The sequence below is a fragment of the Pseudomonas sp. Irchel 3F6 genome, assembly GCF_900187595.1.
Lineage (GTDB): Bacteria > Pseudomonadota > Gammaproteobacteria > Pseudomonadales > Pseudomonadaceae > Aquipseudomonas > Aquipseudomonas siliginis.
Genome location: NZ_FYDP01000003.1, coordinates 1 through 56993, shown reverse-complemented (window position 1 = coordinate 56993; position 56993 = coordinate 1). Strand labels below are relative to the sequence as shown.

At 61.7% G+C, this 56993-nt stretch carries 51 protein-coding genes and 1 pseudogene (1 of these 52 running past the window's edge); 19 read left to right on the top strand and 33 right to left on the bottom strand.

From position 1 onward, the window contains the following. Positions 1 to 1274 carry the 3' portion of a pilus assembly protein TadG-related protein gene (locus CKW30_RS12010; RefSeq protein WP_095180902.1) on the top strand. 724 nt of this gene lie to the left of the window's left edge, so 1274 of the gene's 1998 nt are visible here — the last part of the coding sequence; its start codon lies off the left edge, out of view; it ends in the stop codon at positions 1272 to 1274. On the opposite strand, the gene CKW30_RS12005 is transcribed toward CKW30_RS12010, so the two are convergent. Next, positions 1259 to 4021, bottom strand: a complete 2763-nt coding sequence (locus CKW30_RS12005; protein WP_095180901.1) for an ATP-binding protein — start codon at positions 4019 to 4021, stop codon at positions 1259 to 1261. The two genes, CKW30_RS12010 and CKW30_RS12005, sit on opposite strands and share 16 nt — an antisense overlap. Continuing rightward, on the bottom strand, positions 4018 to 4464 hold the full coding sequence (locus CKW30_RS12000) for a TadE/TadG family type IV pilus assembly protein (RefSeq protein WP_024011435.1): 447 nt from the start codon (positions 4462 to 4464) through the stop codon (positions 4018 to 4020). The genes CKW30_RS12005 and CKW30_RS12000 overlap by 4 nt, the downstream gene beginning before the upstream one ends. Positions 4465 to 4539: 75 nt before the next feature. Here CKW30_RS12000 and CKW30_RS11995 point away from each other — a divergent pair, with 75 nt between their 5' ends. The 3 genes from CKW30_RS11995 (at position 4540) to CKW30_RS11985 (ending at position 7153) form a co-directional block, all read left to right on the top strand. Beyond that, positions 4540 to 5010, top strand: a complete 471-nt coding sequence (locus CKW30_RS11995) for a prepilin peptidase (RefSeq protein WP_056787729.1) — start codon at positions 4540 to 4542, stop codon at positions 5008 to 5010. 118 nt (positions 5011 to 5128) lie between these two features. After that, complete coding sequence (locus tag CKW30_RS11990; RefSeq protein WP_041480747.1) at positions 5129 to 5896, top strand: response regulator transcription factor; 768 nt, start codon at positions 5129 to 5131, stop codon at positions 5894 to 5896. 894 nt (positions 5897 to 6790) lie between these two features. Beyond that, positions 6791 to 7153, top strand: a complete 363-nt coding sequence (locus CKW30_RS11985; protein WP_095180900.1) for a DUF6124 family protein — start codon at positions 6791 to 6793, stop codon at positions 7151 to 7153. A gap of 105 nt (positions 7154 to 7258) precedes the next feature. On the opposite strand, the gene CKW30_RS11980 is transcribed toward CKW30_RS11985, so the two are convergent. The 8 genes and pseudogenes from CKW30_RS11980 to cpaB all read right to left on the bottom strand — a co-directional run bounded on the left by CKW30_RS11980 (position 7259) and on the right by cpaB (position 14706). Then, on the bottom strand, positions 7259 to 7531 hold the full coding sequence (locus CKW30_RS11980) for a DUF3613 domain-containing protein (protein WP_041480652.1): 273 nt from the start codon (positions 7529 to 7531) through the stop codon (positions 7259 to 7261). Positions 7532 to 7540: 9 nt separating this feature from the next. Then, on the bottom strand, positions 7541 to 8263 hold the full coding sequence (locus CKW30_RS11975) for a lipopolysaccharide assembly protein LapB (protein WP_095180899.1): 723 nt from the start codon (positions 8261 to 8263) through the stop codon (positions 7541 to 7543). Positions 8264 to 8286: 23 nt separating this feature from the next. After that, positions 8287 to 9171: pseudogene (locus CKW30_RS11970) on the bottom strand (type II secretion system F family protein). A gap of 1 nt (position 9172) precedes the next feature. Next, positions 9173 to 10057: a type II secretion system F family protein gene (locus CKW30_RS11965; RefSeq protein ID WP_095180898.1), complete on the bottom strand. Its 885-nt coding sequence runs from the start codon at positions 10055 to 10057 to the stop codon at positions 9173 to 9175. Between the two features lie 17 nt (positions 10058 to 10074). Then, the gene (locus tag CKW30_RS11960) at positions 10075 to 11343 is read right to left on the bottom strand and encodes a CpaF family protein (protein ID WP_095180897.1); all 1269 of its coding nucleotides are present in this window, start codon (positions 11341 to 11343) and stop codon (positions 10075 to 10077) included. Next, entirely contained in the window at positions 11340 to 12530 is a 1191-nt protein-coding gene (locus CKW30_RS11955) for a pilus assembly protein (RefSeq protein ID WP_095180896.1), read from the bottom strand. Before CKW30_RS11955 ends, CKW30_RS11960 begins: the two co-directional genes overlap by 4 nt. Next, positions 12527 to 13744: a type II and III secretion system protein family protein gene (locus CKW30_RS11950; protein WP_095180895.1), complete on the bottom strand. Its 1218-nt coding sequence runs from the start codon at positions 13742 to 13744 to the stop codon at positions 12527 to 12529. Before CKW30_RS11950 ends, CKW30_RS11955 begins: the two co-directional genes overlap by 4 nt. A gap of 20 nt (positions 13745 to 13764) precedes the next feature. Beyond that, positions 13765 to 14706 (bottom strand): Flp pilus assembly protein CpaB, encoded by a 942-nt coding sequence (gene cpaB / locus CKW30_RS11945; RefSeq protein WP_095180894.1) that lies wholly within the window; start codon positions 14704 to 14706, stop codon positions 13765 to 13767. 329 nt (positions 14707 to 15035) lie between these two features. Between cpaB and CKW30_RS11940 the strand changes: the two genes are divergently transcribed. The 4 genes from CKW30_RS11940 (at position 15036) to CKW30_RS26860 (ending at position 16791) form a co-directional block, all read left to right on the top strand. Further along, entirely contained in the window at positions 15036 to 15251 is a 216-nt protein-coding gene (locus CKW30_RS11940; RefSeq protein ID WP_371857550.1) for a Flp family type IVb pilin, read from the top strand. Between the two features lie 110 nt (positions 15252 to 15361). Next, positions 15362 to 15574: a Flp family type IVb pilin gene (locus tag CKW30_RS11935; RefSeq protein WP_095180893.1), complete on the top strand. Its 213-nt coding sequence runs from the start codon at positions 15362 to 15364 to the stop codon at positions 15572 to 15574. A gap of 70 nt (positions 15575 to 15644) precedes the next feature. Then, positions 15645 to 16052 (top strand): response regulator, encoded by a 408-nt coding sequence (locus CKW30_RS11930; RefSeq protein WP_095180892.1) that lies wholly within the window; start codon positions 15645 to 15647, stop codon positions 16050 to 16052. Between the two features lie 352 nt (positions 16053 to 16404). Beyond that, complete coding sequence (locus CKW30_RS26860) at positions 16405 to 16791, top strand: hypothetical protein (RefSeq protein ID WP_143497940.1); 387 nt, start codon at positions 16405 to 16407, stop codon at positions 16789 to 16791. On the opposite strand, the gene CKW30_RS11925 is transcribed toward CKW30_RS26860, so the two are convergent. The 5 genes from CKW30_RS11925 to CKW30_RS11905 form a co-directional block, all read right to left on the bottom strand. Further along, positions 16757 to 17119, bottom strand: coding sequence for a DUF6124 family protein (locus CKW30_RS11925; RefSeq protein ID WP_016771835.1), 363 nt, complete (start codon positions 17117 to 17119; stop codon positions 16757 to 16759). The two genes, CKW30_RS26860 and CKW30_RS11925, sit on opposite strands and share 35 nt — an antisense overlap. A gap of 520 nt (positions 17120 to 17639) precedes the next feature. Beyond that, the gene (locus CKW30_RS11920) at positions 17640 to 19310 is read right to left on the bottom strand and encodes a ShlB/FhaC/HecB family hemolysin secretion/activation protein (RefSeq protein WP_056787743.1); all 1671 of its coding nucleotides are present in this window, start codon (positions 19308 to 19310) and stop codon (positions 17640 to 17642) included. A 134-nt stretch (positions 19311 to 19444) separates the two neighbouring features. Continuing rightward, positions 19445 to 21007, bottom strand: a complete 1563-nt coding sequence (locus tag CKW30_RS11915; RefSeq protein ID WP_095180891.1) for a collagen-like triple helix repeat-containing protein — start codon at positions 21005 to 21007, stop codon at positions 19445 to 19447. 303 nt (positions 21008 to 21310) lie between these two features. Next, positions 21311 to 22165 (bottom strand): MaoC/PaaZ C-terminal domain-containing protein, encoded by an 855-nt coding sequence (locus tag CKW30_RS11910; protein WP_095180890.1) that lies wholly within the window; start codon positions 22163 to 22165, stop codon positions 21311 to 21313. Between the two features lie 2 nt (positions 22166 to 22167). Next, entirely contained in the window at positions 22168 to 23520 is a 1353-nt protein-coding gene (locus CKW30_RS11905; protein ID WP_095180889.1) for a 3-oxoacyl-ACP reductase, read from the bottom strand. Between the two features lie 237 nt (positions 23521 to 23757). On the opposite strand from CKW30_RS11905, the gene CKW30_RS11900 reads away from it, so the two are divergent. From CKW30_RS11900 to CKW30_RS11890, 3 genes are all read left to right on the top strand, one after another. Then, positions 23758 to 25035 (top strand): acetyl-CoA C-acetyltransferase, encoded by a 1278-nt coding sequence (locus CKW30_RS11900; RefSeq protein ID WP_095180888.1) that lies wholly within the window; start codon positions 23758 to 23760, stop codon positions 25033 to 25035. 430 nt (positions 25036 to 25465) lie between these two features. After that, positions 25466 to 26362 (top strand): PA4780 family RIO1-like protein kinase, encoded by an 897-nt coding sequence (locus tag CKW30_RS11895; protein WP_016771829.1) that lies wholly within the window; start codon positions 25466 to 25468, stop codon positions 26360 to 26362. 427 nt (positions 26363 to 26789) lie between these two features. After that, positions 26790 to 27998, top strand: coding sequence for an MFS transporter (locus CKW30_RS11890; protein WP_095180887.1), 1209 nt, complete (start codon positions 26790 to 26792; stop codon positions 27996 to 27998). Here the strand turns inward: CKW30_RS11890 and cueR are convergent. From cueR to CKW30_RS11875, 3 genes are all read right to left on the bottom strand, one after another. Further along, complete coding sequence (gene cueR, locus CKW30_RS11885) at positions 27952 to 28365, bottom strand: Cu(I)-responsive transcriptional regulator (protein WP_016771827.1); 414 nt, start codon at positions 28363 to 28365, stop codon at positions 27952 to 27954. The genes CKW30_RS11890 and cueR overlap by 47 nt on opposite strands. Continuing rightward, a complete protein-coding gene (cueA, locus tag CKW30_RS11880; protein WP_095180886.1) occupies positions 28362 to 30755 on the bottom strand; it encodes a copper resistance metal-translocating P1-type ATPase CueA in 2394 nt (797 codons plus the stop codon). Before cueA ends, cueR begins: the two co-directional genes overlap by 4 nt. 175 nt (positions 30756 to 30930) lie before the next feature. Further along, positions 30931 to 31314 (bottom strand): hypothetical protein, encoded by a 384-nt coding sequence (locus CKW30_RS11875; protein WP_024011458.1) that lies wholly within the window; start codon positions 31312 to 31314, stop codon positions 30931 to 30933. 148 nt (positions 31315 to 31462) lie between these two features. Between CKW30_RS11875 and CKW30_RS11870 the strand changes: the two genes are divergently transcribed. Then, positions 31463 to 31660 carry a cation transporter gene (locus CKW30_RS11870; RefSeq protein WP_095180885.1) on the top strand — a complete coding sequence of 66 codons (198 nt, stop codon included), beginning with the start codon at positions 31463 to 31465 and terminating at the stop codon, positions 31658 to 31660. An 87-nt stretch (positions 31661 to 31747) separates the two neighbouring features. Further along, positions 31748 to 32944 (top strand): multidrug effflux MFS transporter, encoded by a 1197-nt coding sequence (locus tag CKW30_RS11865; protein WP_016771824.1) that lies wholly within the window; start codon positions 31748 to 31750, stop codon positions 32942 to 32944. 17 nt (positions 32945 to 32961) lie between these two features. On the opposite strand, the gene CKW30_RS27325 is transcribed toward CKW30_RS11865, so the two are convergent. The 3 genes from CKW30_RS27325 to CKW30_RS11855 form a co-directional block, all read right to left on the bottom strand. Continuing rightward, on the bottom strand, positions 32962 to 33135 hold the full coding sequence (locus CKW30_RS27325; protein WP_016771823.1) for a hypothetical protein: 174 nt from the start codon (positions 33133 to 33135) through the stop codon (positions 32962 to 32964). A gap of 152 nt (positions 33136 to 33287) precedes the next feature. Beyond that, positions 33288 to 34301, bottom strand: coding sequence for a zinc-binding alcohol dehydrogenase family protein (locus CKW30_RS11860; protein WP_095180884.1), 1014 nt, complete (start codon positions 34299 to 34301; stop codon positions 33288 to 33290). A 32-nt stretch (positions 34302 to 34333) separates the two neighbouring features. After that, positions 34334 to 34627, bottom strand: a complete 294-nt coding sequence (locus tag CKW30_RS11855) for a putative quinol monooxygenase (RefSeq protein ID WP_016771821.1) — start codon at positions 34625 to 34627, stop codon at positions 34334 to 34336. Between the two features lie 119 nt (positions 34628 to 34746). On the opposite strand from CKW30_RS11855, the gene CKW30_RS11850 reads away from it, so the two are divergent. The 3 genes from CKW30_RS11850 to CKW30_RS11840 all read left to right on the top strand — a co-directional run bounded on the left by CKW30_RS11850 (position 34747) and on the right by CKW30_RS11840 (position 38223). Further along, on the top strand, positions 34747 to 35676 hold the full coding sequence (locus tag CKW30_RS11850; RefSeq protein ID WP_056787769.1) for a LysR family transcriptional regulator: 930 nt from the start codon (positions 34747 to 34749) through the stop codon (positions 35674 to 35676). Positions 35677 to 35993: 317 nt separating this feature from the next. Continuing rightward, entirely contained in the window at positions 35994 to 36728 is a 735-nt protein-coding gene (locus CKW30_RS11845; protein ID WP_041479646.1) for a helix-turn-helix transcriptional regulator, read from the top strand. Between the two features lie 127 nt (positions 36729 to 36855). Next, positions 36856 to 38223: an MFS transporter gene (locus CKW30_RS11840; protein WP_056787772.1), complete on the top strand. Its 1368-nt coding sequence runs from the start codon at positions 36856 to 36858 to the stop codon at positions 38221 to 38223. 121 nt (positions 38224 to 38344) lie between these two features. Here CKW30_RS11840 and CKW30_RS11835 read toward each other — a convergent pair whose 3' ends face one another. The 3 genes from CKW30_RS11835 to CKW30_RS11825 all read right to left on the bottom strand — a co-directional run bounded on the left by CKW30_RS11835 (position 38345) and on the right by CKW30_RS11825 (position 41563). Further along, positions 38345 to 39298: an adenosine deaminase gene (locus tag CKW30_RS11835; RefSeq protein ID WP_024011466.1), complete on the bottom strand. Its 954-nt coding sequence runs from the start codon at positions 39296 to 39298 to the stop codon at positions 38345 to 38347. Between the two features lie 80 nt (positions 39299 to 39378). Beyond that, a complete protein-coding gene (locus CKW30_RS11830) occupies positions 39379 to 40344 on the bottom strand; it encodes a 2-oxoglutarate and iron-dependent oxygenase domain-containing protein (protein ID WP_095180883.1) in 966 nt (321 codons plus the stop codon). Between the two features lie 145 nt (positions 40345 to 40489). Then, on the bottom strand, positions 40490 to 41563 hold the full coding sequence (locus tag CKW30_RS11825) for a BMP family ABC transporter substrate-binding protein (protein ID WP_095180882.1): 1074 nt from the start codon (positions 41561 to 41563) through the stop codon (positions 40490 to 40492). Positions 41564 to 41849: 286 nt separating this feature from the next. On the opposite strand from CKW30_RS11825, the gene CKW30_RS11820 reads away from it, so the two are divergent. Next, entirely contained in the window at positions 41850 to 42941 is a 1092-nt protein-coding gene (locus CKW30_RS11820) for a calcium:proton antiporter (RefSeq protein ID WP_095180881.1), read from the top strand. 124 nt (positions 42942 to 43065) lie between these two features. Here CKW30_RS11820 and CKW30_RS11815 read toward each other — a convergent pair whose 3' ends face one another. The 9 genes from CKW30_RS11815 to CKW30_RS11775 all read right to left on the bottom strand — a co-directional run bounded on the left by CKW30_RS11815 (position 43066) and on the right by CKW30_RS11775 (position 53528). Continuing rightward, positions 43066 to 44424 carry an 8-oxoguanine deaminase gene (locus CKW30_RS11815; protein WP_095180880.1) on the bottom strand — a complete coding sequence of 453 codons (1359 nt, stop codon included), beginning with the start codon at positions 44422 to 44424 and terminating at the stop codon, positions 43066 to 43068. 257 nt (positions 44425 to 44681) lie between these two features. Continuing rightward, positions 44682 to 45368: an SDR family oxidoreductase gene (locus CKW30_RS11810; RefSeq protein ID WP_095180879.1), complete on the bottom strand. Its 687-nt coding sequence runs from the start codon at positions 45366 to 45368 to the stop codon at positions 44682 to 44684. 276 nt (positions 45369 to 45644) lie between these two features. Continuing rightward, entirely contained in the window at positions 45645 to 46571 is a 927-nt protein-coding gene (locus CKW30_RS11805; RefSeq protein WP_041479652.1) for an ABC transporter permease, read from the bottom strand. Continuing rightward, positions 46571 to 47677: an ABC transporter permease gene (locus CKW30_RS11800; RefSeq protein WP_095180878.1), complete on the bottom strand. Its 1107-nt coding sequence runs from the start codon at positions 47675 to 47677 to the stop codon at positions 46571 to 46573. Before CKW30_RS11800 ends, CKW30_RS11805 begins: the two co-directional genes overlap by 1 nt. 12 nt (positions 47678 to 47689) lie before the next feature. Then, positions 47690 to 49237: an ABC transporter ATP-binding protein gene (locus CKW30_RS11795; protein ID WP_095180877.1), complete on the bottom strand. Its 1548-nt coding sequence runs from the start codon at positions 49235 to 49237 to the stop codon at positions 47690 to 47692. 534 nt (positions 49238 to 49771) lie between these two features. Continuing rightward, positions 49772 to 50353, bottom strand: coding sequence for a YigZ family protein (locus CKW30_RS11790; RefSeq protein WP_095180876.1), 582 nt, complete (start codon positions 50351 to 50353; stop codon positions 49772 to 49774). 7 nt (positions 50354 to 50360) lie between these two features. Beyond that, entirely contained in the window at positions 50361 to 51011 is a 651-nt protein-coding gene (locus CKW30_RS11785; RefSeq protein ID WP_016771809.1) for a TetR/AcrR family transcriptional regulator, read from the bottom strand. 88 nt (positions 51012 to 51099) lie between these two features. Beyond that, positions 51100 to 52488, bottom strand: coding sequence for a uracil-xanthine permease family protein (locus tag CKW30_RS11780; protein WP_041479656.1), 1389 nt, complete (start codon positions 52486 to 52488; stop codon positions 51100 to 51102). A 119-nt stretch (positions 52489 to 52607) separates the two neighbouring features. Then, positions 52608 to 53528, bottom strand: a complete 921-nt coding sequence (locus CKW30_RS11775) for a LysR family transcriptional regulator (RefSeq protein WP_095180875.1) — start codon at positions 53526 to 53528, stop codon at positions 52608 to 52610. Positions 53529 to 53665: 137 nt separating this feature from the next. On the opposite strand from CKW30_RS11775, the gene CKW30_RS11770 reads away from it, so the two are divergent. After that, a complete protein-coding gene (locus CKW30_RS11770) occupies positions 53666 to 55015 on the top strand; it encodes an aspartate aminotransferase family protein (RefSeq protein ID WP_064362892.1) in 1350 nt (449 codons plus the stop codon). Positions 55016 to 55089: 74 nt separating this feature from the next. Further along, positions 55090 to 56583, top strand: coding sequence for a CoA-acylating methylmalonate-semialdehyde dehydrogenase (locus CKW30_RS11765; RefSeq protein WP_041479657.1), 1494 nt, complete (start codon positions 55090 to 55092; stop codon positions 56581 to 56583). Positions 56584 to 56993 lie beyond the last annotated feature (410 nt).

Here is a 56993-nt window from a genome sequence, read left to right as displayed (position 1 = left end):
CGCAACTGATTCAGGCAGCGGCGACGGTGGTGCAGCTCAACGGCGCGACCGCGCACGTGGTCACCGCGCTGGGCCAGTTGCAGGTCGCCGCGATCAACGCGGCGCCGGTCAGACTCGGCGAGATCCTGCAACTGCAGACCGGCACTACGGCGGCGGGGCTGGATGCCAATCTGCAATTGCTGCAACTGGTGCAGGGCGTGGTGCAACTGGCCAACAGCAAGAGCGCGGTGGCGGCGACCTTGCCGGTCAACGTGCTGGGGCTGGCCGGTGTCACGGTGCGGGTGAAGGTGATCGAGCCGCCGCAGTTCTCGGCGATTGGCGACCCTGCGCGGGCCAAGGCCGATCCGTTGGGGCCGGACCGGATTTATGTGCGCACGGCGCAGGTGCGCACGTTGTTGTCGGTGAATCTGCCGGTGCTCTCGGGGGTGACGGGGCTGACCAATGCGGTGCTGGGCCTGGTCGGTACGCTGACGCCGACGCTCAATGCACTGTTGAGCCTGAATCTGGTGGACACGCTCAATTCAGTGTTCTGCCTGTTGGGTGCCGGCTGCCAACAGCTCGATCCGAAGCTGCTGCCCTCACCGCAAATCGACATCGCGCTGGATGCCGGCGGGGCGAAAAGCTATGTCACCGATTACCGCTGCCCGACCGGCGATACCGACAGCAAAAGCCTGACTGCCGCAACCACGACTTCTCTGGCTGATCTCAAACTCGGCAAGATCGATCCCGTCGCCGCGTTCTCTTCAGTCGCCGAACCAACGGTGACGCCGTTGCCGCTGGTCGATCTCGGCATCATCACCTGCCACAAGATTCTCGGCATCGGCAGCTGCGATGCCGCCTCCCACGTGCAATACGGCGCGGGCGGCATCGCCCTCAAACTCGACACCAGCGTCGCGCAGACCACGCAGAATCTGCTGTTCTCCAGCACCACACCCTTCGCCACCCCGGCCAATCTGAAACTGCCGCCGAGCCTGCTGCCGGCCGCGCCGACCAGCAACATCGTCGGCAGCCTGGCGAACACCCTGTCGGGCATCAACCTGATCGTCTACAAACCCGTGGGCAGCAACCCGCTGGGCGCTGTCGTCACCGGTGTGGCTTCGTTGATCAGCGACGTCAGCAACCGCTTGTTGCCAGTGGTCACCGGATTGATCAGTCCCTTGCTCGACCCGTTGTTGAACAATTTGCTCAAAGGCCTGGGCATCAATCTGATGAACACCGAGGTGGGCGCCAACATGACCTGCGGGCAGACCGGCAAGGCCTATCTGGTGATCTGATCATCCGTGGCAATCGGCAATTCGATGCAGAACCGTGCGCCCTCCGTGGAGTTGCGCACGCTCAATTGCCCGCCCATGTTGGCGATGATGCCGTAGCTCACCGACAGGCCCAGGCCGGTGCCGACGCCAATCGGCTTGGTGGTGAAGAACGGCTCGAAGATCCGCTCCAGCAAACGCGGATCGATGCCGCCGCCATTGTCCTCGACCCACAGCCGCACGCTTTCCTCGTCACGCTCGGCGTAGATTGAAATCCACGGTTTGAATGCAGGGTCGTGCTCGCGCTTGCCGAGCAGCGCGTCGCGGGCGTTGACCATCAGGTTGATCAGCACCTGCTCCAACTGATCGACGTAGCCGCGCACCTGCGCCTCGAAGCCGGTCTCGCTGATGCGCAGATCGACACCTTTGCCTCGCATGCCCTCGGCCAGCAGTGACAGGGTGCCTTCGATGGCTTGGGCCGGGTTGAACAATTGTTGTTCGATTTCCGAGCGGCGACCGAACACACGCATGTGGTCGACCACCTTCGCTGCGCGTTGAACCTGAGCGTCGATACGGTTGAGTTTGTCGGTCAGATAATCGACCTGCACATCACCGTTGCCGAGGCGCTTGAGCACGTTGACGATGGCCATGCGCATCACGTTGAGCGGCTGGTTGATTTCGTGGGCGAGGCCGGTGGCCATTTCGCCGAGGGTAGCCATTTTCGCGCTTTGCGTGAGTTGCTGTTGTGAGCGGCGCACCTCGGTGTTGTCGCGGCCCACCGCTTGCACTTCGATCAACTGCCCATGCTCATCGAACACGCCGCGATCCGACCAGACCCACCAGGCGTGTTCGCGTCCGGGCAATTGCAGGCTGATTTCCGCTGTACTCACTGGCTGTTCCGGCGTCAGTTGGCTCAAGCGCTGAACGAACGCTGCGCGCTGTTCTTCGGACATCCAGCCACCCAGATCAACGCCGGGCAGTTGTTCCGGGGTGCATTCCAGATAAGTCGCCAAGGGTCGGTTGCCAAAGATCAGCGTCAGGTCCGGGCGATAACGGCAGATCATCGCCGGCGAATCCTCTACCAGAATCCGGTAGCGCTCCTCGCTCTGCCGCACCTGCTCGGCGGCAAGCGTCGCGTCGGTGACATCCAGCCACAGGCCCACCGCCTCGACCGGCAGCCCGAGATCATTGCGCAGCAGTTTCGCCTCATCGAGCAGCCAGTGGTACTCGCCACGGCTGTCGCGCAGGCGATAACGCGCACGCACCGAGCCTTCGCGCAGCAACTGGCGGTTGCGCTGGAAATACAGTTCGCGGTCATCGGGGTGCACGCGCTCGACCAGCGCTGTCGTGTCGCAATCTTCCAGCGTCCAGCCCAGCAAGGGTTGCAGGCTGGCGCTGAAAAACGCCGGGATCAGCGCGCCTTCTGCGTAGCGCTGCACGTAGATCACCGCCGGCGAACTGGCGATCAGATTGTCCAGCCGCGCATGGGCGGCAGCGGCGCGCTGTTGTTGATTCTGGATGTCGCTGATGTCGAGCATGAATCCGACCAGACGCCGATGCTCACCGGTGCCGCTGACCTGACCCTGAATCCGATACCACGTCGCTGCTGCGCCGACCTCCGCGTGGTGCAGACGCACGCTCAGGGTCAGCGCCTCGCCCTGCCATTGCAGGGCGCGCAAACGGCTGCGCAATTCGTCGCGGTCGGCGGGATGAAACAGCGACAGCCAGTCCTCTACCGGCAGCAGGCGATCGCTGAGATTCAGTGCCGAGGCCAGCGTCGGCGCCAGCGCAATCTGCTCTTCGGCACTGATTTCCCACCAGCCAGTGCCGAGCAGGTTTTGCAGGGAATCAAGACGCTCCATCGATTGCACATGGCGCTGCTCGCGCAAGCGGCTGAGCAGCGGTCCGGCCAGCGCACCGGCCAGGGTCAGCCAGTCGCGATCGGTCAGCCATGGCGCCACGTTGTCGACCGTATAAAACCCACAGAGCAGCCACGCGACCACGCCCTGGTCATTGCTGTAGGGCACGGCGAAACCGTTGGCGTTGCCGAACGTGGCCTGCAATCGCGAATGTTCATAGCGGCCCTGCGGGCCGGCGAGGCGTTGCGGCGCGCTGCCGTTGAGGCTGTCCAGCGGCGTGCCCAATGGCTGGCCGTCCTCCCACAATTGTGGAGCGTCATGGCCACGAAACTGTTGATGAATCTGCCAGCCCTGGGCCTGTTCATCCAGCAAGGCCACGGCGAGGCAGGGGATGTGCCAGCGCTGGGCGATGGCCTGCAATTGTTCGCCAAGCACCGTCGGCAGACGCGTCAGGCTGCACGTGCGCAGACGATCGCTGACTTGCGCGGCGAGGGCCTGGCAGGCGTCGCGGTCGCGCGCTTGCTGACGTTCGAGCAACAGGTCGGCGATGTCGAGCAGCTGCAATCGCCAGCCATCCTCCAGCGGCTGCACCCAGCCGCGCAGGTGCAGCGGCTGATCATTCAGGCCGGTGAAATCCAGATCGAGCAATTGCCCGTGCCAGTCCCGCGGCTGGCCTTCGACGCTCAGCAGGCTATGCGGCAGCAGATAGGCGCGAAGCGGCAGCGGCTGACCCTGAGGTTTGTGCTGGGCGAGCAAATGCCGCAGCGGGCCGGCGATCTGCAACACATCGCCGTTGCCATCCAGATAAAAATGCAGGCCGATCGGCGGCGCGCCGAGGTGGTCCGGCAAGTCGTGGGCTGCGACGGGGGCGCGCTTGAGCAAGCGCCCGAAAAGCTTATCGCCGGCGGTCAAAATTGCAGGCTCGAGCGGGCGGTGAGATGCGTGGGCAGATTAGGCACCGTGCCGATCCCGGGCAGCACCAGAAACGGCATGATCTGATTGAGCTTGCTCACCGGGTAATTGACGCTGACGGTCAGGGTGCCGGTCCCCGCGTCGTAAGCCGCACTGGTGTCGGTCCCGACCACCAGATTCAAGGCCGAGGGCAGCCATTGCAGTTGTTGGGTCAGCGCAGCATTGGCGGTGTTGACCACTACCGTCGAATAGTTCGGCGTGGTCGGGTCCACCGCAACGCTGCGGCGCACCGCCTCAGCGGTGGCCTGGTTGAACGATTGCATCATCACGAAGGGCAGGCCGTAGCTGACCAGCCCGTAAAACACTGCGAAAAAGATGATGAACACCAAGGCGAATTCGATCGCCACCGCACCTTTTTGCGACCTGCGAAAGCCGTTTTTCATGCGTGCGTCTACCCTGACAGTCACTGCGTAGTATCAGCATAGAATCAATCAGGCAAAACGGACGGCTTTCAGCGGATGCAGATTTCCCTTGTTCTGATCTGGCTGGCGATCTGCGCCGCGCAAGATGCCCGGCAGCGGCGAATTTCCAACGCATTGACGTTAGGCGTGGGCGCGCTGGCGCTGGTCTGGTTGCTGGCGACCGGCAGCACCTGGCTGGGTGCCGACGCGGGGCAGGGCGGCTGGGCCTGCCTGATCGCTTTGCTGCTGACGCTGCCCGGTTATTTCATGGGCCGCATGGGCGCTGGTGATGTGAAATTAATGACAGCCCTGGGTCTTGCGACGAACGGCATATTCGTTCTTGGCGCGTTTATCGGCGCTGGCCTGGCCAGCGTGCTGTGGCTGCTGCTCGCGCCAAAAGTCTGGCCTCATATGGCTCAAGGGCTTAGAGCGCATCTGCGTCATCTGGCCCCGGACAAGTCAAAAAAGCTGCCATTTGCGCCGTTCGTGTGGGTAGGGGTAGTGCTTTCGCTGTACTGGATCACCTGATCGCGGGGTGCCGCTAGTCCTATGTACATAGTCGGAAAGTGGGTCTACTTTCAATTCAGGCGAATACGCCACCAAAGTGCAGGAATCGTCAGCGTTGGCCGAGCAAATGGAGTGGTTCGTGAACAAGCCTAATTCGGTAAAAATCCTCGTGGTCGATGATCAGCCGCTGATCGTCGAAGAACTCTGTGAGTTTCTCGAGAGCAGTGGCTACCGTTGCGTGCCGTGCGACTCAAGTCTTGAAGCCATCGAGCTGTTCAGGGCGGACCCGGACATCGGTCTGGTGCTGAGTGATTTGCACATGCCGGACATGGACGGCATCGAGTTGATCCAGGCGTTGCAACGGCTGGCCGGCAAGCAGCGGGTGTTCGAGGCGATCATGCTCACCGGGCGCGCTGACAAGCAGGATGTGATCAAGGCGTTGCGTGCGGGGATTGCCGATTACTATCAGAAGCCGATTGATCTGGCTGAGTTGCTCGAGGGGGTGCAGCGTCAGGAGCTGGCTTTGCAGGAACGGCAGAAGAATCTGCATCTGGGTCATCTGAATCAGAAGTTGCAGTTCTTGTCCGAGTCGATCGATGACCTTTATCAGGATCTGGACAAGGTGCGGCGCTCGCCCGCGCCGGTGTTGGCCGATGGTGAGCCTGAGTCTGTGGAGATGCCGGCGGTGTTCAGTCAGTTGTCGCCCCGGCAGTTGGATGTGGCGCGGTTGGTGGGCAAGGGGCAGACCAATTATCAGATTGCCTGTGAGTTGGGGATTACCGAGAACACGGTGAAGCTTTATGTGTCGCAGGTGTTGCGGTTGACGCATATGCATAATCGGACGCAGTTGGCTTTGGCCCTTTCGCCCGTTGGATCTGCTGGGCGGCAGCGGGTTACTGCGCATTGACTTGGCGGCCTTTGGGCCGACCATGCTTTGGGTGGTTGGGGTGAATATCCGTTTTTTTTGGTGTCGCTGATTACGGTTCCGCCCTTACGGCGGGTCACTTTTGGCAAACGCCCCAAAAGTAACCAAAAGGTCTTCGCCCTGACGTTCGGCCCGCTCGCTGGGGCTCGGGGTTCCTTCGCTCCGGGATCGATCCTGGCGCAGCGGCTCCGGTTTGCTCCGCTGCACCTACACTCGCTGTGTACGACTGCGTCGTACGGTCGCTGCGCTCCCACGCCCGGATCAATCCCTCCACTCAGCCTGCCGACGGGCTCCCAGATCAAGATCAAAAGCTACTCGAGCTTGCGCTCATTGTTTTGAGTGGTGAAAAGCATGCGGTGTCTGGCTTTTGTTTTGCGCTGGATTCGCCCCTCACCCCAGCCCTCTCCCGAGGGAGAGGGAGCCGATTTGTGGGTTGTTCAAAATTTGTGTTCGACTCGGTTTTTCAGGTCGGTGTACTTCGCCCAAACAACTCGGTCGGTCCCCTCTCCCTCTGGGAGAGGGCTAGGGTGAGGGTGCTTTTGATTTTGATTGTTTAAATCTGCGTCTGATTTGCCAGAACCTTCCCACAAGGTTTTCAGGTTGTCCGTCGGACGTCGGGTCACTAGTCTCTGGCTGTCGTCGAATCTTCGGCGATCGGGTGTGAGAACCCTGCTACTTATGGTCATCCAGTATCTGTGCACGCATAATCGCCGCCAGCTTGTCCGCTGTCTGCAATGTGTCATGGCGGCTGTGTGCGGGCAGACTTCGGTCTGGCCGGGTGTCCATAACCGGTATTCTCACCCCGCATACAGTTGCCACCTTTTGCCCCGTGAGAATGGCATTGGGTCGCACCGCAGATTTTGGAGAGCCGTTTTAATGGAAAAACTGATCCCAGACCCACCCCCATCCCCCACCACCCCGCTCGAAGACGCCATGCGCGCCGACGATCTTGTGAAAAACCGCGAAGCGATAAAACGCGCGCTCGATTTCTATCTCTGCCCCGAACCCGCAAAACCGCACCCGCCCAGCACGCTGTTCATGGTGGTGCCCAATGTCGATACCGAAAGCTTGTTGGCGCATGCCTGTGAGTCGCTGGCGTCAGCGAGTGCGATGGCGAGTAATTTCGCTGGCGAGTTGAGCGGGTTTCAGCGCAGCACGGCTTTGGCGATTCAGCAGATTGTCATGCTGGCCGAGCTAGCCGTGAATCGGGCGCTGGATCGGGTTGATCCGCAGCGTTGAAACCGCGTTATCGTTCTTCGCGAGCAGGCTCGCTCCCACCGAAAGCACGCGGTCGACTGTGGGAGCGAGCTTGCTCGCGAAGGGGCCTTCAAGCACACCACCAGACTAATTCTTGCTCTCGATCTTCCCGCCCGCATCCGGATCGTAAAAGTCCGGAATCTCGTACTGGTATTTCTTCAGCCAGCGCTGCATCGCCAGTTCGCGTTCGGTGGCGGTGGCGCTTTGGGGTTTGGGGGAGGCGGCTTTGTTGCGGCTTTGCAGGACCAGCCAGCCTTCGGTTTCCTGCTGCTGCGCAGAAGCAGGGCCGGCGTCGATGGCTTGGGCGCTGAGGGGCAGGGTGAGCAGGGTCAGGTAGCACAGGCCTTTGCGGATGGTCATGGCTGTCTCCTATTCGAGCGTCGGCGGTAACGGGTCGATGAAGGCGGCGACCCGGTCGCCGGGGGCGGCTTTGGTGTTGGTCGGGGCTTTGAGTTTTTCTGCGCGTTGCTGCGCTTCGGTGAATTGCTCCGGGGTCAGTTTCGAGCGGCTGACGATTTCCGCGGCTTGCGGCCAGTCGTTCTGGTAGAGCAGCAGGGTGACCATGTTCAGCGTCGCCAGTTGATTGTTCTGGCTCAGTTCGATGGCGGTGAGGAATTCGAATTTCGCTTCGTTGAGGCGCAGTTGGTTGAGGTAGACCACGCCGAGATCATTGCGGATTTTTTCGTCGGTGGGCGCCAGGCGCGCGGCGCGTTGCAGGTGGGCCTGGGCCTGGCCGTTGTCGCCACGGGCGGCGTAGACCTGGCCCAGGCCATGTTCGGCTTGGGCGGTGAGGCAGCCGCCGAGCAGGCTGCGGTAGAGCGGCTCGGCTTCGCTGCGGCCGAGCAGGCGATAAACCTTGGCTTTGCGCAGGCGCACTTCGCTGAGGTTGTCCGGCAGGCTTTGCAGGTTGGCGAGGCTGGCGTGGAGCTTGCCGTCGCTGGCCAGGTCATCGGCGAGGTTCAGCGACAGTTCCTGCTCCGACGTGAGTTTGCTGCAGCTGGACGGCGACAGCAGCGAGGTCCACGGCGCCTGGCCATCCGTGGCGCAGCCGCTGAGCAGCAACAGAATTGCCATGACTATCAGTACTTTCATCAAACGCTCTCCATGAGCCAAGGTCAGTTTGCGAACGCGCGGGCAATGGCGGTGAAGCCCGGGCCGGCCAGTACGATCAGCAGGGCGGGAAACAGAAACAGCATCATCACCACCGACATCTTCGCGGACATTTTCGAGATGTATTCCTGCAGCCGGGTCAGGCGTCGGTCATCGAGTAATTGCTTGAGCGCCAGCAGTGATTTCATCGCGCCGCCGCCCTGGTGGATCAGTTGCTGGAGGATCACGCAGGTGTCGGTGAATTCGTCCACCGCGAGCATCACCGCAGTCTTGTTCAGCTCCTGCCCCAGCTCCAGACCCGAGTCGACGCGGCTGAGGATCAGGCGCAGTTCGCTGGTCAGTTCCGGCAGCAGTTTCTGCGCTTCGACGCTGAGCACGCGCAACGCTTGTTCCACCGCCATGCCGGATTCGAAGAGGATGCGCAGCAGCGGTATGAACGTGGAAATTTCCACGGCGATGGTTTTCTGTCAGCGGGCGGCGGCGTAGGCGAGCAGGCGTTTGGGCAAGAGATAGCCGCCGCCCGCAGCGAACATCGGCGCCATCCAGCGGTGGCTGGTCTGCGGGAAAAACACTTCCTGCAAAAAGATCGCCAGCCCCAGAGCGAGCAGCGGCGTGCCGATCTGGCAGGCGGCGAAGAGCGCGCGTTCGTTGGCGCGGCGCCAGCCGAGGCGGCCGAGCAGGGTCTGGGTTTCGCTGTCGATGCTCACCGAGCCCCGGCCGAAACGGCTGTTGCCCAGCGCGCGCAGCCAGTGGCCGAAACGGTTCTCCCGGACCAATTGACCGTGCAAGCGCTGATGCACCTGACGCACGCGGCGGCGCTCGGTGAGCAGGTGATTGCCCAGCAATAACAGCGAACCGAGGAGCAACAGCAACGCCGCGAGCCAGACCATCTCAAACGCTCCGCAACATGCGCCACAGCGCCAGACTGCCCAGCACCTGCAACACGGCGGCGCTGAGCAGCATGGTCTGGCCGCTTTCGTCGTGCCACATGCCGAGCATGTAGCCGGGGTTGGTCAGCATGAAGTAACTGACCAGAATCAAAGGCAGCAAACCGAGCACCCAAGCGGTCATGCGGGTTTCCCCGGTCAGCGCGCGCAACTGCCGCGCGCCCTGGTCGCGCTCGCGGATCAGTTTGATCAGGTTCTCCAGCAGCTCACTGGCGTTGCCGCCGTAGCGGTGGTTGACCTTCAGGCCGAGGGCGAACATGCGCAGTTCGTCCTGCTCGTAGAGTTCGGCAAAATCGCTGACGGCGTCAGGCAAGTTCACCCCCAGTTGCACGTTGCGCTGTACCCGGCCCATGGCCGCTTTCAAAGGGGCTTCACTGGCTTCGATGGCGCCCAGGACTGCATCGCTGAGGGTGCGCCCGGACTTGAGGCTGCGCACGGTGTGGTCGAGCAGTTGCGGCAGTTGTTCGATCATGCGACGGATCCGTTGTCGGTAGCGAATGGCGATGTACAACCGCAACGCCACGGGCGGGACGAGCAACATGATCAGCAGGCCGACCCAACTGGCGAGCAGAAATCCCAGGCCCATTGCCGCTGCCCACAGGCTCAGCCACAGACCGAAACGCTCGCTCGGCCGACCCAGTCCAGCACGTAAAAACATCCGTTCCAGTCCCACCCACCTGGCCTGCTCGACGGCCAGCTGCGGTTGTCCGGCGGCGAGTCGATTGAGGACTTTTTCCTTCGCGGTCTTGCGCAGCCCTTTCAGGAACAGATAGATCGACAGCCCCAGCAGCATCAGGCAAATGGCGATGAGAATGATCGGTCCCAGCATCTGCGTGCTCCTCGCCGTCAGCCCAGGTGAGCTTCGTGGCGCAGCTTGTCGCCGGCCGGGTTGACCGCTTCGCGCACAAAACCGAACCCCGTGCGGCGGTCGAGGCGGAACAGGGTGTTGGTGACGTAGACGTCCTCGCGAATGCCGACCACTTCCACCACTTCACTGACGCAGCGCCGGCCATCGGGCATGCGTGTCAGTTGAATGATCACGTCGAGGGCGGCGCAGATCATCTGACGCAGGGTGCGTTCGGCACTCGAGCGCCCGGTCAGGCCGACCAGTGTCTCCAGACGCAGCAGCGCGTCCTGGGCGTTGTTGGCGTGCACGGTGCTCATCGAACCGTCGTGGCCGGTGTTCATCGCGGTGAGCACGTCGACCACTTCGACGCCACGGATCTCGCCGAGAATGATCCGGTCAGGACGCATGCGCAGGGCGTTGCGAATCAGGTCGCTGGCCTTGACCTCGCCATGCCCCTCAGCGTTGGGCGGACGGGTTTCCAGACGCACTACATGCGGATGGCCGAGTTGCAGTTCGGCGACGTCTTCGATGGTCACCAGCCGTTCGTGCGGGTTGATCAACTGGCTGAGGATGTTCAGCAGCGTGGTCTTGCCGGTGCCGGTGCCGCCGCTGATCAGGATGTTGCAGCGCTTGCCCACGGCGTTCTGCAGGAATTCGAAAATCGCCAGATCGATGGTCTGCATCGCCATCAGGTCGGTGCTCTTGAGCATGTCCTTGCGGAACTTGCGGATCGACAGGCACGGGCCGTCGAGGGCAATCGGCGGGATGATCGCGTTGACCCGGCTGCCGTCCGGCAGGCGCGCATCGACCATCGGCGAGGACTCATCGAGGCGGCGCCCGAGCGGCGCAAGGATGCGTTGCATGACCCGCTCGACGTGATGCGCATCGATAAAACGCAGATCGCTTTGATGCAATACGCCGTCGCGCTCGATGAACACCCGGTGCGGGCCGTTGACCAGAATTTCCGTCACCGACGGGTCACGCAGCAGGACTTCCAGTGGGCCGAATCCGGTGAGTTCGTCGACGATTTCTTCGCCGAGGCGCTCCATTTCGTAGCGCGAGATCGCCAAGTGCAAACGCGCGATGTATTCGGCGACCTTGTCGGTGACGAACTGCGCCAGTTGCTGGCGCGAACCTTCCAGCAGGTTTTTCCCCGACTCCTCGATGGCGTCGATGATGTAGCGGTGCAGGACCAGTTTCAGGCCTTCGTGGTCGCTGTTGCCGATCGCTCCGTGCGACGTTGCGCCAAAGAGTTTTTCTGCGCTCATGAGTGGCCTCGCAGACGGTCGAACCAGGTGACTTTCGGTTTGCTCAGGCCTTCGGAGCGTTTCGCCAAGCGCTCGCCGAGGGTGCGCAGGCTCTGGGTGAGTTTCTCCCTGGGCGCCAGTTCGAACAGGCTGACGCCCTGGTTTTTCGCGTTCAGGCGCACGTCGGGACTGAACGCCAGCACGGCGATGACTTCCAGATTGAAGGTCTTGCCCAAGGTCTCGGCATCCGGCGCGACGTTGCTCAGGTAGCGATCGATCAGCAAGCGCCCATGCTCGAGTTTCATGCCTTTCTCGCGCCACTGGTTAAGCACGGCGAGGTTGCGTCGGCAGTTGAGTACGTTCTGGTCGGTGTACCACAGCAGTTTGTCGCAATGGCTGACGAAGGTGCGCAATGCCTCACTGTCGGCCTGCCCGGTGAGGTTCACGACAATGTGCTGAAAGTGCTGGCGCAGGGCGCTGAGGAGCATGTACAGCTCGGCGGCACTGGTGGTTTCCAGCGGCTCGTCAGTGTTGGCGTAGGCAAGAATGCGCAGGCCGTGGTCGGCGCTGGTGAAAGCGCTGTCGATCAGCGTAGCGTCGAGCCGGCGCAGATGGCGCAGGGCGTCGCCGAAGTGAAACGAGCTCTCCAGCCCCAACAGCGCGAGGCTGTCGCCACGGGGCAGGCCAAGGTCGAGCAGCAAGGTTTGCTGGCCGCTCTTCTGCACCACCATGGCCATGTGATTGGCGAGCAAGGCACCGTCGGAGCTGCTCTGCACGCCGTACATCACGGTAAGCCCGCCCAGCTGCGTGTTGGGAGTGACGGCGGGCAGGCGTTTGCCCAAGCGCCGCACCAGCCCGGCGACTTCGCTTGAACGTGAGCCATAGGCGACGAAATCCCGCGCGCCGGCGCGCATCGCATTGAGTACGAGCTGATTGTCCATGCCGTCGCCGAGGGCGACGATCGCCAGCATCGGCTTGGCTTCCAGCGCACCTTCGATCAGCGCGCTCTGCGCCACGACATGCTCGCGATCGAGGCCGACGAAAACCAGATTGGCGAACGTTACATCGACCAGTGCGAGCAGTTCATCGAGGCTGCCGGCACCGGCGCTGACCACTTGGCCGAGCGGGGCGAGGGCGCTTTGCAGCCATTCCAGATCGGTGCTGTTGCGGGTGATGGCGAGGAAGGTCTGACTGAGGTTCTGGTTCATTGCGACAACCCGCTGCGCTTGTCGAAGTTACCGTTCTCAAGGAAAAACATGCGGTAGAAATTCGGGTCGTAGTTGCGCAGTTTCTCCCCCGGCAACGACGGCAGTCGCGCGTCCGCCGCCAATGGCTGGACCAGATGCGGGGTGACGATCATCAGCAATTCGCGCTCTTCGCGTTTGATCTGCGAACCCTTGAAAAATGCGCCCAATATGGGGATGTCGCCAAGGCCCGGAAACTTGTTCACCTGTGAACTGTTGGTTGTGCTGATCAAACCGCTGATGACAAAACTTTCGCCATCGCCCAGCGACACGCTGGTGTCAGTGCGGCGAATGGTCAGCGCCGGAACGGTGGTGCCGGCGATGTTCACCGCGTTGGCAAAATCCAGTTCGCTGACCTCTGGGGCGACTTTCAAGGCGATGCGGTCGCGGCCGATGATGGTCGGCGTCAGGGTCAGGCGGATGCCGAATTCCTTGTACTCGATCGACACACTGTCGCTGCCGGAACTGGGCACCGGAATCGGGATTTCGCCACCGGCAAGGAAGCTCGCACTCTGCCCGTTCAGCGCCACCAGACTCGGCCGCGCCAGGGTGTAGGCGAAGCCGCTGGTTTCCAGGGCGTTGATGATCGCCATGGTCTTGCCGCCGACCCAGGAAAAATTGAACAGCGAGTTATCCACCGGCAGGCGCGGCTGCGGCACGCCGTCAATCGGCGGCAGTGTGCCGGGTGAGCCGAACAGGAAATTGCCGCGGGTGCCGATCAGCGAGGCGGTGGCTTCCTTGAGTTTGGTGCGGCTGACTTCGACGAAACGAATGTCGGTCTGCACCTGCGACGGCAGGGTCGGATCGTCGGACGGCACGCTGCTGGTCAGCGCCGTGGTCGCTGCGCCCTGGACGAAAACCATGGCTTGCTGTGGCTGCGTCGAGCAGGCAGTCCAGACCATCAGGCTGGTTGCGCCGGGGCCGACGCCAGTGAGCAAAAAGGACGAACCGCCGTTGGCATGCACGTCGGCAATTTTCGGATCGCCGACCGCCAGGCGGGTGATCGCCACGGGTGACTGCATGTCCTGCTGGAAGCCTTCACCGATCTCGATCACCGAGGGCAGACGCGGCAGTGCCGAACAATTGCCGACCGCCGCGAGGGCGGAGTCCATCGACAATCCCAACAACAGCAAGGCCCGGAGCGCCGGTTTCAATGTCGGTCTGAGTCGACTCTGCATGCACGTGAATCCTTGCGCAGTCATGGGGTTTGTTGGCTGATCTGGTTGCCGCGAATGATCTCCACCGCAGGCCTGGGGGCCGCGCCGACACTGGCGGTTGAAGGTGCTCGTTGAGCGCCACCCAAAGCGAGTTGAGTGAACTGGAAAAGCTGACTGTTGGCGCGATCCAGATGCGCGGGCGATTGCGTTTCGCCGGCCCAATATCTGGCCAACCGTTGTTCTTCGCTGCTGCGCACCGCGAGACGCAACGTGCCGACCTGGGTCGCGAGCATCAGACGGCTGAGCAATTGTTCCGGCACCGCCAGCACCACGGTGCGCGCGGCGATGCGGCGCTGGTCCTGTTTGATTTTTTCTTCGGCGCTGAGGCTGGGCGATGCCGGTTGGCCGTCGTTGGTCAGGCCGTACTGATCGCCGACCCCGAGCACGCGCAAGGCCGGAACGGCGATCTGCGCTGACTGCTGCAGATTGCTCGCGTCTTCGCGCAAGTACAGCAGCACATCGACATAATCCCCCGGCAGCAATTGCCCGGCGCCACCGATCACTTCGTCGACGGCCACGGTCAGCGCGCGCTCGTCGCGGCGAATCATCCGCGCCAGCGCGCCGCCGGCCTGGAAGCTTTCTTCATTGAGCCAGGTGCCGGCGCTGAGGCGGCGCCAAGGCGTGCGGCCGACTGCTTGTTCGATGCTGGTCAGGCTGCCGGCCGGTGCGCTGCGCAGTTTTTCCACGGTTACATCGGCGGCGGTCAGCGGCGTGAACGGCGCTACATCGTGGAGCAGCACCACCACTGGTTGGCGGGTCTGGTCTTCGGCAATCGCGACAGTCTGTTCAATGCTGACCGCTGGGGCGACGGGCGCCTCGGCGACCGGGGCTGGCTGACGACTGAGCACCAGCCCCCAGTAACCGACAAAAACCGCGCCGAGCAACAGCAACGCGGCTAGGCCCATGGTGACGCGACTGTTCATGACGGCTCTCCCTTTCCTGCTGCACAACCGACTGCATTTGCTTGCGAAAGGCGGACTGAATCGGCAGCTATGAACATGCAACTATTTCGCTATTTCCAAGCTAGCTGATCCAAGCAAAAGCGCCATTAGTGACAGGCAAAATAACCGTACCAAAGTGTGAGTCTGGCCGGTTAACAGCGGGAAATGGCCGAGACACGTTGGGATTAATGCTTTGTGATTAATGCGTTCTTACAGTTGTTGGGCGGGGGTTTGTTGACAATGCTCAGGTGGCACGGTGGAACCTTGCCGCGGTGGTGATGTCGGCGCCAGAGGCGCGAAGGAGTGGACCTATGTTTCGTATGACTTTTGATTATGTGATCGCCAAGGCTCGCGCGTTCGCCCGCAGTGAAGAGGGTGCTTCGGCGATCGAGTATGCGATTGTGGTGGCGATGGTGGCGGTTGTCGCCGTAGTTTTCGTGACACCCATCGGGGCAAAGGTATTAGCAATTTTCAACTCGGTGTTGACCTCGCTCGGCGGGACAGTACAAACGCGTCCGGCTATTTGATTGCTGTCCTTTCCCTTTCCAGTGTCTGTGCGCAAGTGACAGGTGCGTTCAGGCATTGGCGGGGTCTCCGTTTGCCAGCGTCCGACCGAATCGGCGCGAGGAGAATACCCATGTTGCTTGATTATTTGCTGACGCGGATTCGAGCATTTCTGACCAGCAGTGACGGTGCCTCCGCCATCGAATATGCGATTGTCGTGGCGATGGTTGCCGTGGTGGTCGTGGTGTTTGTAACGCCGGTGGGGGCGAAGGTGCTGACGATTTTCAACAGTATCCTGGTCTCGCTCGTTGGCACCGCACAGACGGCTCCGGTGCAGACACCCTGATTGATGTGCCGGTCGCGTCTGCTCAACAGCGCGCTACACTGAGTTTTACTTTCAGTATTCGGGGCTGCCCATGAATTCTCCCTCGCTGCCGCGCGAACAACTGCTTCTGGTTGATGATGAAGAAGACGCGTTGCTGGAGTTGGCGGAGTTGCTGGAGGGGGAGGGCTTTACCTGTCATACCGCGACGTCGGTGAAGCTTGCGCTGCATCATCTGACCCGGCATCCGGATATTGCTTTGGTGATTACTGATCTGCGTATGCCCGAGGAGTCGGGCATGTCGCTGATCAGGCGGTTGCGTGAGCATACGTCGCGGGCGCATTTGCCGGTGATTGTGATGTCGGGGCATGCGGATATGGAGGATGTCAGCGATATGTTGCGGTTGCAGGTGCTGGATCTTTTTCGCAAGCCGATTTATCACGTTCGGTTGTTGGAGACTCTCGATAATCTTTTTCCCAAGCCTAAGGTTCAGGGTGGGTGAACTCGGCGGCCTTTGGGCCGACCGTGTTGGTGGGGTTTTGGGTGAATATCCGTTGCTTCGGGTGCTGCGGCTGGCGGTTTCGCCTGACGGCGACTTACTTTTTTACAAGCGCCTAAAAAAGTAAGCAAAAAACGCTAGCTCCTGCGTCCGGCCCTCGCAGGCTCGGGTTCCTTCGCTCCGGGACTGATCCGGGCGCAGCGGCTCCGGTTTGCTTCGCTGCACCTCCTTCCGCTGTGTCTGGCTGCGCCAGACGGTCGCTACGCTCCCACGCCCGGATCAATCCCTCCGCTCAGCCTTCCGACGTCGCCGGTGGATCAAGATCAAGAGCACTCGAGCTTGCGCTCATTGTTGAGTGGGGCGGCTTCGCCGCGGGCAGCTGCGCTGCTTTGCTTTTGCTTTTGCTTTTGTGGGAGCGAGCCTGCTCGCGAAGGCGGCCTGGGAGCCGACCCATTTCTTCCTGATTTACATCAATCCTGTGGGAGCTGGCTTGCCAGCGAAGGCGGTCTGCCTGCCGACCTGTTTCTCGCTGATGTACTCGATTCAAACTGTGGGAGCGAGCCTGCTCGCGAAGGCGGCCTGCCAGCCGACCAATTTCTTCCTGATGTACATCAATCCTGTGGGAGCTGGCTTGCCAGCGAAGGCGGCCAGTCAGTCAACAACGCTCTGCCTGAGTCACCACCTGCGCAATCAACCTCTTGCTCTTGTCACTCCGGCACAAGCCTGTCCAGTACGCGGTTGACCGCCAGTTCGCCCAGCATGATCACCTGCTGTATTCCCAACAGGGAGTTGCGCTGCGGTCCATCGATAAATCCGGCGAGGTCGCTGGCCATGATGCTCGCCGAGGCCAGTGATTCGCAGGCATGCACCAGCAGGGTTTCGTTGTCCGCAGCCGGGTCGACGATGAACAGGGTGCTGGGTTTGCGCGGTGCGGCGGGGTCTTTGATGAGGCGGGGGTTGAGGTAGTAATCGATGGCGCGGTCGGCGGCTTCCTTGAGTTTTTGCGCTTCGACGAGCGGGTCGGCGAAGGTTGGATCGGCAAGGGGTGGATCGGGCGTTATCTTTTTCACGGGCTCAGTCTCCTTGTGGAGTAGGGCCGCAACCGGTTCGCGACTAAACGAAAGGGAGGCAGCTGCACGCAGGTTAGTCGACCGATGAGCCACGAAATCGGCGCGCCCGAAGGCGCCCTGCGCACAGCCACCATCAAGTGCAGGTATGCAATACCTGGCTGACAGGAACCTGTGCGTCGTGGACAAGCGGGCGACTAAACCCGACCACTGATGAGCAGTGGCAGGCAAACGATAGAACCCGCGCCCCAGGCGCACAAGCCGGCGGATTCTGGCGTAGCCGTAGGCAACGGCGCAAGGATTTGTGGGCTGTTGCGAGGTAACGGGGCGTGTGTTTAAACGGCTGGTTTAAGCGCTGCGATAAATCGGTTGAATAGCCGAACCCTTTCGCGAGCAGGCTCGTTCACACAGGGACGGCGGTTGTACTCAGCAACCATGAACACCGCCGAATCTGTGGGAGCGAGCCTGCTCGCGAAGGCGGTGCGTCAGTCAAAAAAATCCTGACTGACACACCGCTCGACCATCACAACTGATAACTGAAACTGATGCTGTACCGAGGCTTGCGATTGAACGTATCCAGTGCTTCATCCGACATCGCCTTCGCCACTTCCAGCGCCACGTTGTAATACTTGGCATCACCAAAGCGCAGCCCGACGGCGGTCGATGACAGGTTGTTGGCCTGCACCGGCAGTTGGTTGAACCAGCTGCGCGAGCGGTCGACAACTACGTAGGGTTGCAGGATGCGCACCCAGTTGCCGTCGCGGTTGAAGCTGTAGTTGACCTCGTAGGCCACGCCCCAACCCTTGTCGCCCGAGGCCTGGTCGTCGGGGTAGCCACGGCCGAAGTTCTGCCCGCCGAACACGGCGCGTTCGCTGTCGGGCAAGGTGTCGTCGCTCCAGTACAGCGCCGCCGAGAGCACGCCTTGCCAGTTGTCGAGGAACTTGTCGCTCTGCACGCCGGACAAGCGCACGCGGAAAAAATCCAGGTCGATGTCGTCGTAGTTGGTGTGTGCGCCGAGGCTGTCGAAGCCCTGGTAGACGCCGGCACTGAGGATGCGCAGTTGGCGGGCGTCGGCCTTGCGCCAGTCGCCTTCGAAAGCCAGGGCGCGGACATCGGTGCGCAGTTCGGTGCTGAAGGGAAAGTTGATGCCGTCATAGCGCGTCTTGTCGTCGACCGCATACAGACGTGAGCCGGCCGTCAGCAGCTCGTTGGCGGAGGCGATCAAGGGCGTGCTGAAGCCGATCGAGTAGCGATCGTTCTCGCGGTGGGTACTCAGGCGTCCGCCACCGCCGACCAGCACTTCGGTGTCCGGGTCGGCGCGGTAACGCGAGGCCGAGACGTTGAGTTGCGTGCCTTCGGTATCGAGGAACTGGCTGTAGTCGAGACGGTAGTAATGCTCTTTGTCGTCGCCCGGTGGGAACAGGCCGCTGAGGCTCAACTGTTCGCCCATCGACGTCTGCGAATTGCTGCTGACACCGAGCAACGCTTGCGGGCCGTTACGGTTGTCTTCGGTGGTGCTCAGGGTGCTGGTGAACGGTTTGCGACTGGCCTGGGCAACCAGGGTGGTCGCGCCATCGGTGGTGCCCGGCGGTGGCACTTGCGCTTGAATCGTCACGCCGGGAATGCGGCTCATCAGCGTGGTGTAGCGCTCGAAGGTCTTGCGCGTCAGCGGGCGTTCGGCCTGGATTTTCGCGGCGAGTTTATCGAGCAGGCCTTTGACCCGACCGATGTCGCCCTGCATCTGGATATCGCGCACATAGCCCTCGACCAGCACCACGCGGGCCACGCCGTCATCGAAGTTCTGTTGCGGCAGGAACGCGTAGGACAACAGATAGCCGTCCTGCTGATAGCGACGGGTGATGTTGCGCGTGGCTTCGATCAGTTCGGCAAGGCTGGCCTGACGGCCGATCAGGGGCTTGTAGATTTCCGCGAGTTCGTTGAGCGGGTAGATCGTGCCGCCTTCGATCTGCACGGTCTTCAGGTTGACCTTGGTTTCCATCAGCAGTGGCTGCGCGGCGGTCGCACCCGGGTCCGGCACTTGCAGCGGCGCCGCGCTCGGGCGATAGGCGTCGGCGGGCAGGTTGGGAACGGGCAGGTTGCGGATGGTTTCGTTGCTGTTGAGAAAGCTGGGCAAGGTGTCGGCGAGGGCAGCGGAACTGAGGCTCAGGCACAGCAGGGATGCCAGTACGCGCATAGGACACTCCATGGTCAGAACACAGCACAGGGCAGATTTTTCCTTAGAAAAAAGGCGGAAGACTCGTGGGAATCTTCCGCCCTCAACCAAGCGTAGGCGCTGTAGGTAAGGCCGTCGAATCGGCCAGGTGCAATTTAGCGTCTGTTGCCGCCCAGCGCGCCGGTCAGGCCGCCGAGTACCCCGCCCAGGCCACCGGTTGCCGTGCCGCCGCCAGTGGCAGTGCCGCTGTTGACCAGACCACCGACCGCTGCCACGGTGCCGCCGACGTTGGTAACCAGACCGCCGACCGCTGTGGTGACCGGGTTGTTGGTTGCGGCGATCGCCCCGCCGAGATTGCCCACCGCAGCGCCGACCTGACTTGTGATACCCGCCACCGGAGTGCCGAGACCGGTAGCGGCGCCGACCTGTTGAGTGACAGTGGTCACCGCGCTGGTGACCGGATTGAGGCCGGCTCCGACTGCGGCGCCGACGCTGGCCAGCGGCGAGGTGGATGCAGTAATCGGTGTGCCCGAACCACCGAGTACGGTGTTGATCGAAGCAATCGTGTTGCCCAGCCCGCCGGCGGTGACGCCGCCGGCACTGACCACGCCGCTGGTGCTGCCGGCATTCAGACCGCTGCCGACGTTGACCACCGCACCACCGACAGTTTGCAGCAGACCGGTGCCGCCCAGCCCGCCACCGATGCCGCCACTGCCCGAGCCAGTGCCATTGGACACCAGACCACCCGCTTTGCCGACCGCCGTGCCGGTGTTGCTCAGGGCGCCGCCGAGGGTGTTGGTCAGGGCATTGCCGCTGCCTGCGTCGGTGACTTTGCCGCCAAGGCTGTTCACCGTGCCGCCCACCTTGGAGATCACCCCTTTGAGCGGATCACCCAGACCGGTGGCATCGCCGAGTTTGTCGGTGGTGCTTTCGACCATGGCGATCACCGGTACCAGGCCGCTGCCGACCTTGTCGGTCAACTGGCGGGTCGGGCCGCTGGTCAGTGAGGTGTTGAGGGTGTCGCCAAGCATGGTGACTTTTTCGCCGATGCCATCGACCAGCGGCGCCACGCGGGTGACTACACCGCCAACGACAGGAACGCTGCGGGTCGCTGTGTTGAGTTTGACGCTGAGGTCCGACACGCCGTCGCCAACATCGGAAACCACGCCGCCAACCGAGGCGACGGTGGTGGTCAGGCCATTGGGGTCAGTGGCCAGTTTGCCGATGCCATCAGTGACGCCATCGCCCAAGGTGCTGACCACGTTGCCGGTGGTGTTGGCCAGGCTTTGCACGATGCCGCCAGCGACCGGAACAGTGCTCAGCGAATCGCCGATCTGGCCGACGCCATCGCCGACACCGCTGACGGTTTTGCCGACATCCTGAACAAGTGTTGTGGTCACCAGCGAAGGTGCAGCGGGATTGGTCGGGTTGGTGGGATCGGTCGGGTCTGTCGGATTGGTTGGATTGGTCGGATCGGTGCCGCCGCCAGTGCCGCCAGTACCACCGGTTCCGCCACCTGTGCCACCAGTGCCGGCAGTATCGCCGCCGGTTCCGCCGCCCGCGCCACCGCTGCCATCGGTACCCGCCGTGCCGTCCGCCGTCGAGCTGCCCGAACTGCTGCGATGACCGCCACCGCCGCTGCTGCAGCCGACGAGGCCGACCGAAAGAATCAGTGCCAGCGCGATTGCCGATTTGGACCACATCACTTGAGTTTTCATGATTGAGATTCCTGCACCTGTCACAACGTTACGTTGCCTTCGATGGCTCGCCGATCTGTCGTCGGCGATGCCTCGTCCGTGGCTGTAATCTCAGTCGAGGGCAGGTTTTTCACCATTCTCAAGTTGGTATTAACCCCTTTATATAGAGGGCTCGGCGCTATGCCGAAGGACTAATACCCAGGTAATAAACGGGCAAAAAAAAGCCTTGAAATTCAAGGCTCGGTTTTTTGCAAAGCAGCGGGCAGGGCGCGGAAAAACTTAAGTGATATATACACAATTAACGGGTTTTTCCGCCCCGCCAGATCAGGCGATCGGTTGCCACTGACCGACCATATGTTCCAGGGCGCCGGCGCCGATCAGACGCAACTCACCGCTGGATCCCGCGGCACTGGCCAGCAATGTCACTTCACTGGGCAGGCGCACCGGTTTGCGAAAGTGCACGGCGATTTCCAGGTTGGCTTTGGGTAGGTGATCGGAGAGTGCCGCCAGTGTGCGTGCCTTGTTCCACAGTCCATGGGCGATCGCGGTGGGGAACCCGAACAGTTTGGCGCTCGCTGCACTTAGGTGAATCGGGTTGTAGTCGCCGGAGACTTTCGCATACTGGCGACCGATATCGGCCGGCGCAGTCCAACGCGTCACCTCAAGCAAATCCTGCGACGGCTGCCAGTCCTGTGCCAGCGCCTCGCCCTCGAGTTTCACCCCGCGACAGAGCATCCGGCTTTCGGCTTCCCACAGCGGCCCGAGCTGATCGTCGAGGGTGGTCAACAGATCGAACGTCGCGCCCTTGGCATGTGGTTGCAGGTTGTGCACGCGCACGCTGACTTGCGCGCGACTGATCGCGCCCATTGGCCGCAACACGCGGATGCGGTTGCTCAGGTGAATCAGCCCCAGCAGCGGGAAGGGAAAATCCCTGGCCGTGAGCAATTGCATCTGCAAGGCGAAGGCGAGGATGTGTGGATAGGTCGGCGGCAGCAGGCCGTCATCGACGAAACCGCAGACCTTGCGATAAGCCGTCAGCCGTTTGCTGTCGATATCGACCCAGCAGCGCAGGCCGCTGTCGGGCAGTTGCGTACCGGTGATTTTGCGTCGCGTCGCTGCGCGCGAATAAAGCCCCGGCAGACTCGGTTCGCGATCCAGCGTGTGCCATTCGATGCTCATGCTCAAGCCCCCAGAACACTTTGCCCACAGACCCGCAACGCTTGCCCGGTGAACGCGCCCGTGCCCGGTTGCGCCAGCCACGCCACGGCTTCGGCGACGTCCTGCGGCAAGCCACCCTGGCCCAGCGAACTCATGCGCCGCCCGGCTTCGCGCAGGCCGAATGGGATGTGCGCAGTCATTTGCGTTTCGATGAACCCGGGGGCGACGGCGTTGATGCTGATGCCGCGTTCCAGCAGCGTCGGCGCCCAGGCCTGGGCCAGACCGATCAGGCCAGCCTTGCTCGCCGCGTAGTTGGTTTGCCCGCGATTGCCGGCGATGCCGCTGATCGAGGCAAGCAGGACCACCCGTGCGTTGTCGCGCAGGGTGCCGCTGTCGAGCAGCGCCTTGGTCAGCACTTGCGGGGCATTGAGGTTGACGGCCAGCACCGCGTCCCAGAATTCCGGGGTCATGTTGGCCAGGGTTTTGTCGCGGGTGATGCCGGCGTTGTGCACGAGGATGTCGAGACCGTCGGGCAGCTGTTCGATCAAGTGCGCGGCGGCGTCATCGGCGCAGATATCGAGTGTGATCGCACGGCCGCCGAGGCGGGCGGCGAGGGCTTCGAGGTCGGTCTTGGCCGGCGGCACATCGAGGAGGATAACCTCGGCGCCATCGCGCGCGAGGGTTTCGGCAATCGACGCGCCGATGCCGCGCGCAGCACCGGTGACCAGCGCCTTGCGCCCGGCCAGCGGACGGGTCCAGTCGGTCACTGGCGTGGCGCACGCGGTCAGGCGAATCACCTGGCCGGAAACGAATGCACTTTTCGGCGAGAGGAAAAATCGCAGCGGGCCTTCCAATTGATCCTCGGCACCTTCGCCGACGTAGATCAACTGCAAGGTGCCACCGCCGCGCAGCTCTTTGGCCAGCGAGCGCGAGAAGCCTTCAAGTGCTCGCTGCGCGCTGGAGGCGAACGGATCACCCAAGGTTTCCGGCGCGCGGCCGAGAATCACCAGGTGCGCGCTATGGTCGAGGTTCTTCATCAATGGCTGGAAGAACTCGCGCAACTGCTTGAGCTGGTCGGTGTGTTGCAGACCGCTGGCGTCGAACACCACCGCTTTGAGTTTCGGCCCGTGGCCGGGGATCCACGCGGTGGCCAGCGAGGGCTCGGTGCCGTAGCTGTAGATTGCATCGGTCAAGCGGTTGGCAAACACGCTGATCCGTTCGGCCAGCGGCCCGCCACCGATCAACAGGGCGCCCTCGATCGGCCGCAGACGCCCCGCCTGCCAGCGTTCCAGCCGCACCGGCGACGGCAGGCCCAAGGCCCCGACCAGACGATGGCCGAAGGATGAGTTGGCGAAGTCGATATAGCGGTCAGACATGGAACGCTCTCCAGAAGTTGGGGTTCAAAGTGTGGACTGTCTACGGCAATCAATCGTTCGATCGGCGCAATAAGGCCTACGCTGATTTAGCAGAGTAGACCACTGACCCTGTGGGAGCGGGCTTGCCCGCGATGGCGGAGTGTCAGCCGCTGAAGGGTTGGGAGTGCCGCCCCCATCGCTGGCAAGCCAGCTCCCACAGGTTTCCATGTGAATCCGCAAATTCCACAGGAGTTATCCATGACCCAGCTGCGCCGCGTCGCGATCATCGGCGGTAACCGCATCCCTTTCGCCCGCTCCAACGGGCCGTACGCCACGGCCAGCAATCAGGCGATGCTCACCGCCGCGCTGGAAGGCCTGATCGAGCGCTACAACCTGCACGGCCAGCGCATCGGCGAGGTGGTGGCAGGCGCGGTGCTTAAATTGTCACGGGATATGAACCTGACCCGCGAATGCGTGCTCGGCTCGCGCTTGTCTCCGACGACACCGGCCTATGACATCCAGCAAGCCTGCGGCACCGGTCTGGAGGCGGCGTTGCTGGTGGCGAACAAGATCGCCCTCGGCCAGATCGACTGCGGCATTGCCGGCGGCGTCGACACCACCTCCGACGCGCCGATCAGCGTCAGCGAAGGCCTGCGCAGGATTCTTCTGCAGGCCAACCGCGCCAAGAGTACCGGCGACAAACTGAAAACCCTTTTGCGGTTGCGCCCCCAGCACCTGATCCCCGAATTCCCGCGCAACGGCGAGCCACGCACTGGCCTGTCGATGGGCGAGCACTGCGAACTGATGGCGCAGACCTGGAATATCCCCCGCGAAGAACAAGATCAACTGGCCCTCGAAAGCCACCACAAACTCGCCGCTTCCTACAGCGAAGGCTGGCACAACGATCTGATGACGCCATTCCTCGGCCTGACCCGCGACAACAATCTGCGCCCGGACCTGACCCTGGAAAAACTCGCCGCGCTGAAACCGGCCTTCGAGAAAAGCGCCAAGGGCACGCTGACGGCGGGCAATTCCACGCCGCTCACCGATGGCGCTTCGGTGGTGTTGCTCGGCAGTGAAGAATGGGCCAAAGAGCGCGGTCTGCCGATTCTTGCCTACTTGCGCGACGGTGAAGCGGCGGCGGTGGATTTCGTCAACGGTGCCGAGGGCCTGCTGATGGCGCCGGTGTACGCCGTGCCACGCTTGCTGGCGCGCAACGGCCTGACCTTGCAGGATTTTGATTACTACGAAATTCACGAAGCCTTCGCCGCGCAGGTCTTGTGCACGCTCAAGGCCTGGGAAGATCCCGAATATTGCCAAACCCGCCTGGGTCTCGAGGCACCGCTGGGTTCGATTGATCGCGGTCGGCTCAATGTGAAGGGCAGTTCGCTGGCGGCGGGGCATCCGTTTGCCGCGACGGGCGGGCGCATTGTCGCGAATCTGGCCAAGCTGCTGGATGCGGCGGGTAAGGGGCGAGGGTTGATTTCGATCTGTGCGGCGGGCGGGCAGGGTGTCACCGCGATCATTGAACGCTGAAAAAGCCCCTCACCCTAACCCTCTCCCAAAGGGAGAGGGGACTGATCGGGGGATGCTTGAAATCGACGCCGACCTGAGCGCCCTTCACCGAATCCAGAGATGCGATTCAAACCATAAGCGCTGCGGTCTCTCAGGTCGATGTATTACGGGAGACACCTCGGTCGGCCCCCTCTCCCTCTGGGAGAGGGCTGGGGTGAGGGCAACTGAAGTTCACCGACCATGTCAGATTCTGTCGCAAATGCCCTTGCCGACCGATACCAATCAATGCCACGGTCTCGGCTATGATTTGCCCGGGTCGCTGCGATTGATCCGGCACAGTGTGTGCATCCTCAAGGTTCACAGGTCGGCAACCCCTCCCCGTCGGGCGAGGATTGCCGTATAACGAGTGACATTCGCGTGTTTGGTAATAAAGGACCCACAATAAAAGCTGATGAAGACTCCAAAACGCATTGAACCCCTGATCGAGGACGGTCTGGTCGACGAAGTGCTGCGTCCACTGATGAGTGGCAAAGAGGCAGCTGTTTATGTAGTGCGCTGCGGCAATCAGTTACGTTGCGCCAAGGTCTACAAGGAGGCGAATAAACGCAGTTTCCGCCAGGCGGCCGAGTATCAGGAAGGCCGCAAGGTTCGTAACAGTCGTCAGGCGCGGGCCATGGCGAAGGGGTCCAAGTTCGGTCGCAAAGAGACCGAAGACGCCTGGCAGAACGCCGAAGTGGCGGCGCTGTTCCGTTTGGCCGGCGCCGGTGTGCGAGTGCCCAAACCCTATGACTTCCTCGACGGCGTGCTGTTGATGGAGCTGGTGGCCGACGAATTCGGCGACGCCGCGCCGCGTCTGAACGATGTGGTGCTGGAGCCGGATCAGGCGCGCGAGTATCACGCCTTCCTGATTTCGCAGATCGTGCTGATGTTGTGTACCGGTCTGGTGCACGGTGACCTCTCCGAGTTCAACGTGCTGCTGACCCCGACCGGTCCGGTGATTATTGACCTGCCCCAGGCAGTCGACGCAGCGGGCAACAACCACGCGTTCAGCATGCTCGAGCGTGACGTTGGCAACATGGCTTCGTACTTCGGCCGTTTCGCGCCGGAATTGAAGAAGACCAAGTACGCCAAGGAAATGTGGGCGTTGTACGAAGCCGGCACCTTGCACCCGAACAGTGTGCTGACCGGCGAGTTCGACGATCCGGAGGACCTGGCGGATGTCGGCGGGGTGCTGCGCGAAATCGAAGCGGCGCGCCTCGACGAGGAACGCAAGCAGGCCATTCGCGCGGCGGACGACGCGCCGAAAGGCAAACCCGAAGAACCGCCTCCACCGCCGTGGATGCAGTGATCGCGTGATGAAAAACCCGGCTTCGGCCGGGTTTTTTGTTTGAGTCAAAAAGCACCCTCACCCCAGCCCTCTCCCGGAGGGAGAGGGGGCCGACCGAGGTGTCTTTAGCCATACATCGACCTGAAAAAACCGAGTCGATCATGGATTCAACGGAAAACGTTCAGGTCGGTGTATTTCCCAAATATCCCCCAATCGGTCCCTCTCCCGGAGGGAGAGGGGGCCGACCGAGGTGTCTTTAGCCATACATCGACCTGAAAAAACCGAGTCGATTATGGATTCAAAGAAAAACGTTCAGGTCGGTGTATCTCCCAAATATCCCCCAATCGGTCCCCTCTCCCTTTGGGAGAGGGCTAGGGTGAGGGGGCTTTCGGATCCTGGCTTATTCGCGTCTACTGTCCAGCGCTCCAACCACACTCAAGGACTGAATGTGACCACCCCACGCAACACCCACCTGATCGTAACCGCCCGGCTGATCTCCGATTTCGGCGCCTTCCTCAACATGGTCGCGCTGGCCACCTACGTTTATCTGTTAAGCAACAGCGCCATGAGCGTCGGCGTTTTCCTTGCCAGCCGCGTCGGTGGCGGAATTTTCGCCAGCCTGATCGGCACGCGCTTCTACCGGCGCTGGCAGGGCCGCGCGCCGCTGATTGCTTTTGATCTGTTGCGTGCGGCGCTGCTGGGGCTGCTGTTGATCACTCCGGCGAGTCAGCAGGCGTGGCTGTTACCGTTGATTGCCTTCGGCCTCGGCCTGGGCAATTCGATGTTCGCCATCGGCCTCAACAGCCAGTTGCCGCGTTTGATCGCGCCGGCGCAGCTGCTCAAGGCCAATGCCTGGATCACCTCAGCCTCTTCAGCCGCCATGGTCGGCGGCAGTCTGGTGTCGGGGTTGCTGGTGGCTGCTTTCGGTTTTGAAACGGTCTTCGCCCTCAACGCGCTGACCTATTTGCTTGCGGCGCTGCTGATCGTGCCGCTGCGTTTCGAAAAAACCGATGTCAGCGAACAGCCGGAGCGCGGTGAATGGTTTGCGCTGCGGCAGGGCCTGCGTTCGGCGCCTGTGGTCGCGGCCATGCTCGCGGTGACCATGGCCGACACCTTGGGCAGTGCCGCGCATAACGTCGGCTTCCCGATCATTTCCAAACTGCTCACGCCGGAGGCGGCGAGTACGACCTTGGGCCTGGCGCTTGCGGTATGGGCCAGCGGCAAACTGCTCGGCGCACGCATCGCCAGTCACCTCAAGGGCTCGGAGAACAGCCACCTCGAAAGAAGATTTTTCTTCGGCGTGGCGCTGATGTCATGCGGTTTCATTCTGATGTTCCAGCAGCACGGCCTCTACGGTCTGCTGCTGTTCGCCTTGCCGGCCGGGCTTGGCGACGGGGTCTCCGAAGTCAGCCTGATGTCACGTTTGCAACGGGAACCTGCGGCGTTGCGCCTGCCGATTTTCAGCGTGCTGACCTTGCTGCAGATGAGCGGTTTCGGCATCGGCATGCTGGTCGCTGCGCCGTTCTATGCGTGGTGGACGCCGGGGGCCGTGGTCATGCTGTTCCACGGCATTCCCCTCGGTACGTTGTGCGTGGTGACGCTGTCGCTGATCAGGCGCGGGCGGGTTGCGCGCAGCAGCCCGACGCCAGTTCCTTGAGAATCGGGCAGTCCGGGCGATGGTCGCCGCTGCAATGCTCGACCAGATCCTGCAGGGTGTCACGCAACTCGCCGAGCTCGCGGATCTTCTGGTTCAGCTCGTCGATGTGCTGGCGCGCCAGTGCTTTCACATCGGCGCTGGCACGCTGGCGATCCTGCCAGAGGGTCAGCAGCTTGCCGACCTCTTCCAGGGAAAAGCCCAGATCCCGCGAGCGCTTGATGAACGCCAGCGTGTGCAGGTCATCGCTGCCGTACACGCGGTAACCGCTGTCGGTGCGATTGGCCGCTTTGAGCAGGCCGATCGATTCGTAATAACGGATCATTTTTGCACTCAGGCCACTTTGTCGGGCCGCTTGGCCGATGTTCATCGGTGTTCCTCCAGGTCCTTGGGTTTCCAGGTTTTCAACAGTAGCGCATTGCTCACCACGCTGACGCTCGACAGCGCCATCGCCGCGCCAGCCAGCACCGGATTGAGGAAGCCGAACACCGCCAGCGGAATGCCGATCAGGTTGTAGACAAAGGCCCAGAACAGGTTCTGGCGAATCTTCGCATAGGTCTTGCGACTGATCTCCAGCGCTGCCGGCACCAGTCGCGGATCGCCGCGCATCAACGTGATGCCGGCCGCGTGCATGGCAACGTCGGTGCCGCCGCCCATGGCGATGCCGATGTCTGCGGCGGCGAGGGCCGGGGCATCGTTGATACCATCGCCGACCATGGCAACCACGCCGGTTTTCTTCAGCTCGGCCACCGTCGCGGCTTTGTCGGCAGGCAGCACTTCGGCGTGAACATTGCGGATGCCCAAGGCCTCGGCCACCACCCGTGCGCTGCCGCGATTGTCGCCGGTCAGCAGGTGGCTCTGGATATCCCGCGCGGCGAGTTGTTGCACCGCTTGCAGTGCGCCGGGTTTCAGCGTGTCACCGAAGGCGAACAGACCCAGTACCTTCGGCTCAGGACTTTGTTCGATCAGCCACGACAGTGTCCGACCTTCGCGTTCCCACGCTTCGGCGGATGTGCTCAATTCACCGGCATTCAAGGCGCTTTCGTCGAGCATCCGCCGGTTGCCCAGCGCCAGGCGCCGGCCATCCAGCGTGCCAGCGATGCCGCGCCCGGTCAGCGACTGGCTGTCGCTGACGTCGGGCACGTTCAAGCCGCGTTCGGCGGCTGCATCCAGCACGGCTTTGGCCAACGGATGCTCGCTGCCGCGCTGCAAGGCACCGGCCAGTGTCAGCAGATTGTTTTCGTCACCATCGACCGCGCTGAAGTGCGCGATACGCGGCGTACCCGAGGTCAGCGTGCCGGTCTTGTCGAACACCACACTGCTGACTTCATGGGCGCGCTCCAGTGCTTCGGCGTCCTTGATCAGAATGCCGTGGCGTGCGGCGACGCCGGTGCCGGCCATGATCGCCGTCGGGGTGGCGAGGCCGAGGGCGCACGGGCAGGCAATCACCAGCACGGCGACGGCATTGATCACCGCGGTTTCCAGCGGTGCGCCGTACAGCCACCAGCCGACCAGCGTAGCCAGGGCGATCAGCAACACGGTCGGCACGAAGATCTGGCTGACCTTGTCCACCAATTTCTGGATCGGCGCTTTCGCCGCTTGCGCGTCTTCGACCAGACGAATGATCCGCGCCAGCACGGTTTCCGCGCCGAGCGCCTGGGTGCGCACCAGCAAACGACCTTCGCCATTGATCGCGCCGCCGGTGACCTTGTCGCCCGGCTGTTTCGGCACTGGCAGGCTTTCGCCACTGATCAGCGCTTCGTCGGCGTGGCTCTGGCCTTCAACGACTTCGCCATCCACCGGGAAGCGTTCGCCGGGTTTGACCAGTACCAGATCGTCGAGGCGCAGGGCGCTGATCGCGACGTCTTGCTCACGCCCGTCGATGACTTGAATCGCGCGCTCCGGCCGCAACGCTTCGAGGGCGCGGATGGCGCTGGCGGTCTGGCGTTTGGCGCGGCTCTCGAGATATTTGCCGAGCAATACCAGGGCAATGACCACGGCCGAGGCTTCGAAATACAGATGCGGCATGCGTCCGGCGGCGCTGGCCCATTCATAGACGCTCAGGCCATAACCGGCGCTGGTGCCGAGGGCGACGAGCAGGTCCATGTTGCCGGCGCCGGCGCGCACGGCTTTCCACGCCGCAACATAAAAGCGTGCGCCGAAGATGAATTGCACGGGGGTGGCGAGGGCGAATTGCGCCCAGGCCGGGAGCATCCAGTGAATGCCGAACGGCTGCAGCAACATTGGCAACACCAGTGGCAGAGCGAGGGCGATCGCGCAGATCAATGCCCAGCGCTCGCGATGCAGGCGTTTTTGCTGGTCATCGGACTGTGGCCGTTCAGCTTGCCAGACGCTGGCCGAGTAACCGGCCTTGCTCACCGCGTCGAGCAGGGTTTGCGTATCGACCTGGCCGAGCAATTCGAGGTGCGCACGTTCATTGGCCAGATTGACGCTGACGCTGCTCACGCTTGGGACTTTGCTCAGGGCGCGTTCGACGCGACCGACGCAGGAGGCGCAGGTCATGCCGTCGATGCTCAATTCGACGGTTTGCCGGGGCACGCTGTAACCGGCGCGCTCCACGGCTTGCATCAGCGCCGGCAGGCTGTCGCCGGGCGCCTGTACCCGCGCCTGTTCGGTGGCGAGGTTGACGCTGACGGCTCTGGCGCCGCTGACCTTGCGCAGGGCTCGCTCGACACGCCCGGCGCAGCTGGCACAGGTCATGCCGGCAATCGGCAGATCGAAAGTGGTGGATTCGGACATCGGTCGCGCTCCCTGTAGTGGATGACTACAGGATCAACCTTGCCATGCGGGCAAGGTCAAGCACCATTCTTGTGGGAGCGAGCCTGCTCGCGAATGCGGTGCATCATTCAGCAATCATGTTGGCTGACCCGGCGCTTTCGCGAGCAGGCTCGCTCCCACAGGTCGAGGCGGTTGCTCAATAACCCAGGCCTGCAGGTTTCAGGTACACGCCTTCGGCATTCATCGCCAGGCGGAACTTCAGCACATCCCCGGCGTGCAGCACGACTTCCTGCGAACCCGGTGCGAGCATGCCGGGGTTGCAACCCGGCGCCTGTCCCGGCAGCAGTTTCAAGCGCAGCGAAACCTTGCCCGGCGGCAGGTTGAACGACGTGCTCTGCTCCTGGAACAGGCGCGCCGAGAGCTGGTCCTGGATGTACACGCCGATTTCGCACGAGGTCGCCACTTCGAGGCGCTCGCGGGAAATGATCAGTACCGCGTAATCCTCGCCGGCGGCTTGCACCTGCGGGACGGCGGCGAAAAGGCTGAGCAAGCCAAACAGGCCCAAAGCTGACCAGCGCATGGCTGAATCTCCTGAATTCCAGTCATTGATGCATGCAGCTTGGCCGAGCGCGGCGCCGAATGCCAGCCCGGCAGTTTTTCGCAGAACTTGACCTTGCCATCGTGGCAAGCTCGAGACTGCCGGCAACCTCACTCAAAGGAGTCTTCCCATGCAAGTGTTCAACGTTCAAGGCATGTCCTGCGGTCATTGCGTCAAAGCCATCACCACTGCGGTGCAGGCGCTGGATCCGGCAGCCAGCGTGCGCGTCGATCTGGCGGCCAGGGAAGTCGGCGTCGAGAGCGCGCTGAGTGTCGATCAGGTCATCGCAGCGATTCGCGAAGAGGGTTATGAGGTGAAGCTCGTCTGAAATTGATCGTTAGCGAGCTATCGGAATGTTCAAGGCGTCCGGGCGCGGCTAGACTGTCGGGCTGCGACTTGCCCACCTGGATGCCTGATGAATTTCCGCACGATTTTGATACTCGGCGCCTTGAGCGCCTTCGGTCCTTTGGCGATCGACTTCTATTTACCTGCCTTCCCGGCCATGGCGCTGGCCTTCGGCACCGATGAGCAGCATGTCCAGCTGACGCTGGCGGCGTACTTCCTTGGTCTGTCTCTGGGCCAACTGGCGTACGGGCCGATTTCCGATCGTTTCGGCCGGCGACTTCCGCTGCTCAGCGGTGTCGCCCTGTTTACCCTGGCGTCATTGGCCTGCGCCTACGCGCCGAGCCTGGAATGGCTGATCGGCGCGCGTTTCGTCCAGGCACTCGGTGGTTGTGCGGGCATGGTGATTTCCCGTGCGGTGGTCGCCGACAAGTGCGACGCGGTGGGCTCGGCGAAGGTGTTTTCCCAGTTGATGCTGGTGATGGGCCTGGCACCGATTCTGGCGCCGATGCTCGGTGGGCTGCTGGTCAACACCACGGGTTGGCAGTCGATCTTTCTGGTCCTCACCGGGTTCAGTGCGGCGGCGGGTCTGGCGGTGGCGTTGGGGCTGCCGGAAAGCATGCCGGCCCACGTGCCGCGCCAGCCGTTGTCCGGTGCGTTGCGCCAGTACGCGCGACTGGTCAAGGACTCGGTCTACCTCGGCCACGCCCTGACCGGCGGCATCGCGATCGCCGGCATGTTCGCCTACATCGCTGGCTCACCGTTTGTGTTCATCAAGCTCTACGGTGTACCCGCCGAGCATTTTGGCTGGCTGTTCGGCACCAACGCGGCGGGGTTCATTCTGGTGGCGCAGGTCAATGCGCGTCTGCTGGCCAAGCGTGGCCCGGCGTTCTTGCTGGTGCGCGCGGTGTGGGTGTATTTCCTCGCCGGGCTGACGCTGCTGGCGGTCGGCGCGATGCGTCCAGAGGCGTTGTGGCCGTTGCTGATTCCGCTGTTCATCTGCATTGCCAGCCTCGGCTGCATCATTCCCAACGCCTCAGCTTGCGCAATGAACGGTCAGGGCGCCCGTGCCGGCAGTGCATCGGCAATGCTCGGTTGCCTGCAATTCAGCATCGCCGCCGGTGCCGCCGCGTTGGTGGGGGTGTTGCACGATGGCAGCGCCGTGCCGATGGCGATGGTCATCAGCCTGTGCGGTTTGCTGGTGGTGAGCGTCGCGCTGCTCACCCGGCGCTTGCAGAATGCCCGGGCGTTGGCGCAAGCCCAGGTTTGACGCTCTGCCTGGAAAGCTCAGCCGGCGGCGCGCTGCTGGCTGGGTTCGGGGATTCGGTGGGGCGCGCAGAGTCGCGCTTCGAGGGTGCGAGTGAAGGCCAGAGCCTCGGCTTCACTGCGAAAGGTTACGACGTGCTGGTCCAGGCGCACCTGCCATTGAGACTTTGCCACTTCTTTTATCAGGATCTTCATTGCTGACCTCCCTTGCGTAAAAGATGTATCGCAGAGGCTTCGATTGTAGACCTCGATACCCGCGTAATTGTGACAAGGGTCAAGCAACCGACTGACGGCAAAAAGCCCCGCAACCGCTCTGGCATCACGAGCGGTTGCGAGGCTTTATTTTTTTAGAAACCTTCTAAAACAATTTTCCCCTTGGCCTTGCCGCTTTCCAGCAGCTCATGGGCGCGTCGCAGGTTGGCTGCGTTGATCACACCGAAGTGCTCGCCCAAAGTTGTCTTCAAAGTGCCGGCGTCGATCAGTTCGGCGACGCGGTTGAGCAGCTTGTGCTGTTCGATCATGTCCGGCGTTTCGAACAGCGAGCGGGTGTACATGAACTCCCAGTGCAGCGACAGGCTCTTGCGCTTGAGCAGGCTGATGTCGAGGGACTTCGGATCGTCGATCAGCGCCAGCTTGCCTTGCGGCGCGAGGGCTTCGACCAGTTGCGGCAGATGCTGATCGGTCTGGGTCAGGCTGGCGACGTGGGTCACGCTGTCGATGCCGGCGCGCTTCAATTCTTCGCTCAGTGGCTGGCTGTGATCGATGACCAGATCGGCACCGAGTTCGCTGACCCAGTCACGGGTCTGTGGGCGGGAAGCGGTGCCGATCACTTTCAGGCCGGTCAACTGCTTGGCCAATTGGGTAAGGATCGAGCCCACTCCGCCCGCCGCGCCAACGATCAGCAGGCTCTGACCCTCATCATTGCTGCCTTCGCTGATTTGCAGGCGCTCGAAGAGCAATTCCCACGCAGTGATCGCGGTCAGCGGCAGCGCGGCGGCTTCGGCAAAACCGAGGGACTTGGGCATGTGGCCGACGATGCGCTCATCGACCACGTGCAACTCGCTGTTGCCACCGGCCCGGGCGATCGAACCGGCGTAGAACACCTTGTCGCCCGCCTTGAACAGGGTGACTTCGCTGCCGACCGCCTTGACCACACCGGCAACGTCCCAGCCCAGCACTTTCGCCGCGCCGTTTTCCGGCGCCATGTTCTGCCGCACTTTGGTATCGACCGGGTTGACCGAAATGGCTTTGACCTCCACCAAGAGGTCGCGCGGGCCGGCGACCGGCTCTGGCAGTTCAATGTCCTGCAGGGACTTGGCGTCGCTGATCGGCAGGGAAGCGTAATAGGCAATGGCTTTCATAAATGGCTCCGTACAGTTGATAGAAGAAGGATTCAGGCAATCTTGCCGAGGCGTTTGAGCTGGAAGTGTTCGATGGTGTGGCCGGCGCTGGCCTGAAACTTCTGAAAATGCGCGCTGGCGTTGTGCGCCTCAAGAATCTCGTCACTGGCCCACTGTTCGATGACATAAAAAACCTGCGGATCGGCAAGGTCGCGGTGCAGGTCGTACTGGCCACAACCGGGCTCGGCGCGGCTCGGTTCGACGAGGGCACGCAGGGCCTGTTCGAGAACGTCCTGCTGGCCGGATTTGGCGGTCAGGGTGGCGATAGCGGTAAAGGGCTGGGACATGCGCGGACTCCAGAATCGGGGTGAATTCGATGGAGGTCATCATTGGCTATTTCTCTGCGCGATAAAACCGGCTAAAAGAGCAGTCTCTTTCAATATTCTTTTGATAATCGAGGCTGCGCATGTTGCGTTTTGATGACTTGCAGTTGTTTGTTCGCGCGGCGGATCTGGGCAGCCTGTCGGCGGCGGCACGGGTGATGGACATGTCCGCGGCGGTGGCCAGCGCGGCGTTGAAGCGCATCGAGCAGCAACTCGGTGCGCGGCTGCTGGCGCGTTCGACCCGCAGCCTGCGCCTCACCGCCGAGGGCGAAGGCTTCCTTGAGTATGCCCGCGCCGCCCTGAGCAATCTCGACGAAGGGCGTCGCCTGCTCGCCAGCGGTCAGGATCAGGTCAGCGGGATTTTGCAGCTTTCGGCGCCCTCGGACTTCGGTCGCAATCTGCTGCTGCCGTGGCTCGACGCGTTCCAGCGTGAACACCCGAAGCTGACGGTGCGCCTGCTGCTTGGCGACCGCATCGCCGACCTGTTCCGGCAACCGGTGGACATCGCCCTGCGCTACGGCGAGCCGGAGGATTCCAGCCTGATCGCCTTGCCCATCGCCCCACACAATCGCCGGGTTTTGTGCGCATCCCCCGATTACCTGGCCCGGCAGGGCGAGCCGCGCCATCTCGAGCAATTGGCCCAGCACAATTGCCTGCTCTACATGCTCGGCAGCCGCGTTCATGACCACTGGAGTTTTCACGATGGCAAGCGCGAAGTCGGCCTGACCGTCAGCGGCGATCGCTTCAGCGATGACGCCGACGTCGTGCGGCTGTGGGCGTTGGCCGGTGCCGGTATTGCCTACAAATCCTGGCTCGACGTCGGCGCCGATGTGCTCGCCGGACGCCTCAAAGTGCTGATGCCGGAACTGCTCTGTGAGCGCGCACCGCTGAATCTGTTGTGCGCCCATCGCGCACAGTTGAGTAAGCCGGTGAACCTTCTGAGAGAGATGCTCGCCAGCCGATGCGCCGAATTGAGTAGCCAATTTCCCGGTTTCCTCAAAGTTGATCATTAGTCGCAGGCAATTAGAGAAATTTCTGTCAGGAACAATCGCCACCTGCCCAGGCCCAGGCGCAGGACGTCTGGCTTAACCCGCTTATACTAGCGCCCGCCTCATGCCTGCACTGACACCCGGCGCGCAGACCCCGTAACGCGTTGCCGGCTTTTGGTGACGGTTGCTACTTCTGCTGCCAGGTTGTGTGCCGGAGCAGCTGGTGTCGGTGGCATCCCTTGCCACCGATCCCGGGCGATTTTCGCGTGTTGGCCGATGCCCCATAACCGGCCAGGATGTCTCCGAGCGGTAGACGATACGATTCAACAGGGAGTGAACATATGGAACATGCACCGTGCATCAGCCAGATCGCGACATTGCTGGCCGACCCCAAGCGCAGCGCGATGATGTGGGCGTTGATGGATGGCTCGGCGCGGCAAGCCGAAGAGCTGGCGCTGCTGGCCGGGCTCTCGCCGTCGTCGGCCAGTGCGCATCTGGGACGCCTGTCCGCAGGGGGGCTGTTGAACATTGAAATGCGTGGGCGAAAACGCTTCTTTCGCCTGGCGGCACCGGAAATCGGCGCGGCGATCGAAGCACTGGCCAGCGCCACCATTGCCAGCGCGCCACGGCAAATCCCTGATGCGCTGAAACGCACGACTCCCATGGTCAGGCCGCAGGCGGCGCCGTCTTCGCTGTTGCGCGCGCGGTTCTGCGACGATCATCTGGGCGGCACCCTGGCGGCCGACCTGTATCAGCGCCTGCTCGACGCCGGCTGGATCGAACAGCTTGAGCAGCGGGTGGTGGTGACGCACAAGGGCTCCACCCGACTGGCGCAGCGCGGAGTGTTCATCCAGGCCCTGGCCCACCGCAACGTGCAGGTCGCCTGCGCCTGCCCGGACTGGAGCGAGCGCCGTCCGCACATGGGCGGCTCACTGGGCGCGGCCCTGTTGCAGTTGTTCATGCAGTCCGGCTGGCTGACCTTGCCCAACGATTCCCGCGCCTTGCAGTTGACCGCCACCGGCCAGCGCGAAATCCATCGCTTTGCCAAGGAAACAGAGCTGGAAACAGCGTTCTAGAGCGTTGCTCGGCGATGAGCTGAAGGCTGACGTCGTCCACGGCTGTGAACAGGTCGCATCCAGTACGACCTCTGTATGACCATCGCGCACACTCGATCCGGGGATTTTCCGGATGGGGGAGCACAACATGAATACACAACGCTTTAGTGCGGCTGAACGCCTGGAACGGCTGCCGCTCAGCGGCTATCACCGCGTCATTTTCATCATCATCGCCTTGGCGTTTTTCTTCGATTCCATGGATCTGGCGATGATGACTTTCCTGCTCGGCTCGATCAAAGCCGAGTTCGGCCTGAGCAGTGCACAGGCAGGGTTGCTGGCCAGCTCAAGCTTTTTCGGCATGGTGCTCGGGGCGTCGTTGTCAGGGATGCTCGCCGACCGCTTCGGGCGCAAACCGGTGTTTCAGTGGAGCATCGTGTTGTGGGGCGTGGCCAGTTACCTGTGTTCGACGGCGCAGACGGTGGAGACGCTGACGCTGTTTCGCATCCTGCTCGGAATTGGCATGGGCATGGAGTTTCCCATCGCACAGTCGATGCTCTCGGAGCTGATTCCGGCACAACGACGCGGGCGCTACATCGCCCTGATGGACGGCTTCTGGCCGCTGGGGTTTGTCGCAGCGGGCGTGCTCTCGTACTTCCTGCTGCCGCTGATTGGCTGGCGCGATATCTTCCTGGTACTGGCGGTGCCGGCGGTGTTCGTTCTGGCGATCCGCTTTTTCATCCCTGAGTCGCCGCGCTGGCTGGAACAGGCCGGGCGCGACGTCGACGCGGACAAGGTGTTGAACGGTATCGAAGCGCGAGTGCGTGCTTCGCTCTGCGGTGCAGCCTTGCCGGAACCGGTTCGTTTGCCACGCACGGTGACGCCACCGGGTAATTTCTTCTCGGCACTCAAGCAGATCTGGTCGCCGCAATATCGCCAGCGTACAACGATGATCTGGAGTCTGTGGTTCTTCGCATTGCTGGGTTTCTACGGGCTGACTTCCTGGCTCAGTGCATTGCTGCAGCAGTCGGGTTTCGCCGTGACGCAGTCGGTGTACTACACGGTGCTGATCTCGCTCGGCGGGATTCCCGGCTTCCTCATGGCGGCGTGGCTGGTCGAGCGTTGGGGGCGCAAACCGGTGTGCATCGTCACCCTGCTGGGCGGCGGGGTGATGGCGTTTCTGTATGGGCAGAGTGCGGTGTTCGGCGGCAACGTGGCGCTGCTGATCGGCACTGGGCTGTTGATGCAGTTTTTCCTGTTCGGCATGTGGGCGGTGCTCTACACCTACACGCCGGAGCTGTACCCGACGTCCGCACGGGCAACCGGCTCGGGATTCGCCTCGGCCATCGGCCGCGTCGGCTCTCTGCTCGGGCCATTGGTGACCGGGCTGGTGTTCCCGATTACCGGGCAGGGCGGGGTGTTCGCGCTGGGCGCGGCGTGCTTCGCGATCGCGGCGGGCGTGGTGTGGTTGTTCGGGATGGAGACGCGGGGCAAGACCCTGGAAGAGCTTACCGAGTGAACATCGATATGAATGTGGGAGCGAGCCTGCTCGCGAAAGCGGTGTGTCATTCAACGTAAATGTTGACTGACTCTCCCTCTTCGCGAGCAGGCTCGCTCCCACATTGGTTTTGCGGTGTTGCTTACGGTTTTACCAACCGCGCATCCAGGCTGTTCTGCGCCAGGCGCTTGGCCTGATCCTGGGTCATGCCCAGATGCTCGTGCAGCGCATGGAAGTTCTCGGTCACGTACCCACCGAAATACGCCGGGTCATCGGAGTTGACCGTGACCTTAACGCCGCGCTCGAGCATGTCGAGGATGTTGTGCTGTGACATGTGATCGAACACGCAGAGCTTGGTGTTCGACAGCGGGCACACAGTCAGCGGGATCTGCTCGTCGATGATCCGCTGCATCAGGCGCTCGTCTTCGATGGCGCGCACGCCATGGTCGATGCGCTGGATTTTCAGCAGGTCGATGGCTTCCCAGATGTACTCCGGCGGGCCTTCTTCACCGGCGTGGGCGACGGTGAGGAAGCCTTCGTCGCGGGCGCGATCGAAGACGCGTTTGAATTTGCTCGGCGGGTGGCCCATCTCGGAACTGTCGAGCCCGACCGCGACAAACGCATCACGGAACGGCAGCGCCTGATCGAGGGTTTTCTGTGCTTCGTCTTCGCTGAGGTGGCGCAGGAAGCTGAGGATCAAACCGCTGCTGATGCCCAGTTGCGTCTCGCCATCCTTGAGTGCGGCGGCGATGCCGTTGAGCACCACTTCGAACGGGATGCCCCGGTCGGTGTGGGTCTGCGGATCGAAGAACGGTTCGGTGTGGATCACGTTCTGCGCTTTGCAGCGCAGCAGGTAGGCCCAGGTCAGGTCGTAGAAATCCTGCGAGGTGCGCAGCACATCGGCGCCCTGGTAATACAGGTCGAGAAATTCCTGCAGATTGTTGAAGGCGTAGGCCTTGCGCAGGGTTTCGACGTCGCTCCACGGCAGGGCGATCTTGTTGCGTTCGGCCAGGGCGAACAGCAGTTCAGGCTCCAGCGAACCTTCCAGATGCAGGTGCAGTTCGGCTTTGGGCAGGGCGTTGAGCCAGTCGTACATAGTCTTTTCTCATCAGGTGCAATGCCGGCATTCTACAGAGGCTGGCCGCAACAATTGGCAAAACCTGACCAGGTGATCGATCAAACCGCCTCTTGCTCGCGACGATAGGCGTAGGTATCGGCGAAACGCGACAGCAGGAATTGCGCGCAGGTGGTGGTCGGATATTTCGCCGGATGCTGCGCGTCCTGGCAGCCGGGCAGGCATTCGATGCGCGTGTCCGGGTGCGGTTCGGCGAAGAACGGCATCGAATAGCGATCCACGCCCAGCGGGCTGATCACCCGGTGCGGCGTCGAGCGATAACGGTCGTTGCTCCAGCGCGCCATCATGTCGCCGAGGTTGACCACGAACGTGCCGTCAATCGGTGGCGCGTCGATCCATTCACCTTTGACGTTCTTCACCTGCAAACCGCCGGCGCTGTCCTGATAGAGCAGGGTGATGCAGCCGTAATCGGTATGGGCGCCGGCGCCTTGCTGCTCGGCGGAACTGGCGGTGTGACGCGGCGGATAATGGATCATGCGCAACACGCTGACCGGTTCGACAAAACGCGTATCGAAGAAGTCGCGCTCGATGCCCAGCGCAACGGTCATCGCTCGAAGCAGGGTTTGCGCCAGCGCCTGCATGTCGAGGTAATGCTGCTCCATCAGCGTTTCCCAGCCGGGTTGCGCCGGGTGCCGATTGGGGCCGCGCAAGGGTTTTTCCGCGAGCACCTCGGGATGTTCGTCCGGCAGATGCAGGCCCATGTCGAAAGTTTCTTTGAGATCGCTGGGTTTGTCCGGGTCCAGTTGCTCGGTGGCAATCGCACCGTAGCCGCGATGGTGGCGGGTCTGGGTGATGTCGATCTTGAGTTTTTCTGCGGCGGGCAAGGCGAAGAAGCGCTGGGCGTGATCGAGCAGGGCGTCGATGCGTTGCGCCGAGATCGGATGGCCCTTGATGTAGAAAAAGCCCCACTCGCGGCAGGCTTGGTCGATTTGTTCGGCCACCGCAGGCCAGGCGTTTTCGTCGTCGCTATAGAGCGGGCTGATATCAATGATCGGAAGCTGATCCATACACAATCCTTGAATACGCTGTGTTTCCAATGTGGGAGCGAGCCTGCTCGCGAAGAGGGAGTGTCAGACAACATTTTTGTTTAATGACACACCGCTTTCGCGAGCAGGCTCGCTCCCACAGGGTTTTGTGTGGTGAATCGGGGGACTACTTCGGCATCTCGGCCTTCATGCCCTCAACGTAATAATTCATCGAAGCCAGTTCCGCGTTGGTGGCGCTCACGCCCGCCGGGATTTTTTCCACACCGGCCTGATCCTTGATCGGCCCGGTAAACGGCTGCAATGCGCCGCTCTTTATGTCGGCGATCAACTGCTCGGCCTCGGCTTTCACCGGCGCTGGCACCAGGTCGCTGATCGGCAGTTCCACCGTGCCTTCCTTCAACCCGCCCCAGTAATCCTGGGATTTCCAGGTGTGATCGATCACGCTCTGCGTCGCCTGAATGTAGTGCGGCGCCCAGTCGTTGACGATAGAGGTCAGCACCGCTTTCGGGCCGAAGTGGGCCATGTCCGAGGCGTAGCCCACGGCATACACGCCGCGCCGTTCGGCAGCCTGGATCGGCGCCGGGCTGTCGGTGTGCTGGAACACCACGTCGACGCCCTGATCGATCAGCGCGTTGGCGGCGTCGGCTTCCTTGCCCGGATCGAACCAGGAGTTGACCCACACCACTTTGATTTCGGTGCCAGGGTTGTACTTGTTCAGGGCCAGCTGGATGGCGTTGATGTCGCGGATCACTTCCGGAATCGGGAACGAGGCGACGTAGCCGATCTTCTTGGTCTTGGTCATCTTCGCCGCGAGGAAACCGCCGACGTAACGGCCCTCGTAAGTGCGCGCCAGGTAGGTGCCGAGGTTCTTCTCCTGCTTGTAACCGGTGGCGTGTTCGAACGTCACCTTGGGAAATTGCTTGGCGACTTTCACTGTCGGGTTCATGTAGCCGAAAGACGTGGTGAAGATCAGGTCATATTTGTCCTTGGCCATGTTGCGGATCACCCGCTCGGCGTCGGCGCCCTCGGCGACGTTTTCCACGTAGTTGGTGGTGATCTGCGTGCCGAGTTTTTCCGCCAGGGCCTTGCGCCCCTGTTCGTGCTGATACGTCCAGCCGTGGTCACCGATCGGGCCGATGTAGACGAAACCGACCTTCAGCGGATCGGCAGCGCTGGCGCTCAGGCTGATTCCCAGACCGATGGCGGCGTACAGCAGTTTGTGCAGCGGACGTATTGGCATGAACCCGAACTCCATTTTGTTGTGTGTGCTCAGGGCCAATGCAAATTGCTGACCAAAAGGACAACAAACGCATTCGAAAACGCGGCGCGGCCTTCGCGAGCAGGCTCGCTCCCACAGGGACGCATTTCAATGTGGGAGCGAGCCTGCTCGCGAAGAGGCCGGCAAGGCCAATAAAAGTGCATGCCTGAATCCAGCTGCCATCGCGTGGTGCGTAAAGATGTAACGAAACGTTAGCGGCGCGCGGCAGTCAGTAGCTTCATCAGCTCTTTTCGGCAAAAGGCCCGTCATGCTCTCGATCCTCAAACAAGAAAGCTTCCTGCTGCTGGCAGTCCTTGCCGCGTGCGTTGCTTATCCACTGGAACACTGGCTGCTGCACAACGGCCAGATCGTCGCGCTGGTCGGCGGTCTGCTGCTGATCGCCTTTATTGTCGCCGCCTCGATGCGCGTCGCTCATCACGCCGAACTGCTGGCGGAAAAAGTCGGTGATCCCTACGGCACGATGATCCTCACGCTCTCGGCGGTGCTGGTCGAAGTGGTGATCCTGGCGATCATGATGAGCAACGAAGCCTCGGCGACGCTGGTGCGCGACACGATCTATTCAGCGGTCATGCTCGACATCAACGGCATCCTCGGCCTCGCCGCTTTGATGGGCGGGATCAAACACGGCGAACAGTCCTACAACGACGATTCGGCGCGCAGCTACAGCGTCATGATCCTCACCGCGATGGGGGTGTCGATGGTGGTCCCGGAGTTCATTCCCGAGGCCAACTGGAAGATGTATTCGGCGTTCACCATCGGCGCAATGATGGTGCTCTACGCGCTGTTCCTGCGCATGCAGGTCGGCCCGCACAGTTACTTTTTCAGCTACAGCTACCCGGACAAACGTCGTAAGAAAGAGCCGGTCGAGCAGGAGCCGAAACCGGTCAGCCTGGCGCTGTCGGTCGGCATTCTGGTGTCGGGGGTGGTGATCATCGGCGCACTGGCCGAGGTGATGTCCAAGACCCTCGATCTGGGCCTGGAAGGCACGGGCGCGCCGCCGGTGATCACGGCGATTCTGGTGGCAGCGATTTCCGCCGCGCCGGAGATTCTCACCGCATTACGAGCGGCGCTGGCCAATCGCATGCAGTCGGTGGTCAACATCGCGATGGGGGCGTCACTGTCGACGGTGATTCTGACCGTACCGGTGATGGAAGCGATGGCGCTGTACACCGGCCAGCCCTTTCAAATGGCGATGACCCCGGTGCAAACGGTGATGATCTTCATCACCCTGATCGTCAGCGCAATCAACCTCAATGACGGCGAGACCAACGCCATTGAGGGCATGACGCACTTTGTGCTGTTTGCGACCTTTATCATGCTGTCGCTACTGGGCCTTTAGGGCTGGCAGATACTCATGTGGGAGCGAGCCTGCTCGCGAAAGCGGTGTGTCATCCAACAAACATGTTGTCTGACACTCCCTCTTCGCGAGCAGGCTCGCTCCCACAGTTTTGAACGGCGGTGACTCAGGTCCCTGCGATCAACTGCCGAGCCGCCTGGCTGTGATCGGCAATCAAACCTTTCAGATCCAACCCTTCAACCTGCCCATCAACCACACGCCACTTGCCGCCAATCATCACCCGATCTGCCCGATCGGCGCCGCACAGCAGCAACGCCGAAATCGGATCATGGCTACCGGAGAAGCGCAGTTCATCGAGCTTGAACAACGCCAGATCCGCCTGTTTGCCCACGGCGATTTCGCCGATGTCAGTGCGGCCGAGCAGGCTCGCCGAACCCTTGGTCGCCCAGCCCAGCACGCGCTCCGGGGTGATCTTTTCGGCGCCGTAACGCAGGCGCTGGATGTACAGAGCCTGACGCGCTTCGAGGATCATGTTCGAGGCATCGTTGGACGCCGAACCGTCGACGCCAAGACCGAACAGCGCGCCGGCGTCGGTCAGCTCGATGCTCGGGCAGATGCCGGACGCCAGGCGCATGTTCGAGCTTGGGCAGTGACAAATGCCGGTGCCGGCCTGGCCGAGGCGGGCGATTTCGTCGGGGTTGAAATGGATGCCGTGGGCCAGCCAGGTACGCGGACCGAGCCAGCCGACGCTGTCCAGATAATCGACGGTGCGCAGGCCGAAGCGTTGCAGACAGAAGTCTTCTTCATCGAGAGTTTCAGCGAGGTGGGTGTGCAGACGCACATCGAGCTTGTTCGCCAGATCAGCGCTGGCCGACATGATTTCCGGGGTCACCGAGAATGGCGAGCATGGCGCCAGAGCGATCTGGATCTGCGCACCGTCACCACGCTCGTGAAACTCGTGAATCAGCCGCTGGCTGTCGTCGAGAATCACCTGACCTTCCTGCACCGTTTGTTGTGGAGGCAGACCGCCGTCCTTCTCGCCAAGGCTCATCGAGCCGCGTGTGAGCATGGCGCGCATGCCCAGTTCGCGCACCGTTTCGACCTGCACGTCGATGGCGTTTTCCAGACCGTCCGGGAACAGATAGTGATGGTCGGCAGCCGTGGTGCAACCCGAGAGCAGCAATTCGGCCAGCGCCACTTTGGTGGCGAGGGCGAGTTTTTCCGGGGTCAGCCGCGCCCATACCGGGTACAGGGTTTTCAGCCACGGGAACAGCGGCTGATTGACCACCGGCGCCCAGGCGCGGGTCAGGGTTTGATAGAAGTGATGGTGAGTGTTGATCAGGCCCGGCAGGATCACATGCTCGCGGGCATCGAACACTTCATTGCACGGCGCCGACGGCTGCTGACCGGCAGCGAGGACTTCGACGATGACACCGTCTTGCACGACAAGGCCGCCACGGGCATCAAGCTCGTTGGAGGTGAAAATGGCGAGGGGATTTTTTAACCAGGTACGGGTCGCAGGCATTGTGGCCGGCTCCTCTGAAAGTTGGGTTCAGGGTTGCCAGCTCAGTGTTGCCCTGTCTGCTGATCCAGGGTCGCCGCGAAGGACGAGGCGCGCAGTTTCAAACAAATCGCCCCATCGGGCAAGCGCCACCCGACCATTCACCATCATCCCCCTGTGGGAGCGAGCCTGCTCGCGAAGGCGTCATGTCAGTCGATACAGATTTACCTGACAGATCGTATTCGCGAGCAGGCTCGCTCCCACATCGGGATTTTCAGTGCTTACCAGGCAATCGTTTCACCCTTGTAATTGACGAAGTGATGCCCGCCCTTGCCGGTGAACGCATTGACCTGGTCAATCAGCCCACGGGTGCTGGTCTCGACGTCGAGATCGGCGCCTTCGCCGCCCATGTCGGTCTTCACCCAGCCCGGGTGTAGCGAAAGTACGGTGAGTTTCTGCTCGCCCAGTTGCGTGACAAAACTGTTGGTCATCGAATTCAGCGCCGCCTTGCTCGCCTTGTACAGCGCCAGCTCCGGCGCATCGGGCATGGTCACGCTGCCGAGTACCGAACTCATGAACGCCAGCACGCCGCTGCCGTCGCGAATCTGCCCGACGAAGCGCTGGGCCAGATTGATCGGCGCCACCGCGTTGGTGAAAAACAGTTGCCCGACCTCGGCCAGGGTCGCGCCGCCCGGCGTCTGCACGTCCGGGCCTTTGACCCCGGCGTTGACGAACAACAGATCGAAGGTTTCGCCCTTGAGCTTCTGGCTCAGAGCGATCACCGCTTGCTGATCGTCCATGTCGAGCTTCTCGATGCGCACGTCACCCAGCGCTTGCAGCGCCTCGGCCTTCTGCGGATTGCGCACTGTCGCGGTCACTTGCCAGCCATCGGCCAGCAGGGTCTTCACCAGACCGAGGCCCAAGCCCCGGGAGGCGCCGATGATCAGTGCGTTTTTTGCCTGAGACATGATGGGTTTCCTTGAAAGTCAGCATTCAGGATTCAATGGACACGCCTGACCGAGCCACAGTTGCAGCGCTTGGCGAAAACAGGCCTTGATCCCGGAGCATACTCCAGGCTTCTTGAGTTTCTCGAGGGTGTTTGATCAGAAATAGTTGTGGGTCGTGCTCCAGATGTTGCCGGTGCGGAGGCCTTCGCGAGCAGGCTCGCTCCCACATATGCCCGCGTTCACTCAGATCCCCTGTGGGAGCGAGCCTGCTCGCGAAGAGGCCCGCTCTGACATCAACTAATGTCCCGATTGCCACGGCTGCCCCAACGAAACCGGCGCATACAACCGAGTGCGTACGGCATCGCGGGACAGCAACACCAGCACCAAGATCGTCGCCACATACGGCAGCATCGCCAGCAGGCTCGAAGGAATCGCCAGTCCCAATCCCTGTGCCACCAGGTGCAGGATGCTGGCGAGGCCAAACAGATACGCCCCGAGCAACAACCGCCACACCCGCCAACTGGCAAACACCACCAGCGCCAGGGCAATCCAGCCGCGCCCGGCGGTCATGTTTTCCGCCCACATCGGCGTGTAGGCCAGCGACAGATAGGCCCCGGCCAGCCCGGCCATTGCTCCGCCGAACAACACCGCCAAGGTACGCACGGTCAGCACTGGCAAGCCCATCGCGCTGGCCGCATCCGGGTTTTCACCGACCGCTTGAATGATCAGGCCGACACGACTTTTGATGATCACCCACGCCACCAGCGCAAACAGCGCGAACGACAGATACACCAGCAGATCCTGGGCAAACAGCATCCGCCCGATCAGCGGGATCTCACTCAGATACGGAATCGCCAGAGGCTCGAAACCCGCCAGCGGCTTACCCACCCATGCCGCGCCGACAAACGTCGAAAGTCCGACACCAAAGATCGTCAGCGCCAACCCGGTGGCCACCTGATTGGCGTTGAACACCAGCGCGACCAGGGCAAACAGTGACGACAACAACATCCCGGCCAACATCGCCAACAGCACACCCAGCCACAGGTTGCCGCTGTTCAGCGCGACGATAAAACCGATCACCGCACCGAACAGCATCATGCCTTCCTGGCCGAGGTTGAGGACGCCGCTTTTCTCGCAGATCAACTCACCCAATGCCACCAGCAACAGCGGCGTGCCGCAGCGGACCATGGCATAGAAAATATTGCTCAACAGATCGATATCCATCACAGCGCTCCGGCGGTTACGGCAGGGGTCGAGGCGCGCCGGGTCCAGCGCAGTTTCAGGCGTGGCCGATAGAGAATCAGCACGTCACAGGCGAGCAGGAAAAACAGCATCATGCCCTGGAACAATTGGGTGATCGCTTGCGGCAGATTGAGCGACATCTGCGCGCTCTCGCCGCCGATGTACAGCAGCGCCATGAGCAGACTGGAGAACAGAATGCCGAGCGGATTCAACCGTCCCAGAAACGCCACGGTGATCGCCGCGTAGCCATAGCCCGGCGACACCTGCGGCACCAGTTGGCCGATCGGCCCGGTCACTTCGCAGACCCCGGCGAGTCCGGCCAGAGCTCCGCTGATCAACAGCGCCAGCCAGATCAGGCGCTTCTCGCGAAAGCCGACGAAACCTGCCGCACGCTTGTCCAGCCCGAGCACTTTGATCTGGAAGCCGATAAAGCTTTTCTGCAACAACACCCACACCGCAACCAGCGCGAGCAGGGCGAAATACACGCCGGCATGCACGCGGCCGTCCTCCAGCAGCAGCGGCAAACGACTGGCGTCGCCGAACATCGCCGACTCCGGGAAATTGAAGCCCGCTGGATCCTTCAACGGCCCGTGCACGCAGAACAGCAGCAGGTTCAGCGCGATGTAATTGAGCATGATGCTGGTAAGGATTTCATTGGCATTGAAGCGCGTGCGCAGCCATGCGGTGAGCCCGGCCCATGCGGCGCCGGCCAGCGTGCCGGTCAGCAGAATCAGCACCAGCGCCCAGCGACTTTGCATGTCGATAACGTTCACTGCCAGAGCACTGCCGGCCAACGCGCCGAGTAGAAGTTGGCCTTCGGCGCCGATGTTCCAGATCCGCGCCTGATAGGCCACGGCCAGGCCGAGTGCGCAGAGCAGAATCGGCAGCGCCTTGACCAGCAATTCGGACACTCCATACAAATCGCTGACGGGCGCGATCAGCAGTGTGTGCAAGGTTTGCAATGGGTCGTGGCCCAGTGCGATGAACAACAGCGAGCCGCAGCCGAGGGTCAGCGCCGCCGCCAATAACGGCGAGCACCACAGCATCAGGCGCGATTGCTGGCCACGGGGTTCGAGGGAAAGCAGCATGTTGAATCTCCGTTAAACCGAAGCGGCGCGAGGTGAGTGATCGAACTGGCCGGCCATCCACGCGCCGACATCGCTCAGTTGTGTAAGGCCGGTGTCTTGCAGTGCCGACAGACGCCCGCCGCATAGCGCGCCGAGGCGATCGCTGATCTGGAACAGTTCATCGAGGTCTTCGGAAATCACCAGAATCGCCGCGCCGGCATCGCGCAGGGCAATCAAGGCGCGATGGATGGTGGCGGCGGCGCCAACGTCGACGCCCCAGGTCGGGTGCGCGGCGATCAGCAGTTTCGGTTGCTGAAGAATTTCCCGGCCGAGGATGAATTTCTGCAAGTTGCCGCCGGACAGGCTGCGCGCAGCGGTTTGCGTGTCCGGGGTCTTCACGCCGAAACGCTGGATGATCTGCTGCGCGAGGGCTTCGACTTTGCCGCGTTGAATCAACCCGTGGCTGACCAGTCCTTGCTGGAAAGCACTGAGCAGGGCGTTATCGGCCAGACTCAACTCTGGTACCGCGCCGTGGCCAAGGCGTTCGGCCGGCACGAAGGCCAGACCCAGTTTGCGCCGCGCGTCCGGGCGCAGGTCAGCGACGTTTCGCTCGGCGAAGCGCAGGGTCGCCGCTTGCGCACGAGGCAAGGGCTGCTCGCCGCTGAGAAGGGCGAGCAGCTCATCCTGACCATTGCCCGCGACCCCGGCGATGCCGACGATTTCACCGCTGCGCACTTGCAGGTCGATGTCTGTCAGCGAGCAACCGAACGGATCCGGGTTGTGCCAGCTCAAACCCTGCACCTGCAGAAACGCCGGGCCACCGCTGACCTTCGGATACTCGCCAATCAATCCCGCCGCTTCGCCGACCATCAGTTGTGCCAGTTGCTGATCCGTACATTGCGCCGGCAGGCAATGCCCGGCTACCCGACCGCCGCGCAGCACCGTGGCGCTGTGGCACAAGGCCCGCACTTCACCGAGCTTGTGGCTGATAAACAGAATGCTGCAGCCCTCGTCGGCAAGGCGCCGCAGGGTGATGAACAATTCGTCCGCCTCTTGCGGGGTCAGCACCGAGGTCGGCTCATCGAGAATCAGCAGGCGGATGTCCTGCATCAGGCAACGAATGATTTCCACCCGCTGCCGCTCGCCGATCGACAGGCTGTGGACAAGTCGCTCCGGCTCCAGCGCCATGCCGTAACGCCGCGATACTTCGCGAATCTTCGGTTCCAGTTGCTTCGGCGTGCCGGCCGCTGCGCCCATCGCCAAGGCAATGTTCTGCGCCACGCTGAGGGTTTCGAACAGGGAGAAATGCTGGAACACCATGCCAATGCCCAACTGCCGCGCCTGTGCCGGGTTGCGCATCTGCACGCGCTGCCCCTGCCAGAGCATTTCACCGCTGTCGCACTGCGTGACCCCGTAAATGATCTTCATCAACGTACTTTTGCCCGCGCCGTTTTCACCGAGCAGGGCATGGATTTCACCCGGCGCGATGCTCAGGTCGATGGCGTCGTTGGCCAGACAACCGGGGTAGCGTTTGCTGATCTGGCGCAGTTGCAGGCGCGGCGGGGAAGGGGCGATGGACATGACAGGCTCGACTGACTTGGAGTTGTGCCTGTGGATAAAGCAATTTCCTGGCCATTGAGTCAGGAACGCTTGCGGAGCCGGTCCGCAAGTGCCGACAGCAGCGCATCGGCGGGCGTTTTGTCTTTCTATCGAGCACCAATTCAGCGCAAAGCCATTGAACAGGCTCCAGTTTTGCCCGCTTGCAGTTGGTTAAAAAACGAGCAACTGCCTGGGAGCCAGACAGATCCAGCGGCTGCGGCGGTCATGAACGGCTTATCCACAGGTTGCTCCACAGTAATTGTGCGCAAGCGCCGAGGGTGGGCATAAGCACTGCGATGCTTTGTTCTAATGGTGATAAACGAAGGTAACTGTTTGTTTTTACGCTGGATTTCCCTTTCGTCGGGTCATTTGAACGACAATTGAACAAATCGCGCGAAGCCGCATGACAGAAGGGTTACAGCGGTGTGTGCTCAGGTTATCCACAGTCGGGTGCACAGCCGATGTGGGCAAGTCTGTGGAATAAGGAAAACGAGGGATGCCCTAAAAGATCGCAGCCTACCGCTGCAACAAAATCCGCCCTCGGCTCAGATCCGCCAACTGACTCTGCAACACGTCGATCTGCGCTTGCCCCACCGCCAGCTTCAACTCAACGCCATTGGCTGTGAAGTTCTCCTCCACCACCAATCCACCGAGATCGGCCACGCGCAACTTCACCAGCGCCAACTCGGCAAATCCGCAGGCGCAACTCAGCGACACGCGGCTGATCAGCTCGATTTTTTCCGCCGCTTGCAGGCACTTGTTGGCGCCACCGCCATAGGCCCGGGCCAAGCCGCCAGTGCCCAGTTGAATGCCGCCGTACCAGCGAATCACCAGCACTGCGACCTGATCGCAATCCTGCGCTTCTATCGCCGCGAGAATAGGGCGCCCGGCGGTGCCGCCCGGCTCGCCGTCGTCAGTGCTGCGGTATTGCGCGCCGAGTTTCCACGCCCAGCAATTGTGCGTGGCATTCAAATCGCTGTGCTGATCGAAAAACGCCTGCGCATCGGCGGGGCTGCTGATCGGCGTCGCCAGAGTGATGAAACGGCTTTTGCGAATCTCTTCGCGGTACTCGCAAAAACCGCTGAGGGTGAAAGGCATAAACGTCTTATAGAGAAGGAGTGAGGCCGCAGCCTTTGAGAATGATGCGGATCAGGTTGTTGCCGGCGTCTTCCATGTCCTGCTTGGTCAACTTGCTGCGCCCGGTGACGCGGCAGATCTGCGTGGCGAAGTCGGCGTAATGCTGGGTGCTGCCCCACAGCAGGAAAATCAGGTGCACCGGGTCGACCGGGTCCATTTTGCCCGCATCGATCCACGCCTGAAACACCGCCGCGCGCCCGGTGAACCAGGTGCGGTAATCCTGATTGAAATATTCGCTCAGGCATTCGCCGCCGCTGATCACTTCCATGGCGAAGATTCGCGAAGCCTGTGGCTGGCGCCGCGAGAATTCCATCTTCGCGCGGATGTAGCGGGTCAGCGCTTCGGCCGGATCATCCTCGGCAGTGAGGGTGTTGAAGGTGCTGTCCCACAACTCGATGATGTTGCTCAGCACTGCCACATACAAACCGAGCTTGTTGGTGAAGTAGTAATGCAGGTTGGCCTTGGGCAGCCCGGCATTCTGCGCGATGGTGTTCATGCTGGTGCCTTTGAACCCGTGACGGGCGAACTCGTCTTCGGCGGCTTTGAGAATGGTCTCTTCGTTCTTCTGACGAATGCGGCTGGCGGGTTTGCCGCCGTGGGCTGGGACTTCAAAGGTCATAGGCACTTCCGGGATTGTCTGTGGGTGCAACCAGTTGCGTTGATAGCGCACCCACAGGCATCCGACAAGTCCTAGCGCGGAAAAACAGTTACGCCTGTTCGATCTTGTTCAATGACGCGGGGCTTTTTGTCTCAGCAGTTTTGCCTTCCGGCAACAATAGACACAGGACGATTGCCGTCAGCCCGCCGCTGGTGATCGCCGAGTCGAACAGGTTCTGCACCAGTTTCGGCAGCAGGTGCAGCAGGTTCGGTTGCGCGGCGATGCCGAGGCCGACGCCGAACGAAGTGGCGATGATCAACATGCTGCGCCGGTCCAGCGGTGACTGCGCGAGAATGCGTACGCCCGCCGCCGCCACAGCGCCGAACATCACCAGCGTTGCGCCGCCGAGCACCGGTTTTGGAATCTGTTGCAGCACCGCACCGATCATCGGGAACAGGCCGAGGCAGAACAGGATCGCGCCGATGTACAGGCCGACGTAGCGGCTGGCAACACCGGTCAATTGGATTACGCCATTGTTTTGCGCGAACGTCGTGTTGGGGAAGGCGCTGAAGGTCGCCGCGATCATGCAGCTCACGCCGTCACCGAGCACGCCACCGCGCAAGCGGCTTATATAAGAAGGGCCGCTGATCGGTTGGCGGGCGAGCATGCAGTTGGCGGTGAGGTCGCCGACGGTTTCGATGGTGCTGATCAGGTAAATCAGAGCGACCGGCAGGAAAGCGGTCCAGTCGAAGTTGAATCCGAACTTGAATGGCGTAGGAAAACTCACCAGTGGCAAGTCAGGCAAGGGCTGCGGGACCAGTTTCCCGCTGAACCACGCCGCGAGGCTGCCGAGCACCAGTCCGATGATGATCGCCGACAGTCGTACCCAAGGCGTGTTCGAACGGTTGAGCAGAATGATCGTCAGCAGCACGAACACGCCCAAGGCCAGATTGCCCGGCGCGCCGAAGTCCGGGGCATTGAAGCCGCCACCCAGATCGGTGATGCCGACCTTGATCAGGCTGATGCCGATCAGCGTGATGACAATGCCGGTCACCAGCGGTGTGACCACTCGGCGCAACTGACCGATGAAACGGCTGAGCACGATCTGCACGATTGCGCCGAAAAAGCACACGCCGAAAATCATCGCCAGAATATCTTCCGGGCTGCCGCCGCGCTGCTTGACCAGAAACCCGGCCGACAGCACCGCACCGAGAAACGCGAAACTGGTGCCTTGCAGACAGATCATCCCCGCGCCGATGCCGAACGGTCGCCGCGCCTGGATAAAAGTGCCGACGCCCGAGACCATCAGCGCCATGCTGATCAGGTACGGTAGATGCGCGGTCAGCCCGAGCGCGGAACCGATCACCAGTGGCGGGGTGATGATGCCGACGAAACTGGCGAGCACGTGTTGCAGTGCGGCGAGAATGGCGGCGAGTGGTTTGGGGCGATCGTTGAGGCCGTAGATCAGTTCACTGGACGAATCGGAATCTGGCTGCATGGTTTTGGCTTCTTGTTGAAGGACGAGTCAGCCCTTCACTGCAAAAACCTGTCCACTTGCTCAGGTTATTCCTGGATTCTGTCGATGAGGCCCTGCCGGGCTGGGCTCTGCGCGCTTATCTATCGCGTCGCCGCCAGACTCTCCAGGAAACTTTCCAGCACCAAATGAGGGCGCCGCCCCTTGCGCGTGACCGATGCCAGACTCAAATCGTAAAAACGCGTGGCGGCCTTGAGCGCACGCAAACGCCCCTGCTGCACCCAAAGGCTGGCGTAGTGATCCGGCAGATAACCGATGTAGCGCCCGGTCAGAATCAGAAACGCCATGCCCTCACGGTCAGAGGCACTGGCAGTGCAATTGAGCGCCTGATAGTGCGCCTGAATCTCCGCTGGCAAACGAAAGGTCGGCGCAATCGCGTCCTGACTGTCGAGGCGTTGATCATCGAGTTGCTTGTCGTCGACGTAAAACAGCGGATGACCCACCGCGCAATACAGCAGCGAACGCTCGCTGTATAACGGCTGATATTCCAGTCCCGACAAGGCGCTGGCCTGCGGCACCACGCCAACGTGCAGGCGCCCGTCGAGCACACCTTGTTCAACTTCGTTTGGCGCAATCATGCGGATCTGGATCTGCACATCCGGCCCGCGTTCCTTCAACTGCGCGAGGGCGTGGGTGATGCGCATGTGCGGAAGGGTAACGAGGTTATCGGTCAGGCCGATGATCAGCTCGCCGCGCAGGTGTTGGTGCAGTCCGTTGACCTCAGTGCGAAAACTCTCCAGTGCACTCAACAGCTGTAGTGCCGACTGATACACCTCACGACCTTCCTCGGTCAGGGAAAATCCGGCCCGGCCACGCTGACACAGGCGCAAGCCGAGGCGCTGTTCCAGATCGCTCATCTGCTGGCTGATCGCCGAACGGCCGATGCCGAGCACTGTTTCCGCTGCGGAGAAGCCGCCACATTCCACGACACTGCGAAAAATCCGCAGCAGACGGATATCAAAGTCACTGACCTGGGCCAGTGGATCGGCGCGGCGGCTGCTCATTTTTTGTTCTCTTTGTTTAGCGATGATCTAACTGAAGGTTAGAAGAGTTGGATTTCACCGACTTTATCGCCGTGGCAATTTAGCTGCAACAACGCTTTCCATCTCCCTGACGCTTATGCCCTGCGAGGTTTTGCCCGATGAACATGCCTGAAAACGCGCCGTCGCCACTGGCCAGTCAACTGAAGCTGGACGCGCACTGGATGCCGTACACCGCCAACCGCAACTTTCAGCGCGACCCGCGGCTGATCGTCGGCGCTGAAGGCAGCTGGCTGTTCGATGACAAGGGCCGCAAGATCTACGACTCGCTGTCCGGTCTGTGGACCTGCGGCGCCGGGCACACCCGCAAGGAAATTCAGGAAGCCGTTTCGAAACAGCTGGGCACTCTCGATTACTCGCCGGGTTTCCAGTACGGCCATCCGTTGTCGTTCCAGTTGGCAGAGAAAATCACCGAACTGACCCCGGGCAATCTGAACCACGTGTTCTTCACCGACTCCGGTTCCGAGTGCGCCGATACTGCGGTGAAAATGGTCCGTGCCTACTGGCGTCTGAAAGGTCAGGCGACCAAGACCAAAATGATCGGCCGCGCCCGTGGCTACCACGGTGTGAACATCGCCGGCACCAGCCTCGGCGGCGTCAACGGCAACCGCAAACTGTTTGGTCAGGCGATGATGGATGTCGATCACCTGCCGCACACGCTGCTGGCGAGCAATGCGTTTTCCCGTGGCATGCCGGAGCAGGGCGGTATCGCTTTGGCCGATGAACTGCTCAAGTTGATCGAACTGCACGACGCTTCCAATATCGCTGCGGTGTTCGTTGAACCGATGGCCGGGTCCGCCGGGGTACTGGTTCCGCCACAGGGTTACCTCAAGCGTTTGCGCGAAATCTGCGATCAGCACAACATCCTGCTGGTGTTCGATGAAGTGATCACCGGTTTCGGCCGCACCGGTTCGATGTTCGGCGCCGAGAGCTTCGGCGTAACCCCGGACCTGATGTGTATCGCCAAGCAAGTCACCAACGGCGCGATCCCGATGGGCGCGGTGATTGCCAGCTCCGAGATCTACCAGACTTTCATGAACCAGCCGACGCCGGAATACGCCGTGGAATTCCCTCACGGCTACACCTATTCGGCACACCCGGTGGCCTGTGCCGCCGGCCTTGCAGCACTCGACCTGCTGCAAAAGGAAAACCTGGTGCAGAGCGTCGCCGAAGTCGCGCCGCATTTCGAAAACGCGCTGCATGGTCTGAAGGGCTCGAAGAACGTCATCGACATCCGCAACTATGGCCTGGCTGGCGCGATCCAGATTGCCGGGCGTGACGGCGACGCGATCGTGCGTCCTTTCGAAGCGGGCATGGCCTTGTGGAAAGCCGGGTTCTACGTACGCTTCGGCGGCGACACCCTGCAGTTCGGCCCAACCTTCAACAGCAAGCCGCAAGACCTCGATCGTCTGTTCGACGCGGTCGGCGAAGTGCTGAACAAGCTCGACTGATTTTTCCCTCTATATATGTACAAAAGTGCCGGCGTCTCTCACGGCGCCTGCGGACCAGAATTCAGGAGTGTTCGATGAGCGTTATCCCGCATTTGATCAATGGCGAACTGGTGACCGAGAACGGTCGCGCGGTGGATGTGTTCAACCCGTCTACCGGCCAGGCGATCCATAAACTGCCATTGGCCAGCCAGGCCACCATTCAGAAAGCCATCGATGCCGCCAAGGCTGCGTTTCCTGCGTGGCGTAATACGCCACCGGCCAAACGCGCCCAGGTGATGTTCCGCTTCAAGCAACTGCTGGAGCAGAACGAAGCGCGCATCTCGCAACTGATCAGCGAAGAGCACGGCAAGACCCTGGAAGATGCCGCCGGTGAATTGAAGCGCGGTATCGAGAACGTCGAGTTCGCCTGCGCCGCCCCGGAAATCCTCAAGGGCGAATACAGCCGCAACGTCGGCCCGAACATCGATGCCTGGTCGGACTTCCAGCCGTTGGGGATTGTTGCCGGTATCACCCCGTTCAACTTCCCGGCCATGGTCCCGCTGTGGATGTACCCGCTGGCGATCGTCTGCGGCAACTGCTTCATCCTCAAGCCATCCGAGCGCGATCCAAGCTCGACGCTGCTGATCGCTCAGTTGCTGCTGGAAGCAGGGTTGCCGAAAGGCGTTATGAGTGTGGTCCATGGTGACAAGACAGCGGTGGACGCGTTGATCGAAGCGCCGGAAGTCAAAGCGCTGAGTTTCGTCGGTTCGACACCGATTGCCGAGTACATCTACGCCGAAGGCACCAAGCGCGGCAAACGCGTACAGGCACTGGGCGGCGCGAAGAACCACGCGGTACTGATGCCGGATGCCGATCTGGACAATGCGGTAAGTGCACTGATGGGCGCGGCTTACGGTTCCTGCGGCGAACGCTGCATGGCCATCTCGGTGGCCGTGTGTGTTGGCGATCAGGTCGCGGACGCGCTGGTGGCGAAACTGGTTCCACAGATCAAAGCGCTGAAAATCGGCGCGGGCACCTCGTGCGGTCTGGACATGGGGCCGTTGGTTACCGGTCAGGCGCGTGACAAGGTCAGCGGTTATGTGGATGACGGTGTGGCGGCGGGCGCGACCCTGGTGGTCGATGGTCGCGGTCTGAGCGTCGCCGGTCATGAAGACGGCTTCTTCCTCGGTGGCTGCCTGTTCGACAACGTCACCCCTGAGATGCGCATCTATAAAGAAGAGATCTTCGGGCCGGTGCTGTGCGTGGTGCGGGTGAACAGCCTGGAAGAGGCGATGCAACTGATCAATGATCACGAATACGGCAACGGCACCTGCATCTTCACCCGTGACGGCGAAGCGGCGCGGCTGTTCTGCGACGAGATCGAAGTCGGCATGGTCGGCGTCAACGTGCCGCTGCCGGTGCCGGTGGCTTATCACAGCTTCGGCGGCTGGAAGCGTTCGCTGTTTGGCGACCTGCATGCGTATGGTCCGGATGGCGTGCGCTTCTACACTCGTCGCAAGGCGATCACCCAGCGCTGGCCGCAGCGTGCAAGCCATGAAGCTTCGCAGTTCGCATTCCCTAGCTTATAAGTAGCTGGATGTGCAGAAGGCCGACCTTTCAGGTCGGCCTTCGCGTTTTCGGGGCTTTTTGACCGATATGACAGAAATATGAAAATAGGTGTTGACGGCAGATTCCAGAGGTCTATAATTCGCCCCACTTCCGGCGCAGTCGAAACGGAAAACTCCTTGAGATTCAAAGAGTTATGCGGTTTTCGACAGCGGCTTGCTTCAGGTCATCGAAGCCTGGAAGGAGTTGAAAGGGCAGTGATGTGTAGTTCTTTTAACGGTTCGATCTTCTCGGTCGAAAGCGGAAAAAAAGAGGTGTTGACAGCAGCGATTAACGCTGTAGAATTTGCCTCCCGCTAACGAGAGATCGGAAGCGCAAGTGGTTGAAGTTGTTGAAGAATTCTTCGAAAACTTCTGAAAATAATCACTTGACA

Coding starts and splice junctions, on each gene's coding strand:
- CKW30_RS12000 (WP_024011435.1), bottom strand. CDS start 4,464: ATGAAAAACGGCTTTCGCAGGTCGCAAAAAGGTGCGGTGGCGATCGAA.
- CKW30_RS11995 (WP_056787729.1), top strand. CDS start 4,540: ATGCAGATTTCCCTTGTTCTGATCTGGCTGGCGATCTGCGCCGCGCAA.
- CKW30_RS11985 (WP_095180900.1), top strand. CDS start 6,791: ATGGAAAAACTGATCCCAGACCCACCCCCATCCCCCACCACCCCGCTC.
- CKW30_RS11980 (WP_041480652.1), bottom strand. CDS start 7,531: ATGACCATCCGCAAAGGCCTGTGCTACCTGACCCTGCTCACCCTGCCC.
- CKW30_RS11975 (WP_095180899.1), bottom strand. CDS start 8,263: ATGAAAGTACTGATAGTCATGGCAATTCTGTTGCTGCTCAGCGGCTGC.
- CKW30_RS11965 (WP_095180898.1), bottom strand. CDS start 10,057: ATGCTGGGACCGATCATTCTCATCGCCATTTGCCTGATGCTGCTGGGG.
- CKW30_RS11960 (WP_095180897.1), bottom strand. CDS start 11,343: ATGAGCGCAGAAAAACTCTTTGGCGCAACGTCGCACGGAGCGATCGGC.
- CKW30_RS11955 (WP_095180896.1), bottom strand. CDS start 12,530: ATGAACCAGAACCTCAGTCAGACCTTCCTCGCCATCACCCGCAACAGC.
- CKW30_RS11950 (WP_095180895.1), bottom strand. CDS start 13,744: ATGCAGAGTCGACTCAGACCGACATTGAAACCGGCGCTCCGGGCCTTG.
- cpaB (WP_095180894.1), bottom strand. CDS start 14,706: ATGAACAGTCGCGTCACCATGGGCCTAGCCGCGTTGCTGTTGCTCGGC.
- CKW30_RS11940 (WP_371857550.1), top strand. CDS start 15,036: ATGTTTCGTATGACTTTTGATTATGTGATCGCCAAGGCTCGCGCGTTC.
- CKW30_RS11935 (WP_095180893.1), top strand. CDS start 15,362: ATGTTGCTTGATTATTTGCTGACGCGGATTCGAGCATTTCTGACCAGC.
- CKW30_RS11930 (WP_095180892.1), top strand. CDS start 15,645: ATGAATTCTCCCTCGCTGCCGCGCGAACAACTGCTTCTGGTTGATGAT.
- CKW30_RS11920 (WP_056787743.1), bottom strand. CDS start 19,310: ATGCGCGTACTGGCATCCCTGCTGTGCCTGAGCCTCAGTTCCGCTGCC.
- CKW30_RS11915 (WP_095180891.1), bottom strand. CDS start 21,007: ATGAAAACTCAAGTGATGTGGTCCAAATCGGCAATCGCGCTGGCACTG.
- CKW30_RS11910 (WP_095180890.1), bottom strand. CDS start 22,165: ATGAGCATCGAATGGCACACGCTGGATCGCGAACCGAGTCTGCCGGGG.
- CKW30_RS11905 (WP_095180889.1), bottom strand. CDS start 23,520: ATGTCTGACCGCTATATCGACTTCGCCAACTCATCCTTCGGCCATCGT.
- CKW30_RS11900 (WP_095180888.1), top strand. CDS start 23,758: ATGACCCAGCTGCGCCGCGTCGCGATCATCGGCGGTAACCGCATCCCT.
- CKW30_RS11895 (WP_016771829.1), top strand. CDS start 25,466: ATGAAGACTCCAAAACGCATTGAACCCCTGATCGAGGACGGTCTGGTC.
- cueR (WP_016771827.1), bottom strand. CDS start 28,365: ATGAACATCGGCCAAGCGGCCCGACAAAGTGGCCTGAGTGCAAAAATG.
- cueA (WP_095180886.1), bottom strand. CDS start 30,755: ATGTCCGAATCCACCACTTTCGATCTGCCGATTGCCGGCATGACCTGT.
- CKW30_RS11875 (WP_024011458.1), bottom strand. CDS start 31,314: ATGCGCTGGTCAGCTTTGGGCCTGTTTGGCTTGCTCAGCCTTTTCGCC.
- CKW30_RS11870 (WP_095180885.1), top strand. CDS start 31,463: ATGCAAGTGTTCAACGTTCAAGGCATGTCCTGCGGTCATTGCGTCAAA.
- CKW30_RS11865 (WP_016771824.1), top strand. CDS start 31,748: ATGAATTTCCGCACGATTTTGATACTCGGCGCCTTGAGCGCCTTCGGT.
- CKW30_RS27325 (WP_016771823.1), bottom strand. CDS start 33,135: ATGAAGATCCTGATAAAAGAAGTGGCAAAGTCTCAATGGCAGGTGCGC.
- CKW30_RS11860 (WP_095180884.1), bottom strand. CDS start 34,301: ATGAAAGCCATTGCCTATTACGCTTCCCTGCCGATCAGCGACGCCAAG.
- CKW30_RS11855 (WP_016771821.1), bottom strand. CDS start 34,627: ATGTCCCAGCCCTTTACCGCTATCGCCACCCTGACCGCCAAATCCGGC.
- CKW30_RS11850 (WP_056787769.1), top strand. CDS start 34,747: ATGTTGCGTTTTGATGACTTGCAGTTGTTTGTTCGCGCGGCGGATCTG.
- CKW30_RS11845 (WP_041479646.1), top strand. CDS start 35,994: ATGGAACATGCACCGTGCATCAGCCAGATCGCGACATTGCTGGCCGAC.
- CKW30_RS11840 (WP_056787772.1), top strand. CDS start 36,856: ATGAATACACAACGCTTTAGTGCGGCTGAACGCCTGGAACGGCTGCCG.
- CKW30_RS11835 (WP_024011466.1), bottom strand. CDS start 39,298: ATGTACGACTGGCTCAACGCCCTGCCCAAAGCCGAACTGCACCTGCAT.
- CKW30_RS11830 (WP_095180883.1), bottom strand. CDS start 40,344: ATGGATCAGCTTCCGATCATTGATATCAGCCCGCTCTATAGCGACGAC.
- CKW30_RS11825 (WP_095180882.1), bottom strand. CDS start 41,563: ATGCCAATACGTCCGCTGCACAAACTGCTGTACGCCGCCATCGGTCTG.
- CKW30_RS11820 (WP_095180881.1), top strand. CDS start 41,850: ATGCTCTCGATCCTCAAACAAGAAAGCTTCCTGCTGCTGGCAGTCCTT.
- CKW30_RS11815 (WP_095180880.1), bottom strand. CDS start 44,424: ATGCCTGCGACCCGTACCTGGTTAAAAAATCCCCTCGCCATTTTCACC.
- CKW30_RS11810 (WP_095180879.1), bottom strand. CDS start 45,368: ATGTCTCAGGCAAAAAACGCACTGATCATCGGCGCCTCCCGGGGCTTG.
- CKW30_RS11805 (WP_041479652.1), bottom strand. CDS start 46,571: ATGGATATCGATCTGTTGAGCAATATTTTCTATGCCATGGTCCGCTGC.
- CKW30_RS11800 (WP_095180878.1), bottom strand. CDS start 47,677: ATGCTGCTTTCCCTCGAACCCCGTGGCCAGCAATCGCGCCTGATGCTG.
- CKW30_RS11795 (WP_095180877.1), bottom strand. CDS start 49,237: ATGTCCATCGCCCCTTCCCCGCCGCGCCTGCAACTGCGCCAGATCAGC.
- CKW30_RS11790 (WP_095180876.1), bottom strand. CDS start 50,353: ATGCCTTTCACCCTCAGCGGTTTTTGCGAGTACCGCGAAGAGATTCGC.
- CKW30_RS11785 (WP_016771809.1), bottom strand. CDS start 51,011: ATGACCTTTGAAGTCCCAGCCCACGGCGGCAAACCCGCCAGCCGCATT.
- CKW30_RS11780 (WP_041479656.1), bottom strand. CDS start 52,488: ATGCAGCCAGATTCCGATTCGTCCAGTGAACTGATCTACGGCCTCAAC.
- CKW30_RS11775 (WP_095180875.1), bottom strand. CDS start 53,528: ATGAGCAGCCGCCGCGCCGATCCACTGGCCCAGGTCAGTGACTTTGAT.
- CKW30_RS11770 (WP_064362892.1), top strand. CDS start 53,666: ATGAACATGCCTGAAAACGCGCCGTCGCCACTGGCCAGTCAACTGAAG.
- CKW30_RS11765 (WP_041479657.1), top strand. CDS start 55,090: ATGAGCGTTATCCCGCATTTGATCAATGGCGAACTGGTGACCGAGAAC.